Below are 57671 nucleotides of genomic sequence, written 5' to 3' on the forward strand. Positions count from 1 at the left end.
TGCAGCGCTTCCGGCGCTACTCGGTGCGCGGCACCTTGGATCAGCAAATTGGTAAGCGGGTGAAAGTGGGTGTGAACTCGCTCAACACCTTCTCCAACGAAAATGACCCGAACGTTAACGTACTCAACCAGATTGTCACCACTAGCCCCCTGGCCTCGGCTTACGGTCCGGACGGGCAGCTGGTGCTCTACCCGAACGGCGACAACGCCGGCTCGAACCCGCTGACGCTGTACGTGCCCGACGCTCACCTGGACCGTCGTCGCCGCTTGCGCAGCTTCAACAGCCTGTACGGACAGGTGAACATCCTGAAAGGGTTGGATTATCGCCTCAACGTGGGCCTCGATGGCCGCACGCAGGCCGATGACGCTTTCTATGCCTCGATTACGCCGCAAAACGGTGGCGGCCTCAACACGGCCAGCAGCGGCTCCAGCATTGCCTACAACCTGCTGGCTGAAAATATCCTGACCTATAACCGCAACTTCGCCGAAAAGCACGACGTGAACGTGACGGCCCTGTATAGCCGGCAAACCTACCATACCGATGGGTTTGGAGGAGCGGTGCAAGGCACGTTGGCCAACTACCAGCTCAACACCAACCTAGGTGCTGGCACTCCAACCCGGGTAAACAACCCCACACAGCCGATTGACTGGGCGTTGGAGTCGTTTATGGGACGTGTTAACTACGCCTTTGCCAATCGGTACTCTGCTACCGTAACGGCCCGCGCCGATGGCTCTTCGCGCCTGGCACCCGGCAACAAGTTCAAGCTATTCCCGTCGGCGGCCGTCGCCTGGAACCTGGCCAACGAGTCATTCTTGCAGGATTTCAGCAAAATCAGCGCTTTAAAGCTACGGGCTAGCCTGGGCCGCGTAGGTAGCACAGCCGTTAACCCGTACCAGACCCAAGGCTCCCTCTCGGCGGGCCTTGGCGCAGGCTATTACAACTACGGCGCCACCGGCGCAGTAGGCGTGGTGCCCGCCAACATTCCGAACCCCGACTTGGGTTGGGAATACACCACCACCACCAACTTTGGGTTGGACTTCGGGTTCTTTGACAACCGCCTGTCGGGTAGCGTGGAAGTATACCAGCAGCGCACCAGCGACCTGCTGCTGCCCGACGCTCTGCCAACTGCCAGCGGCTACGGCTCGTTTGTGCGCAACGCCGGCCAGACCCAGAACCGTGGTTTGGAAATTACGCTTACCACGCAAAACCTGCGCCCCAAAAATGCTGATGGTTTTGAGTGGAGTACCGACTGGAACTTCACCGTCAACCGCGAGAAAGTGCTCGACCTGAACCTGTACAACGCCGATGGCAGCGTGCGGGATGATATTGGCAACCAGCGCTTTATCGGGCAGCCGCTCTACGTAATCTACGACTACAAGAAAATTGGTATCTGGCAGACTTCCGAAGCTGATGAGGCCCGCAAGTTCAACACCAAGCCCGGCCAGATCAAGGTGGAAGACGTGGACGGCAACGGCCGCATTGATGCCGCCGACCGGCAGGTTATCGGCTCGCGCCAGCCTAAGTTTGAGGCCGGCCTCACCAACCGCTTCCGCTTCAAAGGCCTCGACCTGACCGTAGTAGCCCTGACCCGCGTGGGTGCCACCGTAGTGGACCCCTATTCGTTCGGCCCAAGCTATTACGCCACCAACACCGGCCGCCGCAACCAGCTGAACTTCAACTACTGGACGCCTACCAACCCCAGCAACGAGTATCCGCAGCCCGACCAGACCGTGCGTGCCAACGAGTGGCCCACCTATGGCTCTACGCTGGGCTACCACAGCGGCACGTTCATTAAAGTGCGCAGCATTGATCTGGGTTATACCTTGCCGGCCGCTTGGGCGCAGTCAGCTCTCATGAGCTCGGCTCGCATCTACGTGCAGGTGCAAAACCCGCTTATCTGGGCCAAGGATGAGTACTTCCAGCGCAACAAGGCCATCGACCCCGATGCGCTGTCGTATTCGAGCCGCTTCAACACCAGCGCGGGCGTTACGGCTGCCAACATCGAGTTCCAGGGCGGTAGCAACTACCCTGTTACGCGGTCCTTCATTGTGGGCGTAAATATTGGTTTCTAAGCCTGACTACAGCTTTTTGTCAACATCAAATTTTCAGCGCCACGCGCTATTTTATATGAAAAGAATAGTTTTAGCTACACTGGGCACGGCCCTGTTTCTGTCGGTAAGTAGCTGCCAAAAAGATATTCTGGAGGAAGAGCCCCAATCCGTTCTGACTCCGTCGTTCCTTAAAACGCAGCAAGGCGTGGAAGCCGGTACTACGGGCGTGTACTCCGGTTTGCGCCAGATTTACGGCAACGATGCGGCATTCTTTACCACCGAGGCCGGTACCGACCAGTGGACGACTGGCATTTCGGCTAGCAGCGGCCTGAGCGACTATAACAACAACGACCTGACGCCGGTAAACGATGGTTCGCACTCGTTTATCTGGACGGTGTGCTACACGCAGATCAACAACGCCAACGGCGTACTGCAATTCGGTCCGGAAGCGCAGGGTATCGCCCCGGCCCGGCTGGAGCAGCTGATTGCGCAGGTGAAGCTGCTGCGGGCGCAGTATTACTTTGTGCTGGTGCAGGATTTCGGCGATGTGCCGCTGATGCTGTCTTTTGTAGACGCTCCCACCAAAACTATTGTGCGGGCTCCGCTGGCCGACGTGTACACGCAGATTATCAAGGACCTGACGGAGTCGCTGGCTGTTATTGCCGACCGGCCCGCGCAGCCCGGCCGCGTAACGCGCGCCACGGCGCTGCACCTGCTCTCGAAAGTGTATCTGACCCGTGCTACCTCGTCGGCTAAGCAGGCAAATGATTACACTCTGGCCGCGCAGTACGCCAAAGAGCTCATCGACAACCAAACCCGCTACGGTTTGGGCCTCGAAGCTGACCCCGCCACGGTATTCGCCGAAGGCAACGAGAATGGCAAAGAAGTTATCTTCAACGCGCAGTTCAGCAGCGACGCGACTTTTAACCGGATTGACGGCTTCACCTTCGGGGGAGAGAATATTGCCGGTTTCCAGTTCCGCAGCCGCTACGACCTGCTGCCTAACATGGCCCGCGACATCAACAACGGCCGCCCGTTCGCCCGCCACGTACCCACGTACTACCTGGAAAATTCCTACATCCTGCGTGATGCCGCCGGCAACGCGCTGGAGTCGGAGGGTACGCTCCGCACTACCGACACCCGCTACAACAAGTGGTTTACCACGGTGTACCGCGTGAACTCACCGGGTGCCAACTCGGGTAGCACCCGCGCCGTAGCCGGCGACACGGCCGTGTGGTATCCTGGCCGCCAGCTGTCGGCCCAGAAACTGGCGCAGATTGCGGCTCGTCAGCCAATCGGCTACCGGGTTATTCAGCCCAACCAGTACACCACCGAGTTTTTCCCGACGCTCAACAAGTTTGATAGCCGCAACCGCACGTCGGTCAATGGTTTCTCAACCCGGCCAAACATCATCTACCGCTTAGCAGAAACCTATTTGGTTGCGGCCGAAGCCAATTTCTATCTGGGCAACCTAACGCAGGCCCGCGACTACATCAACGTGGTACGCCGCCGGGCCGCCGCCGCCGGCCGCACCACTCAAATGGAAATTACCACGTCTCAGGTAACCCTCGACTTCATCCTGGACGAGCGCATGCGCGAACTGTGCGGCGAGTTCACCCGCTGGTATGACCTGAAGCGTACCGGCCAGTTGCTCACGCGCATCCGCAATACCAACATTACGCCAGCCGTGAGAAACCAGGGTGGCGGGGTGTACGGCTCGAATGCTGCCGTCAACATCCGGGATTTCCACGTGCTACGGCCAATTCCACAAACGGAAATTGACCGCACCAGTGGATTAATTACCCAGAACCCAGGGTACTAACCTAACTAACGCGGCGGCCGGGCTTTGTAGGTCCGGCCGCTGCTGTTTGTTGGGCTAACCTGTTTCATTCATTTCTAGCAGCCTTTGTATTTTGCTTAAGAAGTTACTGACCATCTGCCTGCTGGGGCTGAGCGGGCTAACCGGGCAGGCCCAAAACAGCATGCCCCGGCTGGTGAAGAATGGTACCGTCACGCAGTTGCTGGTTGATGATAAGCCCTTTCTGGTGCTGGGCGGCGAACTGGGCAATTCCACCGCCTCCAACACCGCGTACATGCAGCCTGTGTGGCCTAAGCTGAAAGCCATGCACCTGAACACGGTGATTGCGCCAGTGTATTGGGAGTTGATGGAGCCGCAGGAAGGCAAGTTTGATTTCACGCTGGTAGACGACCTGTTGCGCGACGCCCGCAAGCACCAGATGAAACTGGTGTTGCTTTGGTTTGGAGCCTGGAAAAACAGCATGTCGTGCTACGCACCAGCCTGGGTGAAAACCGATACCAAGCGTTTTCCCCGCGTAGAGAGTGACCAAGGGGTGCCCGAGGAAATCATGACGCCCTTCGAGCCGCGCAATTTAGAGGTTGATAAGAAAGCCTTTGTGCGGCTGATGCAACACCTGAAAGAAGTGGACAGCCAGCAGCACACGGTTGTTACGGTACAAGTAGAAAACGAAATCGGGATGCTGCCCACGGCCCGCAGCTATGATAGCCGCGCCAATGCCGCGTTCAAGCAGCCGGTTCCGGCGCCGTTGCTTACCTATTTGCAGCGCGAAAAAAAGAACCTGAAGCCAGAGTTTGCGGCCGTTTGGCAAAAGCAAGGCGCCAAGACTAAGGGTAATTGGGAGGAAGTGTTCGGAAAGAGCCTAGCCACGGATGAAATATTTATGGCCTGGCATTACGCCACTTTCACCAACGCCTTGGCAGTAGCCGGCAAAGCGGCCTATCCGCTGCCGATGTACGTAAACGCGGCTCTCAACCGGCCGGGCGTACCGCCCGGCAAATACCCCAGCGCCGGCCCGCTGCCACACCTCATGGACGTGTGGCAAGCTGGCGCGCCGGCCATCGATATTCTGGCCCCCGACTTCTATAACCCCGATTTCAAGCATTGGTGCGACTTGTACACCCGCGGCGGCAACCCGCTGTTCATTCCTGAGCACCGCTTCGAGGATGGGGTGGCGGCCAAGGCGTTTTTTGCCTTCGGCAACTACAACTGCCTCTCGTTTTCACCCTTCGCCATTGAAGGCAGCGACACGCTGAAAGGTGCGCCCATTGCCAAAGCCTATGAGCTGCTGCAACAGGTAACGCCCCTGATTGGTAAGTATCAGCCCACGGGCCAGGTACGCGGCTTTCTGCTCCAGAAAGACTCGGCGGCGCGCACTGGCACCCTCGGCAACTACCGCTTCACGGCCAAGCACGAATACACCCTGGGATGGTCGCTGGGCGCCAAAAAGCCCGACTGGAACCCCGGCGGCGGCCTCATCATTGCCGTAGCGCCCGACGAATTCTATGTGGTGGGCACCGGCCTAGTACTCACTTGGGAGCCCACCACCAAAGGCAAGCGCGCCGGTTATCTGAGCGTGGATGAAGGCTATTTTGAAGGCGGCAAGTGGATGCCCGGCCGCCGCATGAACGGCGACCAAGACCACCAGGGCCGCCACGTCCGCATTCCCGGCGAGGAATACGGCATTCAGCACGTCAAACTATATACTTATTAAACGCCGTGAGCTCCTTCCTTTCCACCCGTTCCTTCCCAACTTGTCCTGTTGTCCTGCGCAATGGGCGCAACCTCCTGTTGGCACTAAGTACCACCTGGCTCCTAATGCCCGCCGAAGCGGCGGCCCAAGTGCGCCTGCCGCGCCTGGTGAGCGACGGCATGGTGTTGCAGCGAGACCAGCCGGTGCGTATCTGGGGCTGGGCCGCGAAAGGGGAGAAGGTGAGCGTAGCCTTCCAAGGCAAAACCTACCAGGCCACCACCGGCTCCGATGGGCAATGGCGCGTGACGCTGCCGGCCATGAAAGCGGGCGGGCCCTACGAGTTGAACATCAAGGCCAGCAACGCGCTGAGCGTGAAGGATGTGCTGGTGGGTGACGTATGGCTGCTGTCGGGCCAGTCGAACATGGAAACGCCCATGAGCCGCCTGCGCGACAAGTACCCTGATGTAATTGCCCAGGCCGCCAACCCGCGCATCCGGCAGTATGAGGTGCCCATGAGCTACGCCTTCCAGAAGCCCCGCACCGACGTAAATGGGGGTAAATGGATTGCCGCTGACCCGCAAACGGTACTTCAGTTTTCGGGGGTGGGTTATTTCTTCGCCAAGGAAATCAATGCCAAATACCAGGTGCCGGTAGGCCTGATAAAGGATGCCGTGGGCGGCTCGCCGGCCGAAGCCTGGCTGAGCGCCGATGCCCTGAAGCAGTTCCCGACCTACGAGCAGCAGGGCGCCAAATACAAAGACAGCGCCATGGTAGCCGGCATCCGGCAGCGCGAAGGTGCCGCCGTGGCCAACTGGTACAAGCAACTCTACCAGGCCGACCAGGGCGAAGCGCGCGGCCAGCAGAAATGGTCGGCCCCCGAGTACGACGCCAGCAGCTGGGCCACCATGAACGTGCCCGGCTACTGGGCCAACCAAACGCCGCTGGGTCCGGTGAACGGGGTGGTGTGGTTCCGGAAGGAAGTGGAGGTGCCCGCTGCTATGGTTGGGCAGCCCGCTCGCCTGGAACTGGGCACGTTGGTCGATGCCGACTCCACGTACATCAACGGGCAACTGGTAGGTACTACCGGCTACCAGTATCCGCCCCGTAAGTATGAGGTGAAGCCGGGCGTGCTAAAGGCCGGCAAAAACGTGGTGGTGGTGCGCCTCATCAACAACGGCGGACGGGGCGGCTTCACCCCCGAAAAGAACTACCAGCTTACCGCTGGCGGCCAAACCATCGACCTGCGCGGCCCCTGGCAGTATAAGCTGGGCGCCACCCAGCCACCCACGCCGGGCACTACCACCTTCCAGTACCAGCCGGGCGGCCTTTTCAACGGTATGATTGCACCGGTGCTGCCTTACGCCATCAAAGGCGTGCTTTGGTACCAAGGGGAAAGCAACACCGGCCGGCCACAGGACTACCAGGCCCTGATGACCAGCTTGATCAACGACTGGCGGGGGCATTTCCAGCAGCCTAAGCTGCCGTTCCTATACGTGCAGCTGGCCAATTTCATGGCCGTGAAGCCCGAGCCGAGCGAGAGTGGCTGGGCCGCCGTGCGCGACGCTCAGCGCCGCACGTTGGCCGTGCCCTACACCGGCATGGCCGTCATTACCGACGCGGGCGAGTGGAACGACATTCACCCCCTGGACAAGCAAACCCCCGGCCACCGGTTGGCTCTGGCAGCGCAAAAAGTAGCCTACGGTGACGGTAAAGTGGTTTCCTCGGGGCCGCTGTACCAGACGATGCAGGTAGCGGGCAACAAAGCCACGCTCAGCTTTGCCAGCATTGGGGGCGGCCTGATGGCGAAAGGCGGCGGCCCATTGAAAGGCTTTGCTGTGGCGGGGCCGGACAAGAAATTTGTGTGGGCCCAGGCCCGGATTGAAGGCAAGAACGTGGTGGTATGGAACGACCAAGTGCCCAACCCAACCGTGGTGCGCTACGCCTGGGCCGACAACCCGGAAGGTGCCAACCTCTACAACAAGGAGGGTCTGCCTGCTTCTTCATTCCAAACGGCGGCACCGGTAGTAACGCCCTAAACGCCAGGCGCCACCGAAAATGACTTCGCTGCCTTTACCTTGAGGTGCACAATTATCGGCAGCTTATTACTTGTTCCCCGAATGAAAAAACGTCTGCTTCTTCCTGCTCTGCTGGCTTGCTCGACTTTGCATCATGCTCACGGACAATCTACGCCCACTTTCCGCGACCCAAAGCAACCGCTGACTACGCGCGTAAACGACCTGATTTCCAAGCTTACCCTGGAAGAGAAAGCCCAGCAGATGCTCGACCAGAGCCCGGCCATTCCGCGCTTGGGTATTCCGGCTTACAGCTGGTGGAATGAGGCCCTGCACGGCGTGGGCCGTTCGGCACCGGCTACGGTATTTCCTGAGCCGATTGGGCTGGCCGCCACGTTTGATGAAGATTTGGCCAAGCGTGAAGCCACCGCTATTTCAGATGAAGCGCGGGCCGTTTACAATGCTGCCATTGCCAAAAACCACTACGTCAAGTACGGCGGCCTCACTTTCTGGACGCCCAACGTCAATATCTTCCGGGACCCGCGTTGGGGACGCGGGCAGGAAACCTACGGCGAAGACCCAACCCTCACGGCCCGCCTGGGCGTGTCTTTTGTGCAAGGGCTGCAAGGCGACGACCCCCGTTACCTCAAAGTAGCGGCCTGCGCCAAGCACTACGCCGTGCACAGCGGCCCCGAAAAGCTGCGCCACGAGTTCAACGCCGTAGCCTCGCCGCAGGATTTGCGCGAAACATACCTTCCGGCCTTCAAAGCCTTGGTGAAAGAGGCCAACGTGGAAGCCGTAATGTGCGCCTACAATGCCACCAACGGGGAGCCCTGCTGCGGCAATACGTTTCTGCTGCAAGACGTGCTGCGCAAGGAATGGGGCTTCCGCGGCCACGTAGTGAGCGACTGTGGGGCACTCGATGACCTCTACGAAGGACACAAGACCGTTAAAACCAAAACCGAAGCTGCCGCTTTAGCGCTCCAACGCGGCGTAGAATTGAACTGCGGCGACACCTACACCAAACTGCCCGAGGCCGTACGCCAAGGCTTGCTCAAGGAAACCCAAGTGGACTCTGCGCTGGCCATCCTGTTGCGCACCCGCTTCAAGCTGGGCCTGTTCGACCCCCAAAACACCACGCCCTACGACAAGCTGGGCCCCGAGATAGTGAACAGCCCGGCCCACCGGGCGCTGGCGAAAGAAGTGGCGCTCAAATCAATGGTGCTGCTGAAAAATAACGGCGTACTCCCCCTGCGCTCCGACCTGGGCAAATACTTTGTAACCGGCCCCAATGCTACCAGCGTGGAGGCGCTGCTGGGCAACTACTACGGCGTAAACAGCCAGATGACGACCATCCTCGAAGGCTTGGTAGGAGCGGTGCAGCCCGGCAGCCAGATCGAGTACAAACAGGGTGCCTTGCTCGACCGCGCCAATATCAACCCCATCGACTGGACCACGGGTGAGGCCAAAACCACCGATGCTATTTTTCTGGTAATGGGCATCACGGGGGTATTGGAAGGCGAAGAAGGAGAGTCGATTGCCTCGCCCCACGCCGGTGACCGAATCGACTACAACCTGCCGAAAAACCAGATTGACTTCCTGAAAAAGCTGCGTAAAAACAGCAAAACGCCTATTATTGCCATTGTGACCGGGGGCAGCCCCATGAACCTGGCGGAAGTGCACGAGCTAGCCGATGCCGTGCTGCTGACTTGGTATCCCGGCGAGGAAGGTGGCAATGCCGTGGCCGATATTGTGTTCGGGAAAGTGTCGCCTTCCGGAAAGTTGCCCATCACCTTTCCCCAAAGCCTCGACCAACTACCTGCTTATGAAAGTTACGGCATGCTGGGCCGCACCTACCGCTATATGTCCGCCGAACCCATGTACCCGTTCGGCTACGGCCTGAGCTACGCCAAATTCGAGTATTCTGGCTTGAAGCTGCCGAAAAAGGCGGCCCGCAACAAGCCTGTAGAGGTGGAAGCTACTGTGCGCAACACCGGCAAGATGGCCGGCGAGGAAGTGGTGCAACTCTATCTCACGCACCCGCCGCGCCAAGGCCAGCAGATACCACGCTACGCCCTCAAAAACTTTCGTCGTGTGGCGCTCCAGCCCGGAGCAAGTGCCACTATCAAGTTCACGCTTACCCCCGAGCAGCTGGCCCTCATTGATGCTCAAGGCAAATCGGTAGCTCCGGCCGGCCAACTCACGGTGGCTATTGGAGGCGCTTTGCCGTCGGCGCGCAGCCAGGCGTTGGGGGCTAGTCCGGCCGCTACGGCCGTGCTGGTAGTTAAGTGAAGTTTTCTTTCCGACTTTTGCTTTGCTTATCAAATAAGTCGATCCATCTTTTTTCGCACCAGCTCCCCGTTTGGGTGGCTTAACACTTCTCATGCAGCACCAACTTTCCACGCTCGACTACGTCGTCTTTTTCATCTACTTCCTGATTGTATCAGGATACGGCATCTGGATTTACCGCCGCAAAACCGGCCACGACGGCACCATAGAAGGCGACTCCAAAGATTACTTCCTGGCCGAAGGTTCCTTGACGTGGTGGGCTATTGGCTCATCGCTGATTGCCTCTAATATCTCGGCTGAACAGTTCGTGGGCATGTCGGGCTCGGGCTTCAAAATGGGCCTGGCCATTGCCACCTACGAGTGGATGGCGGCTCTTACGCTCATCATCGTGGCCGTGTTCTTCATTCCGGTGTACCTGAAGAACAACATTGCCACCATGCCGCAGTTTCTGCACCAGCGCTACAACGGCACCGTGGCCATGATTATGGCCGTGTTCTGGCTGGCGCTGTACATCGTGGTAAACCTGACCTCGATTCTCTACCTCGGCGCCATTGCCATCAGTAGCATTGCCGGCCTCAACCTGGAGTTCTGCCTCTACGCCCTGGCCATTTTTGCGGTGATTATCACGCTGGGCGGGATGAAGGTAATCGGCTTCACCGACGTAATTCAGGTGTTTTTCCTGATTCTGGGCGGTTTGGCTACCACCTACCTGGCCCTGAACATGGTGGCCGACCACTACGGCCAATCGGGCGTGCTAGCGGGCTTCAACCTGATGACCGAACAGGCCGGGGATCATTTCCAGATGATTTTCAAGCGCGACAACGAGAACTACATGGACTTGCCGGGCCTCACGGTGCTACTAGGCGGTATGTGGATTGTGAACCTGAACTACTGGGGCTGCAACCAGTACATCACCCAGCGGGCTCTCGGCGCCGACTTGCCTACCGCTCGCGGCGGTCTGTTGTTTGCCGCGTTCCTCAAGCTCCTGATGCCGGTGATTGTGGTGTTGCCCGGTATTGCGGCCTACGTGCTCTTCAAAGCCGATGTGTTCGGGGCCGCCGAATTCGGCTCGGGTGCCGATTTGAACCCCGACCGCGCCTATCCGGTGCTGCTCAATATTCTGCCAGTAGGTTTGAAAGGGTTGTCGTTTGCCGCTCTCACGGCCGCCGTAGTGGCTTCCCTGGCGGGTAAGGCCAACTCCATTGCCACCATCTTCACTCTCGATATCTACAAGAAAGTGCTCAACCCCGAGGCTTCGGAGAAGAAGCTGGTGAACGTAGGCAAGATTGCCGTGGTAGTAGCCATGATTCTGGGCGTACTGATAGCGCCGCACTTGGGCATCGACAAAAAAGGCGGTTTCCAGTACATTCAGGAGTATACCGGCTTCGTGTCGCCGGGTATTTTCGCCATGTTCATTCTGGGTTTCTTCTGGAAGAAAACCACTTCTACGGCAGCGCTATTCGCCACCATCGGCGGTTTCCTGCTGTCGGTGCTGCTTAAGTTCCTGCCCACCATCACCGACCTTTCCTTCCTGGCGCCCTTCGGGTTTGCCGTGCCCAACGCGGCCGGCGTCTACGAAATTCCTTTCCTCGACCGGATGGGTTTTGTGTTCGTCATCTGCATTATTATGATGGTGCTGATCAGCTTGTTTGAAACCAGCCGCGGCGTGAAAACCAACGGCCTGGAAGTGGACAGCAGCATGTTCAAAACCACCCGCGGCTTTGCCATCGGGGCCATGACCATCATGGTGCTGCTCACGGTGCTGTACACCATCTATTGGTAGGTTTTTAGTCGTTCCATCTGGCTCGCGAGGGCAGGTTGCCGCCCGTTACAAGGAGGTGGCAGCCTGCCCTCATGCCGTACTATGCCCTTTTACTTCTATGAAAAACCCCCGATTTTCTTTCTCCCGGCTGGCAGTTGCTGCCTTGCTTATGGCTAGCGCCGGCTTGCTTACCAGCGAAAAACCCGCCCCCGAAAAGGGCCTGAAAGACTACTACAAAAACTACTTTCCGGTGGGGGTGGCCGTGGGCGCGCGGCAGCTGCAAGGAGCCGAGGCCGAGCTAATCAAGCAGCAGTTTAACAGCGTGACGCCCGAAAACGCCATGAAGATGGGACCCATCCACCCGGAGGAAAACCGCTACTTCTGGAAGGATGCCGACGACATTGTGGACTTTGCCCAGAAAAACAAGCTGCGGGTGCGGGGCCACAACCTGCTTTGGCATGAGCAAACGCCCCCGTGGCTGTTCAAGAATGCCGATGGCACAACGGTCAGCAAAGAGGTGCTGCTCAAGCGCCTGCACGACCATATCTTCACGGTGGTGAAGCGCTACAAAGGCAAGATTTACGCCTGGGACGTGGTGAACGAAGCCATTGCCGACAACCCCACGGAGTTTCTGCGCAACTCGGAGTGGTTGAAGATCTGCGGCGACGATTTCATTGCCAAAGCTTTCGAGTATGCCCACGAGGCCGACCCGCAAGCCGTGCTGTTCTACAACGACTACAACACCGAGCGGCCCGAAAAGCGCGAGCGGGTGTACCGGCTGCTCAAGCAGCTGAAAGACGCCAACGTGCCCATTGATGCCGTTGGCTTACAAGGACATTGGTCGTTGCAGGAACCCAACGAGGCGGAATTGCGCAAGGCCATCGAGCAGTATGCCTCGCTGGGCCTCAAGGTGCAGATTACCGAACTGGACGTATCCATCTACCCCTGGGAGAAGGAGCGCCGCGAAAGACGCCCCGGCGAGTCGGATGCTTACACGCCGGAGCTGGAGCAGAAGCAAGCCGCGCAGTATAAGATGTTCTTCCGCGTGCTCCGCGACTACAAAAACGTGCTGACCGGCGTCACCTTCTGGAACGTTTCCGACAAGTACAGCTGGCTGGATACCTACCCCGTGGCCGGCCGCAAAAACTACCCACTGCTCTTCGACCAGAATCAGAAGCCTAAAAAGGCATTCTGGGAGGTAGTGAAGTTCTAAATGATACAGGCTGGAGAGCAGGTTAAAAAACGAGCCGTTTCCTCTTTTCCAAAGAGGGAAGTAGCTTCTGGCCTCACCTATTGATTGTTCTATTTCCACCCAATGAAGATTCTACAATTCCTGTTTTGCCTTTTAGTCAGCCTTTCTGCCTGGGCTGGCCCCGTTGTGCCGGGGGCGGAGGTGTACGTTTCAGCTAAAAAAAGCAAGGGTAGCTTTCCGCTGGCTGCTTCCGGCAACGCAACGGCTCTCTACGCCAGCACCCAGGACTGGCCGGGCGTACTGCGCGCCGCCAAAGACTTGCAGGCCGACATCAACCGCGTTACCAGGCTCACGCCTTCGCTCACCACCAACCAAGCGCCGGCGGGCAAGGAAGTGGTATTGATTGGGACGCTGGGCAAAAGCCCCTTGATTGATGGGCTCGTGCAAGCCGGCAAGCTTGACGCAACCGGCGTGGCCGGCAAGTGGGAAGCCTTTGTACTGCAAGTGGTGGAAAAACCTATGCCGGGCGTAGAGCGGGCCTTGGTTATTGCGGGAAGCGACAAGCGCGGCACTATTTTCGGCATTTACGACCTCTCGCAGCAAATGGGCGTGTCGCCGTGGTACTGGTGGGCCGATGTGCCCACCAAGCCGCAAAAGGCGCTGTACGTGGCTGCTGGCCGCCATACCCAGGGCGAGCCGCAAGTGAAGTACCGGGGTATCTTCCTCAACGACGAGGCCCCCGCGCTCAGCGGCTGGGCCAAGGAGAAGTTCGGTGGTATCAACTCCAAGATGTACGTGCACGTTTTCGAGCTGATTCTGCGCCTGAAAGGCAACTACCTGTGGCCGGCCATGTGGGGCAACGCCTTCAACGACGACGATAAGCAGAGCCCGGTGCTGGCCGACGAGTACGGCATTGTGATGGGTACTTCGCACCACGAACCCATGGTTCGGGCTCAGCAGGAGTGGAAACGCTTCGGCTCCGGCCCCTGGAACTACCAGACCAACGAAAAGACGCTTCAGGATTTCTGGCGGCAGGGCATCAAAAACATGGGCACCAAGGAAAGCATCGTGACGGTGGGCATGCGTGGCGACGGCGACGAACCCATGAGTGAGGATAGCAATATTGCCCTGCTGGAAAAGATTGTGGCCGATCAGCGCAAGATTCTGGCCGAGGAAACCGGCAAGCCCGCCGCGCAAACGCCGCAGCTCTGGGCCCTCTACAAGGAAGTGCAAGACTACTACGACAAAGGCATGCGCGTGCCCGACGACGTAACCCTGCTGCTTTGCGACGACAACTGGGGCAACCTGCGCAAGCTGCCGAAAGTGGGGGACAAGCCCCGCGCCGGCGGTTACGGCATCTACTACCACTTCGACTACGTGGGTGGACCGCGCAACTACAAGTGGCTCAACACCAATCCGCTGCCGCGTATCTGGGAGCAAATGCACCTGGCCCACGAATACGGCGCCAACCAAATCTGGATTGTGAACGTGGGCGACCTGAAGCCGATGGAGCTACCCATCAGCTTTTTCCTGAACTACGCCTGGAACCCCGACCGTATAGGGGCCAACCAGGTAGCCGCCTACACGCAGCAGTGGGCCGCCCAGCAATTCGGCGACAAACACGCCACTGATATTGCCGACATCCTGGCCAAGTACGCCAAGTACAACGCCCGTCGCAAACCCGAACTGCTCGATGCCAACACCTACAGCCTGACCACCGGCGAGTGGGCCACGGTGGTAGCGGAATACAACGCCCTGCTGGCCCGCGCTGAAGCCATTGAAAAGCAGCTACCAGCTGAAGTTCGCGACGCATATTATCAACTGGTGTTGCATCCGGTGCAGGCCTGCGCCAACCTTAACGAGCTATATTACACGGTGGCCCAGAACCGGGATGCTGCCAAAAACGGCTATTCCACTACCAATACCCTGGCCGATAAAGCCAAGGCGTTGTTTGCAAAGGACACGGAAATCAAGAACCGCTACCACGCGCTGGCCGGGGGCAAATGGAACCACATGATGGACCAAACGCACATCGGCTACACCTACTGGCAACAACCGCCAGTGGACAAGATGCCCGAGGTGATGACGCTGCCCGCCGATAAAGCCACTGCTACTGCGCCGCCAGCCGTTACCGCGCCACCTGCCAATGCCAGCAGCCAGTTTGTTTCCATCGACGCCGAGCAGTACACGCAAGCTGTAAATGCCGGCTCCATCACCTGGCAGCGCCTGCCCGACCTAGGCCGCACGGCGGGGGCCGTTACCACCTTTCCAGTTACGGCCGCCTCAACCGAAGCTCCAAGTGGCACCAGCCCGCATCTGGAATACCGGGTTACGCTGGCCCAAGCCGGCGAAGTAACGGTGCAGGCGTATCTGGCTCCTACCTTGAACTTTATGGGTAACCAAGGGCTGCGCTACGCCGTGTCGATTGATGATGAAGCGCCGCAAATCGTTAATCTGCACACCGGCATGGTAGCCGACAACGGCAACCGCCCCTGGGAAAAAGCCGTGGCCGAAAGCATCATTATCAAAGACTCTAAGCATACAGTAGGCAAGGCTGGCGAGCATGTGCTCAAGTTCTGGCGCGTAGACCCCGGCGTGGTGCTGGAAAAGCTGGTGGTAGACTTTGGCGGCATGAAACCCAGCTACCTTGGTCCGCCCGCTACTTCTGGCAAACCTTCTGCTGCCCCAAAAGCTACTTCGGCGAAGGGGAGCGTCGGGCAGCGTTAAGGAAACCTGCCAACGCTCTAGTTTCGCCGCCATGGGCCAACCCTGTGGGGCTAAGAGCAGTTGAGTAGTCAGCACATTTTATGCGCATCACACAAAAAGGCCCGCACTTATGGTAGTGCGGGCCTTCTTTTGTTGGGCGTATGCGCTGGTTGTTATTCCACTATCAGCTTGCGTGAGGTTACACCTTGGGCTTCAACCACCTGTACCAGATACATGCCGGATACCAGGTCTAGATTAACTTCCGCCACTGGCTGATTGGGTACTGATACCGTCTTCAGCAAACGTCCGTTCAGGTCGAACACCTTGATGGCCTGAATCTTCTGGCCGCCTTGCACCAAGAAATGGCCGTCGGCTGCCGGGTTGGGGTGCAGCGTGAGGTTGGCGTTCTGCTGGCCTTTGGCGGAAAGCACAGTAGTCCGGACGTAGTTCTTCAGCCACACCAGCGCCGAGCGTTCCGTATTGTCGCCGTTGGCTATATAAGCACCCTGCGCGGTACGCCAGTGGCCGGGCCGGTAGCCCCAGAGCGTGATACCACGCACCGCCGGGTGTTCCCATAGTGCTGGAAACACCCGCTGATATTCAGCTAGTTGGAGGGCATCATCGAGGGCCGGTGGCGTGGCGTTGTTTACACCGTCAATATCGAGTTCGGTGATGTAGAGCGGTTTGCCGGCCGTGGCCAGCAGGTTGAGGTTAGCCACGATGTTGGCCATCGGAATGTTGCGGGTTTCAAAAGCATGCCCCTGAATACCAACACCATCCACCAGGTTGCGGGCCACCAGTAAGTTGATAATACCTAGGTAACGTTGCGTATTAACGGTGTAGCTAGCAACGCTATAATCGTTGATCAGCAGCTGCGTGTTAGGAAAATACTGCCGTGCCAGCTGAAACGAAGTAATCACCCAGTCCCAGCCGGTAGTGCCGGCCCCGCCTAGCGCGTTGTAGTAGTTGCCGGCGCCGCTGCCCGGTGTGTTGGGGCCATTGTTGCCGGTTGAGCCGTTGAGGGGCAGGTCGTTGGTGGGCTCGTTTACTACTTCAATCTGAGCGATGTTGGGGTAGCGCTGTGCCACGGCCGCAAACCACTCGTTGATTTCCATCAGCTGTTCCGAAGCCGGTAGGTTTTCAATCCAAATAGGCTGTTGGGCGCCCCAAATCAGGGTATGCATCTTGAACGGGTAGCCTTTGCGCTGCGCCAATGCATACGCCGAGTCCAATTCGGTCCAGTTCATCACATTGCGCGTGCTTTCCACGCTACCCCACTTGCCCGCATTTTCGGGCGTTACCTGGTTGAAGTAGTTGTTGAAAAACGGCTTTTGCGGATTGCTGTACACGCCACCCAGATACTTGGGCTTGCCGGTGGCCATAGGCAGGCCAGTAGGCGTAAAGACGGTAGGCGGTGTGCTTGAACCCTGCGCCCCAGCATCAAGGTTGGCCACCGTGAAATATAGTCCCGTGGTGCCAAACACCAGCTTGTCGATGTCAAGGCCGTCTTCGCGGGCCCCAATCTGAAACGTCTGCGTGAGGTTGCCGGCCGGCACCGTGAAGCTGATAGGAGTCTCGCCACCGTTGAAAGCCGACAGGTTCAGCCACTTCCAAACCTGCTGCTGTCCGCCGCCAGCACCGGCTACTACCTCGGTGGCATTGCTGTAGCCCACGTTGCTCAACTGATTGGCGGTTATCCAGTTGGTGTCGTCGGCGGGGAGCTTGGTGCCGAAACCGTTGCCGTAGTAGAAGCTGTCGTCGTTGGCGGCGGCAGCTCCTACTCTTATCCGGGCGTACAAATCGTAGGTTCCCGGCCCCGGAAACGTAACAGAGTACGTGATAATCCGGGCTGCCGTGCCCGGGTTCTGCGCGTTGATAGTAGCCGTAGGTACCACCGTTACGTACTGTACGCCGGTTTGAGTGGGGCTGGTCCAGTCAGCGCCGAGCGTGCCGGTCTCGGCCTGCTGTACTACGGGTGCGTTTTGCGCCTGAAGCGAAAAAGCAATCAGGGAGCAGGGTAATAGTAAAAAACGTAGCTTTTTCAGAAGCATAATCAAGCATTTTGGTGGGAGAATGAAGATCGAATGCCCGAAAGCTATCCACCTCTTACTGCCCGAAAAAGCCTGATTTACAAAGGGATGTCAAAGAAAATACGCAACCGGTTGTGATAGGCATGCGGCATCGATTGTGATAGACGAGTAGCTGCTAAACCTCCAAATTTTACACTGCAGTTATTTTGGGAAGCTGTAGTGAGTACATACTTACTATATGAGAGGTGCAAGGCGAAACTGCGATGTTGGTATGGTATAATAGGAATTGGCTAGCCTCTGGTAAATAAAGATATCTGCTAGCACCGAGCGCCCGAGGAACGGCAACACCCTGCACTAGCAGATATAAGTATTTCTATTTCTCCTTGAGCTATTTTGGAGTGTTCTTGTAGTTCAGCTGATCGTTAAACCTGAAAGCGCAAGACTATTGAATTTTCTTAGCGCACAATGCAGTAAAAGCCGGGCAGCAGTCATTCAGGAGGTCCACTGAATAGCCACCTGGCTCCGGAACCAATTTGATTTCGGGTATGCTGCCATGAATGGGACAATAAACGCCTTGTAGTTTTTCCTGGAAATAAGCCATGAACTGCTCTTCGGTACTTTTCACCGCAAGAGGGCGTCTGGTAGTAGCGGGAGCAGGAGTATTTTGTCGGGTAGTAGTTTTACGCATTGGTAACATCAATTAAATACAAAATGAAAACACTGAACGACTACCTTCTAAAAGCAACTTTTTCTTGGCCCCTTATAAGTGCTGGTAGAAATTGTAAGAATGCCAACAAAGAATGTGTTTTAAGGCTAAATAGACGATTTAGTGAGTTCAAATATATGATTAAACTCTGGTAGTGCGTGCAGGTTTTTTGCCTGTTTGTCTTAAATAAAGCTGCCCAAGCCATGCAGATGTATGGTATGACACCAAGGTGTGAAAAAGAAGTATCTTGCTAATAGACAACAAGTAGGCCGGGTGCAATCAGCATAATAAAACCGTTTCATCTACTAAAAGCTCGAACTCTTCTTATAGCCTGCCGGTTGACCATAAATGTCAACACCCACTAAACGTTCCCGTCCCCGTAAAGCCAGTGAAGCTATTGCGGCCCCTGTTTCTCACGCCGACCAGTTAGTTGCCCTGCAAAGCCGGGAGGAGGGTAAAACAGTGATGTACAAGCAGGACGCCTGGGGACACGTCGAAACCCGTTTTGTTCGTACTCATAATGTCAAAGCCTGGGAGGCCAAAGGCTTTTCCGTGCGCTAGTTTTTGCTTGTTTCATAGGCTTCACAACCTATTGCCCCTGCTAATCAGCTGGGGCTTTTGCGTGTACTGGTAATACGATTTCACTCTGCCAGCGGATCTATACCGGTGCGTTGTATGAGAATAAGACTATTGCCTTCGTAGTCATATTCCAGCCAAGAGGATGTAGCATGGCCTTATAGTCAATTAACAGGCCTGTGTCAGAGCCGCGCACCGGCTTTTGGTACAGCATGCGCTAATTTGCATTAGATACGAAGAAGGTGCCGGGTTAACAATCGTTAAGCCGGCACCTTCTTCGTATCTAAATATATTTTAGCTCTCAATTGATAATATGTTTCTGTAGTAGGTGTCAAACAGTTGAAAAACAGTTACACATTAAACAAACAGTTTATTTAAACTTCATTCTTAATATGCGTTTTATGTAAAATTTAAATAAATGGTAATAAATATTGGGATGATTGCTTAATGCTAAAGCTTGTTTTATTTGGCTGTTAGCTAGTGCCCAATCATTACTCTCCTTGAGCAGAACATAGGCATTGCCTACTCCTGCATTAGCGCAGTGTTGCTTCGATAAATTTAGTATTCTCTTCCTGTGCTCAGCAGGTACGTGTTGCTGAATGCGTTCCATTACCTGAAGCAAATCTGGAATAATCTGACCGGACCGAGCTTTTGCCCAGCTAATGGAATTGGTGTGGCCTCTGTATTCCGCTAAAACATCAGGATGATATGCTACTGGATAATTAGCCGCAATACGTACCCACATTTCCCAGTCTTCTCCATATGTGGTACCATAAAATGCACCTAACTTTTCGTACACCTTCCTGCGTACCGCTATTGATACATATTGTGTGCGTTGCCGTTCGGCAATACGCAGAATCCAGTTCGGTAGTATGCCAGGGTTTTTAGCTTCTGGTGCTGGTGTTGTGTGTGGATACCGCACACCGTTTTCATCAATTGCGGCGTAATGACTGAAGGCAGCCCCCGCTTCAGGATATTGCTGAAATAATTGCGCAAGTTTTTCGTAAAATCCTGCTAGCACTCGGTCATTACCGTGCAAAAGATGAATTAACTGTCCGCGCGCTCTATTAATACAGGTTTCAAAATTACGAAGGCTACCTACGTTTTCTGACTGTCGATAATATTCCACTCGGCCCGCCCCAAGTTGATTAACCAACACTTTTACATCGTCATCAGTACTGGCGTCATCAACTACCTGTATTTGCATTAAGTCAGGACCAAGGTCTTGGGCAAGTACACTTGCTATAGCTTCCCGTAATAAAACCGAACAGTTATACGTAGGAATCATAACGGACCATAGCGGGCGCGGCAGATTGTCCGGATACGGTGCTATAGTAGGAGGCGAAGTAGGAATACGAATTTTACTACTCTCGGATTGTAGAGGCATAGAACTAGAGCAGGATTCTGAAATATCCTGTAATAAGCGGCTTCAATTTAGAGTACAAGCCTGTATTTCGATGCAATCAAAAATATATATTCCTGCAATTAAGTTGATTTCTAATCAGAAACGATAAAATACTCTCCCGTAAAAATTTTTAAAATGGCGTAAAATATAATTTAAGAAAGGCAACAACGTTCTGTAAGCTCAGAGTGAATGCTTGATTGCAAAATAGTAATTCCCCTGTATGTGCATGATAAGCTATTTATTTGGAATTACTTGCTGTACATAGCTTAGAGCAGGACAGTTACCCAGCATAAATTCGTCTTGGCTTTCATCTACGCGTGGTCTTTATCCAAAGAGTCGTCGAGTAAGGCTGTTTCGTGGGTGGGTCGGTGCTGGCGGGCGTATTCCGACGGGGCAATACCGTAGATTTTCTGGAAGGTTTTGCGGAAATACTTCACGTTTTCCACGCCCACCTGAAACGCCACCTCTGATACCCGCATATGCGGCTGGGCCAGCAACTGGGCCGCGCGTTTCATGCGCACATCCCGGATAAACTCCACCGTGGTTTGGCCGGTGATGCTTTTGATACGGCGGTACATCACCGATTGGCTCATGCACAGCGCATCGGCCAAGACTAACACGCTAAAGGCCGGGTCGGTGAGGTGCTGCTCTACAATGTGCATGGCCTGCTCCAGAAAGGTTCGGTCGGCATCGGCAATGACTATTTCGGTGGGCTCCAGCAGAATCTGGCGCTGGTAGTACTCGCGCAGCTGAAGCCGGTTACGTAGCAACGCGGCCACTTTGGCTTGTAGCACCAGCGGGTTGAAGGGCTTGCTCACGTAGTCGTCGGCCCCGATGTCAAAGCCTTCCACTTCGTGCAGAGCGGCGGTGCGGGCCGTGAGCAGGAGCACCGGAATGTGCGCCGTGCGTGGGTCCTGCTTGAGGCGGCGGCACAGTTCCAACCCGTCGCTGCGGGGCATCATTACGTCGCTGATAACCAGGGCCGGGGCGTGGGTTAGTACGGCATTCCATCCTTCCAGGCCGTCGGGGGCCGTGAGCACCTCGTAATCCAGCGAAAACAATTGCTGAAGATACTGACACACCTCGTCGTTGTCTTCCACTACCAGCAGGCGGGGGCGAGAACTCAACGCAATTGGCTCGTTGGCAATTTCCGGGGGCACCGGTAACATCTGACTGGCAGGCTCTTGTCCTTCAGTCTGCTCAGTTTCGGGCAGTAAGTCGCTGGGCAGCAGGTGGGCCTGGCCGAACGGTAGCCGCAGCCGGAACGTGGTGCCCGCGCCTACTTCGCTCTCCACGCTCACAGTGCCGCCGTGCCGCTCCATGAACTGCTTCACCAGCGAGAGGCCGATGCCGGTGCCCGTCATGCGCAACGTATCGGTGTGGGAGGCCTGGTAGTAGGGGTCGAAGATGTGGGCCAATTCGTCGGCTTTAATACCGGTGCCGGTGTCGAGTACGCTTACTTCCAAATAGTTGCCGCTGAGCTGGCTGCCGCTGAATACGGCGTCGCTGCCTGGGTTGCCAACTACCGTGGCAGCCAGCGCAATCCGGCCGCCTTCGGGCGTGTACTTGAAGGCGTTAGCCAAGAGGTTGGTGACAATGATTTCCAGCTTGCTTCGGTCGAAGTACAAGCCAATGGGTTCGGCGGGCACATCCAGGAAATAGTCGATGCGGCGCTCCGTGGCTTTTTGCTGGAACATTGAAAACGTTTCGGTTAGGAACCGCACCGCATTGCCGTAGCTGGCCCGCAGCGGCACGTTGCCCGATTCCACCTTGCGGAAATCCAGCAGCTGGTTCACTAAGTCGAAGAGCTTGCGCGTCTGTTTGTGCATCAGCACCACCTTGTCGCGCAGGTTATCCACGGGGCCACGGGCGGCAATCAGCTCCTCCATCGGTCCCAGAATGAGGGTGAGCGGGGTGCGCAGCTCGTGGCTGACGTTGGTGAAGAAGCCCAGCTTGAGGTTGGTGAGTTCCTTTTCCTTTTCCACTTGAAAATGCTCTAAGGCCAGCTTGTTGCGCAGGCCTTGTTGGGTCATTTCCACGCGCCGGTACAGGGCCACCGCGCCCAGCGCCGCCAAGCCGTACAGCAGGTAAGCCCACCCGGTTTTGTACCAGGGGGCCAACACCTCGAATTGCATAGTGGCTGGCTGGCGTGACCATTTGCCTTCGCCATTATCGGCCTTCACTTCCAAGGTGTAGCGGCCCGGCGGCAGGTTGGCAAAGCTGGCCGTCCGTTGGCCCGGCCCAGGGCGCACCCAATCCTGGTTGTAGCCCAGCAGCCGGTAGGCGTAGTGGTCTTTCTGCGGATTGGTGTAGTTGAGAGCCACAAATTCCACCGAAAAATCGTTTTCCTCGGCCCGAATAGTCACGGTTTGGGGGTGGGAGAGGGCCTGGGGCAGCAACACGCGCCCGTTGAACGGCTGGCCCACGGCTACCGGCTGGTTCATCACCCGCAGCCCCGTGAGCTGCACCACTGGCGGCGTGGGGTTGGCCTGAATGGCCCAGGGCTGGAAGTAGTTGATGCCATTGATGCCGCCGAAATACAGGGTGCCATCGGTGCTGCGGGCGGCGGCTCCAATCTTGAAGGCGTTGCTTTGCAGGCCGTCGGCCACATCGTAGCGCAGGTAGCGGCGGGTGCTGGGCGTGAACCGGTAGAGGCCGGTGCCCCCAATCCAGAGGTTGCCGGCCACATCAGAAAGCAAGCTTTCCACGTCACTCTCGGGTAGGTAGCTGGCGAAGCGCCGAATGGTTTCGCGGCCCTGCGCATCGGTGGTTAGCTGGTGCAGGCCGCCGCCGATGGTGCCAATCCACAGGTCGCCGCCTTTGCCGAGCAACAGCGGCCACACATAGTTGACACGCAGGCGCTTGGTAGGCTCCGAGCGGTACGAAAACTGGTTGAGCAGGCGCAACGAATCCGGCGTGATGCGCAGCTTGAGCAGGCCCGCGTTGCGGGTGCTGGCCCACAGTACGTCACGCTGCGCATCATACAGCAAGTAGGTGAACCGGCTGGAAGGCAGGCCGCTGGTGCCTACCTCGTAGTGAGCCAGCAGGCGCCCATCAAGTGTGAAGCGGAACAAACCTCTGGAAAACGTGGCTACCCAGAGCGTACCCTGGCGGTCTTGCGTTATGTGCTCAATACTGGTGGTAGCCAGGTCGATGCCGCCCGGCAGTAGGCGGTAGGTGCTCAGTTTTTCGCGGCCACCAGAGCGCCGCAGCGCCACCAGCCCATTGTCGCGGGTGCCGAACCACAAGCTACCATCGGTGGCCCGAAAGATGGTGGCCACATCAATCCCCCGCACGGTATCCGACTGCTGGTTCAGGTAGTTGCGGTAGGTGTGGCGCGCCAAGTCGTAGGCCGATACGCCGTTGCGCGAGCCTAGCCACAGGGTATTCGTGGCCTCTTCCTTATAGATGGCGTTGATGTAGTTATTGGCGTTGGAAAGGGCCGGCTTGCCGGTAAGCTGGTGCCGAAGCTGCCCGAAGGCGCGCTGCCGTAAATCCACTTTATTAAGGCCACCCGCCGAGGCGCACAGCCACATCAGCTGGTCGCGGCCCTCGAAAATCTGCTGCACCCGCTCGGAATTGAGGTTGTGGGTTTCACCGTCGCGGGGCAGAAGCAGGGTGGGGCGGGTAGTTTGCAAGGGCGGCGTTTTGCCGGTTACCACGCCCGCTTCCCAGATGTACAACCCATACAACGTGCCAGCCCACAGCCGCCCAAACGAGTCGAGGCGCAGGGTCTGGATGCGGGGGTAACGGTTGGGCAGCGGGTGCGCGGTTAGCTCGTGGCCGGTGCGCCGGTTGGCCGCCGACACCCAAAATACCTGCCGTTCGGTGCCCACCCACAAGTCGCCGCGCCGGTCGAGGTGCAGGGTTGTAACGGGTAGGCGCAGTTCGGTGGCTTCTACTGGCAGGGTGGGCTCGGCACTACGCACCACCAGCAGGCCCGCCCGCTGGGTGCTCACCCAGGCGTTGTGGTCGGCGTCGATGGCAATACTGGTGATGTGCAGCAAGCTCGGCCGGCCGGCCACGGTAGCCGGTAGCTGACGCAGGGCCTGCGGCTGGCCCTGCTTGTTGAAGGTCAGTACAAAGATGCCATCCTGCGAAGTGCCAATCCAGAGGCGGCCTTGCGCATCGGTGGTGAGGGCCTTCACGTCGCTTTGAGCGAGTTGAGTGGCCAGTGCCCGATAAGCAGCCGGCACTGCTTGCGCATCGAGCGTCACAAAGGTGTCGTGGGCAGCATCGTAGCGGCTGATGCCCGAGCTTTCGGCGCCGGCCCACAGCTGGCCGCTGGGAGTTACCAGCAGCGTAGCAATGCGGTTGCCCGACTGTCCATTATGCGAGTTGATGGGCAGCGCGTATTGCTTGAGGTTGTAGCCATCGTAGCGGTTGAGGCCGCGGTTGGTACCCACCCAAATAAAGCCGTCGTGGTCCTGGGCCATGCACATGGCATCGGAGTGCGAGAGGCCTTGGTCCACGGTGATGTGCTCGAAGCGGAACTCATCCGGTGGAGTATCCTGGGCCGATACGGTGCGCCCCGTCAGCGAAAGCAGGACCCCAAGCAGCAGCCATCGGTATAGAAAAACAAAAGGCACTTTCATGTTGCAGCAAAGATACCAGCCGCGTGAGCGAGGCCGGCTAACCCGCGCAATTTCCTGTTGCAACAAGCTGCTTTGTGTAGTGAGGCTGACAGAAAATAGTGCGCAAATTAAAGATAGAACAAGTTTGAGTAAGCGCCACAGGTAGAGGTAGCAGGCTTAGACTGAGAGTGGTTTTGCAGTGAATTGAAGTGCTTTTTGCCGAAAAAGAGGCCCCTGCTGTAGCTGTTTCCGCTGGTACTTTTGCCAAGCATACCGTAGCGCCGACTACTTCCCGCGCCTTAGTGAATGGCGCATTTCCCACCCGGCCTGCTGGCTCCGCCGCGGCCGCCTTTTTACTGTTCTGATTTATGGAAATGAAAGTTCCCAGCTTTTCAAAGCGTTTATTCTTATTGCTCTTTGGAGCCGGGGTAGCCACTGCCGCCCTCGCCGAAGGCAGCGGCCCCCAGAAACCAGCTAAGCCCCAGCCGCACACCTTCACGCTCGGTCCCAACCAGTTCCTGCTCGATGGCAAGCCGCTCCAGATGATTTCCGGCGAGCTGCACTACCCGCGCATCCCGCGCGAAGCGTGGCGGGCCCGCTTGAAAATGGCCAAAGCCATGGGCCTCAATACGGTAGGTACCTACGTGTTCTGGAATGTGCACGAGCCTCAGCCCGGCAAGTACGACTTCAGCGGCAACCATGATGTGGCGGCTTTCGTGAAAATGGCCCAGGAAGAAGGTTTGTGGGTGGTGCTGCGGCCCAGCCCCTACGTGTGCGCCGAGTGGGAATTTGGCGGCTACCCGTACTGGCTCCAGAACGTGCCCGGCCTGAAAGTGCGCAGCCAGGAGCCGCAGTACGTGGCGGCCTACACCCGCTACCTCGAAGCCGTGGGCAAGCAGCTCGCGCCCTTGCAGGTCAGCCACGGCGGCCCCATTCTGATGGTGCAGGTGGAAAACGAGTACGGCTCCTATGGCTCCGATAAAGAGTACCTGGCCCTCAACAAGAAGCTGTTTGAATCGGCGGGGTTTGATGGGCTGCTGTATACCTGCGACCCGGTGAAGGACGTGGCGGCCGGCCACCTGCCCGGCCTGCTGCCCGCCGTAAACGGCACCGACAAGCCCAGCCAGATCCGGCAATTAGTGCACGCTAACCACAACGGCCAGGGCCCGTACTACGTGGCCGAATGGTACCCCGCCTGGTTCGACTGGTGGGGTACGCGCCACCACACGGTGCCGGCCTCCCAGTACACCCCCGGCCTCGATTCGGTGCTGCGGGCGGGCATGTCTATTAATATGTACATGTTCCACGGCGGCAGCACCCGTGACTTCATGAACGGGGCCAATTACAAGGGCGACACCTCTAACTACGAGCCCCAGGTCAGCAGCTACGACTACGATGCCCCGCTCGATGAGGCCGGCAATGCCACGCCGAAGTTCATGGCATTCCGCGGGGTTATCGAGAAATACCTGCCCGCCGGTACCAAACTGCCCGCCGTGCCCGCCGCCAAGCCCAGCACTGTGCTGCCAGTCATGAAGTTTACCAGCACTGCTAATTTGCTGGATCGGTTGCCGGCGGCCGTGGCGAATGCCAAGCCGCTCACTTTCGAGGCATTGAAGCAGGCGTACGGCTTTGTATTATACCGTACTACCGTTGCGGGTGGCGGCACCAAAACGCTTAAGATTAGTGATGTGCGCGACTACGCCGTAGTGCTGGTGAACGGCAAGCGAGTAGGCACCCTCGACCGGCGGCTTCGGCAGGACAACCTGAAGCTAACGCTGCCCGCAGGTCAGGTGCAGCTTGATATCCTGGTGGAAAACATGGGCCGCATCAACTTCGGTGAGTACTTACTTCAGAACACCAAAGGCATTACGAAAAGCGCGACCCTCGACGGCGCAGAGCTAACCGGTTGGCGCATGTACGGCCTTCCGTTCGATAGCGCCCCAGCTCTTACCAAACCCAGCGTGCCGGTTATCACGGCCAGCAGCGGACCGGTGCTACGCTCCACCAGCTTCACCGTCGCCACGCCCACCGATACCTACCTCGACATGCGGGCCTGGGGCAAAGGCGTGGTGTGGGTGAACGGCCACAACCTCGGCCGCTACTGGGCCATCGGGCCGCAGCAGACCTTGTACGTGCCGGCCGAATGGCTGAAGAAAGGCGCTAATACCGTAACGGTTCTGGAGCTAATCAAGCCGCAGCAAAACACCCTGGCTACGCTGGCGCACCCCATCCTCAGCGAGTTGCGCCCCTGAGGCGAGTTTCCGGTGCGGCACTCCAAGGTTTGTAAGTAAGATTTTGATAACCAGGTGTAAAGAATTGTTGCAGGCGGTGTAATAAAAGCACTATTGGCAGATTTTTTTCCCTTTTCTGCCGAAAACTAGTCCCCTTGCACCGCCTGCAAGCCGGTACATTTACATCACATTTTCGCGCCCCGTTCTCCAGTCAGAATGACCTTGTAACAGGCTTCTGTGCTCTTCGCTCTCCAGTCAATTTTTCCCACCTTAGCCGGCATCGGCCGGCTGTAATTCCCTTGCTCATGCAAGCAAAATCTCTACTTCTGTGCGGAGCCCTGCTGCCGTTGTCGGCCGCGGCCGCACTTGCTTCCCCGCCGTCGGCTTCGGGTGCCAGCTCGAAACTCGCTTTGCGGTCCGAAGCGGTGGCAACTCCTATTTCCGGTACCATTCTCGATGAGAAAGGGGTGGGCATGCCCGGCGTAACGGTGGTGCTGAAAGGCACGACCATCGGTACCGCCACCGACGGCCAAGGCCGCTTCACGCTGACAATTCCCGACGGCACCGAAGCCGCCACGCTCGTTATTTCGTCTATCGGTTACGTGCGGCAGGAAGTGGTAGTGGGCAGCCAAACCACCTTGTCGGTGCGGCTGGAACTCAACTCCCAGCAGCTCGACGAGGCGGTGGTAGTGGGCTACGGCAGCCAAGAAAAACGCACCCTCACCAACGCCATTACCACGGTGCAGGGAGAGGAGATTTCCAAGATTACTACCAGTGACCTGGGCGGCGCGCTGCAAGGCAAAGCCGCGGGCGTAACGGTACTGGGCGCGGGTTCCGAGCCGGGTTCGGCTCCGCAAATCCTGATTCGTGGTATTTCGACCATCAACGGCAACAACCCGCTGTACGTGGTGGATGGATTGCCAGTGGCGAATATCAACTACTTGAACCCCAAGGATATTGCCAGCCTGAGCGTGCTCAAAGACGCCGCCTCGGCAGCTATTTACGGGTCGCGGGCCGCTAACGGCGTGATTCTGATTACCACCAAGGCGGGCGTGAAAGGCGAGCCCCGCCTGACCTTCGATGCCACCTACGGCGTATCGAACCCGACCAAGATTCCGAACATGGCGTCGGCCAGTGAGTACGCCCGCATCATGAACCTGGCGGCCACCAACTCGGGCCGCCCCGTGGTGTACCAAAACCCTGATTCGTACACCCAGACCACCGATTGGTGGAAGGAAATTGCCCAGCGCGGCATCACCCAGAACTACTCGGTGGGCCTCTCGGGCGGCAGCGACAAGGTGGTGTATTCCACCGGCCTGAGCTACTTTAAGGAGCGGGGTCTGGTAACGGGCTCTGATTTCGACCGGATTTCGCTGCGCATCAAAACCGAATATCAGGCGGCGAAGAACCTGAAAGTGGGTGAGGATTTCAACATCTCGGCCACCAACCAGAAATACCTCAACAGCGGCTCGCTGTTCCGCGACGCCTTTAACGACGACCCCATTACGCCGGCCCGCTTGCCCGGTACTTCCGGCAACCCCTACGATTACTACGGCGCTTCGCCGACTGACGTGGGCAACCCGCTGGCTACCGTGGAGCGCAACGACGACCGGCGCAAGCAGTACTTCTTGGTGGGCAACATCTACGCTAACTACGAGTTCGTGCCCGGCCTGATTCTGGAAACGCGCTTCGGCACCAACAACAACGTGTACCGCCGCAACCAGTTCTCCCCGTTCTACACCATTGATGCCAACGAGCGCAACCAAGTGAATTCGGTGCGCTGGGAGCACAACGTTGAAATCAACTGGAACAACACCAACACGCTCAACTACACCCACGCCTTCGGCGACCATAACCTGTCGGCGCTGGCGGCCGTGACGCTGGAACGCTTCCAGACCAACACCCAAGCCACTTCAGGCCAGGCTATTCCTAGCAACGACAAGAGCTTGCGTTACCCCAATGCCGCCACTTCCGGCTTCGCCATTGAGGGCAACACCTACACCAATACCATTGCCTCGCTGATTGGCCGCGTCAACTACGACTTCAAGGGCAAGTACCTGCTGGGCGCCAGCATCCGGCGCGACGGGGCCTCGGTGTTCCCAACCAACAATCGCTGGGGCACGTTCCCATCGGTGTCGGCGGGCTGGCTGGTATCGGAGGAAAGCTTCCTGCAAGACCTAAGCGCCGTTGATTTCTTCAAGATTCGGGGCAGCTGGGGCCGGGTGGGCAACCAGAATATCACCAGCCTGACCAACAGCGCCTACACCGGCACCATCGGCAAGACGTACTACGCCACCGGCCCCGACCGGACCCTGCAGCTGGGTGCCGTACAGAGCAACGTGCCCAACCCGAACGTGAAGTGGGAAACCGTAGAAGACTACGACTTGGGCCTGGATTTGGGCTTCCTGCAAAACCGCCTCACGGCCACCTTCGACGTGTTCCGCCGCAACACCTACGACATGCTGATGTTCCAGGCGCTGCCGGGCCACGCGGCCTACGGCTACAACAGCCCCGTAACCAACGTGGGTAGCATGAAAACCAACGGCTTGGATTTCACGGTGGGCTACGCCGAAACCAAAGGGGATTTCACCTACGGCCTGAGCGTAAATGCCACCCGTGCCATCAGCAAAATCGATAAGCTGGCCAACGGACAGGCCCTGTATTCGGGCAACACCCCCATCTTCGGGCGGCCATCTAAAACCGAGGAAGGCGGCTACGTAGGTGCATTCTACGGCTACCAAAATACTGGTATCTTCCAGAACCAGGGCGAAATTGATGCTTACAAGTCGGCCAGCGGCGCCCTGATTCAGCCCAACGCCAAGCCCGGCGACTTCCGCTTTGCCGATCTTGATGGCGACGGCGTCATCAACGAGAAAGACCAGAAGTACATCGGCAACCCCATGCCCGACCTCTCTTTCGGCGTGAACCTGAATTTGGGTTACAAAGGCTTCGATTTGCTGGCTTCCTTGGTAGGCAGCCTCGGCAACGACGTGGTGAATGCCAACAAAGGCTGGTGGTACTCGGGTAGCTACAACTACAACAAAATCTCGGGCCTCGAAGGCAAAGCCTGGAGCGGCGAAGGCACTTCCAACGATGTGCCGCGCATTGTGGCCAACGACAACAACCAGAACCTGACCCGCTTCTCGAATTTCTACGTGGAAAATGGCTCGTACGCTCGGTTGCGCAACCTCCAGCTCGGCTACACCTTCTCGAAGAACATTGCCACGGCCATGCACATGGGCAGCCTGCGCCTCTACGTGAGTGCCCAGAACCTGGCTACCATCACCAAGTACAGCGGCGTGGACCCCGAAATCGGCAACGGCCGCTCGTACACCGACGGTTCGTCGGCGCTGAACCGGGGCGTTGACCTCGGCAACTACCCCACGGCCCGCACCTTCCTGATTGGTGCCAACGTCGCCTTCTAATTGATTAGTAGTTGGTTGCTAGTTGCCGGTCGTTGGTCTTTGACTTCACCGCCCACAGCTAGCCGCCGACAACTGACCACCAAATTCATCCCACCGCTTCTACTGTCATGAAACATATCCGCATCACACTGGCCCTGGTTATGGGCCTGGGAGTAAGTCTGCAAAGCTGCGACGACTTCCTCAATGAGCCCCCACAGGGCCAGCAAAACGTAAACAACTACTACTCCAACGCCGAGGAGTGCAAGGCCGCCGTAATGGGCTGCTACGCCACCGCCGACCAGGACGACTGGTGGAAGATTGACCGTACCCGCATGTTCGGCGACGCCGGCTCGGACGACGCCTGGAAGGGCAACGCCATTGCCGGGGACCAGCGCGAGTTCGGCGACTTTGCCCGCTTCTTCTGGTTGCCCAACAACGAGTGGTTCGATAACCGTTATGTGCATATCTATCAGTCGATTGGCAACTGCAACGCCGCGCTGGTGGGCATCGACAAAGCCCCGATTGATGGCACGCTGAAAGCCCAGTTGCTGGGGGAAGTGAAGTTCATCCGGGCGTACAACTACTTCGAGCTGGTGAAAGGCTACGGTGGGGTGCCGCTGGTGCTCACGCCGCTGGCCCCCAGCGAGGCCCTGGCCCTGAAGCGCGCTACGGCCGCCGAAGTGTACGCCCAGATTGTAAAGGACTTGCAGGAAGCCGCTGCCGCCCTGCCCGAGAAAAGCGCCCGCGCCACCGTTGACCTGGGACGAGCCACCAAGGGTTCGGCCAATGCCTACCTGGCTAAAGCTTACCTGTTCACTGAGCAGTGGCAGCTGGCCCAGCAGGCCGCCGAAGTGGTTATGGCTTCCAACCAGTACAACCTGAACGGCGAGTTCAGCAACATCTGGAACGTAAGCAACCCGAACGGCTCGGAGTCGATTTTCGAGCTGAACTACAGCCCCGACCAAGCTTTCAACCTGGGCTCGTCCCTGACGGTGGTAATGCGCAGCCGCGCTGATGGGGGCTGGGGCTTCAACACGCCCACCAGCAACCTGGAGCAGGCTTTCATCCAGGAAAACGACCCGCGCCGCCGCTGGACCATCATCAAGCAGGGCGACAACGTAGGCGCCCGCACGGCCAGCTTCGATTACTCCAACTACGACACCAAGCCCGCCGAAAACGAGTCGGGCCGCATCAGCCGCAAGATGTTCCTGCCGCTGGCCGACCGCCCTGCCAACGAGCGGGAGCACGCGCCGCTCAACCGCATCGAAATGCGCTACGCCGACCTGCTACTCATGCACTCCGAGGCCTCGTTCCGCTTGGGGCAGGAAGCTAAAGCGTTGTCGTCGTTGAACTTGGTGCGGGCCCGCGCCAACCGCTTGCAGCCTGGCACGGTGCTGCCGCGCACGTCTACCGGCACGGCTCTGCTGAACCACATCTGGCTGGAGCGCCGCTTGGAGCTGGCTATGGAAGGCCACCGCTACTACGACCTGGTGCGCCAGAAGCGCCTGGTAGCCGTAATGACGGCCTTCAACGCCTCGCAGCTCACCAGCACCGACCCCTATGACCGGGGCAAGGTGAAGGACCAGATTTCCGACAAGAACAACCTGTTCCCGATTCCAACCAGCCAGATTCAGCTTTCGGGCGGCAACGTTACGCAGAACCCTGGTTACTAAGTGAATGCCTTATGATGCCCCATGTGCTGCCCGTTGTTGCGGGTAGGGCATGGGGCATTTGGTTTTTTCAGTTGCCGGTTGTGAGTTGCCGGTTGTGAGTTGCCAGTTGCGAGTTGTCAGTTGCCAGTGAAACGTCTAACCGATAACCGGCAACCGATAACCGGCAACTGGCAACTCACAACCGATAACTCACAACCGATAACCGGCAACTGGCAACTCACAACCGGCAACTGTACTACTTCCTTTGCCCACCCATCCTTACTCATGGAAAACTTGTACCGCCTGCTGCCGCGTTTCGGTGGCGCCGTGTTGCTGCTGGCCGCTACGCTAAGTGGCTGCTCCAAAGACGATTCGCCCGTGGCACCCGACCCGGTGGTGGACCCGGTGGTGGTGCCTACCCCCGTGGCCGGGGTAGGGGCCGCCGGCATTGCCGGCCTGAACTGGGCCGACCCGCGCGACAATTTCGTGGACGATGCCTTGGTACTCTCGGGGTTAGCCGCCGGCGACACCTACGCCACCGTGCAAACCAAAACCGAAACCATCATCAACGGTTTCCAGAGCCGCACCAACGCCAACACCGTGCGCCTTCCCATCAACCCCACTACGGTGCTGGGCAGCAGCTGGGCGGCCTACACCGGCGCCATCGATAAGACGCTGAGCAAGGGTATGAAGGTGATACTGGCCTGCTGGGAAGGCAACTCGTCGCGCAACGGGCTGGTAGACGACAACACCCAGTTTTTTTTGATGTGGCAAACGGTAATAGCCAAATACGGCAGCAATGCCAACGTGTACTTCGAGGTGTTCAACGAGCCGCACGGTTACACGCAAGCTAACCTGGCCGCCCTTTACGCCGATTGGCTGAGCCGCTACCCCGCCGTACCACGGGGCCGCGTGCTGCTCGATGGCACCGGGTACGCGCAGGATATCAAGGGCATCGGGGCCGACAGTCGGTTCAACGGCTGCCTGCTGTCGATTCACATCTACGACTTTTTCTACAACAACCCCACCAACACGGCGGCCAGCTGGGAAAAGGCCTTTGCCGACAACCTGGGCAGCTACGGCAGCCGGGCGGTACTCACCGAGTACGGCGCCTTCCTGACGACGGGCGTGGATTTCAACAGCGCCATTGAGGGCGACGTGAAGAAGTCGTATCTGCTGGGAATCACCAATTTCTGTCGGCAGCAGGGTATTGCCAGCGTGTACTGGCCCGGCCTGCGCACCGGCGACTCCTACAGTCTGCTGCAATTCGATGGGCGGAACACGTCCATTAGTAATGCCTCGGGACTGGGACGCGTGCAGTTTGCCTGGGGCGCGGCCGTTACCGGCGGCACCGATACGTTTTACCCCACGGCCAATTACCGGCTCATCAACCGCAACAGCGGCCTGGTGGCCGACGTGAACAGCGCCGCCACCACGGCCGGAGCCAACATTATCCAGTGGTACCAAAACGGTGCCACCAACCAGCAGTGGAAGGTGCAAGCCACCAGCGGCGGCTACTACAAGCTACTGAACCGCAACAGCAACCTCGCCCTCGATGTGAACGGCGGCTCACCTATGCCCGCCGCCAACATCGTGCAGAGTGTCGATAACGGCAGCAACAGCCAGCAGTGGCAGTTCACGGCCAGCACCGATGGCTACTACAAAGTCACGAACCGCGGCAGCAGCCAGGTGCTGGACGTAACTGGTAGTTCAACAACGGCGGGGGCCAACCTTGTGCAATCGGCGGCGGCCAGCGGCAACAACCAGCAGTGGTTGGTGTGGCAGCAGTAAGTGGCTCGCTACTGTTTTGTAGCACCCCAAAGAGGCGTTATTTCTCGATAAGCTCGGAATGACGCCTTCTTAAAATTCTGTGATACAATTTGGTCCGGCTATCCACCTTCACCGGCAGGGTAGCCGGGCCGCTTCTTTTAACGTTTGCCTATGTGTTTCTCTTTCAAGCTAGAAGCCCTAACGCCGCTGGCCATCCTACTGTTAAGCCTGGCCGCCAGCCCTGCCCACAGCCAGGCGCCGGCCGTGGTTACGGTGCGCATTGATGCCAGAAAAACCTACCAGACTATTGCCAACTTCGGCGCGTCGGATGCGTGGTCGTGTCAGTTTGTGGGTAACTGGCCCGCGGCCAAAAAGGACGCCATTGCCGATTTGCTGTTCAGCCAGGAAAGCGGCCCCAACGGTCAGCCGAAAGGCATCGGCCTCTCGCAGTGGCGGTTCAACATTGGGGCGGGCAGCGCCGAACAGGGCGAGCAAAGCGGCATCAAGGACGAGTGGCGGCGTGCCGAATCGTTTCTGAAGCCCGACGGCAGCTACGACTGGACGCATCAGGCGGGGCAGCAGTGGTTCCTGAAGGCGGCGCAGCAGCGGGGCGTCAAGCAGTTTTTGGGCTTCCTGAACAGTCCGCCGGTGCAGTTCACCGCCAACGGCAAAGCCTACGCCACCAAGGCCGAAACCAACATTGCGCCCGCCAACTATGCCGCGCTGGGCACCTACATTGCCAAGGTAGTAGCGGGCGTGAAGCAAACCACCGGCATCACCTTCGACTACGTGAGCCCCATCAACGAGCCGCAGTGGGATTGGAGCGACGGGGGGCAGGAGGGAAGCCCGTTCCGCAACGAGGAAATGGCGGGCGTGGTGAAAGCCCTCAGTTCGGCCCTGGTGGCGGAGCGGCTGCCGTCTAAAATCCTGATAACCGAAGCCGGCAAGCTCGACTACCTGCTGACGATGGGCGACAAGCCCAACCGGGGCAATCAGCTGGCCGCCTTCTTCGGGGATAAAGCCGCCCCCACCTACCTGGGCAATACGCCCCAGGTGGCGCCCGTACTGGCCGGCCACAGCTATTTCACCACCTCGCCGGCCACGCAAGCCGCGGCCTTGCGCCAGCAACTGGCGGCCCGCGTAGCTGCCGTGCCAAAACTCACCTATTGGCAATCAGAATATTGCATCTTGGGCGACAATGGCGGCGAAATCAACGGCAACCCCCGCGACTTAAGCATCACGCCGGCGCTGTATCTGGCCCGCGTCATTCACACCGATTTGGCCGTGGCTAACGCGGCGGCTTGGCAATGGTGGCTGGCGGTGTCGCCCTACAACTACAAAGACGGCCTGGTTTACATCGACAAAAACAAAACCGACGGCACCTTCCAGGCCAGCAAAATGCTGTGGGCGCTGGGCAATTACAGCCGCTACATCCGGCCCGGCGCCGTGCGGGTAGCCGCCGCCCTAGCCGATTCGGTTAGCGCCGGCCACTTGTTGGTTTCCGCGTACCGGAGCCCCAACAGCAAGCAGCTTATCACGGTGGTAGTAAACGACGCAGCCACGCCCGCCGACCTGCGGCTGGAACTCAGTGGCCGCCGCTTGGGCGCTAGCCAGTCCTACACCACCTCCGCCACCACCGACCTGCAACCCAGCGCGCCCGTGCCCGCCGGCCAGGTGTTGCACGTAGCACCACGCAGCATCACCACGCTGGTTAGTGAGCTGCGCTGAAAAGATGCTGCCTAAACCAAACGCCAAAATGCCCGCTGTGGCAGTTGCTTCCACCCGAAGCCAACTGTAACAGTGGGCATTTCAGCGTTTAACTGTTTTGGTTTTCCGTTGTGTGAGCGGCCGGCGCAGCCGTGGTTAGCGTGGCCCCGGCGCTGGCTACTACAATGCACGCCACCGCCAGCCACTGGCCGAGCGTGAGTTGCTCGTTGAGCAGCAGCCACCCCGACAAAGCCGCTGCTACCGGCTCCAAGCTCATCAGGATGCTGAACGTGCGGGTGGGCATAGTCTTGAGGGCCTGCATTTCCAGTGAAAAAGGCAATACGCTGGAAAACAAGGCCAACAGTGCCGCCAACAGCAGCAAATGTGGCGTCAAGGCCAAAAAGCTGCCGCTGGCCAAACCGAAGGGCAACACGGGTAGCGTGGCAAACAGCATCCCAATGGCCACGGCTTGCTGGCCCGGCAGCACAGCCGCCGTCCGCTGGCCTAGCACAATGTATATGGCCCAGCACCCGCCGGCTGCCAGGGCAAAAGCCGCCCCTATTAAATCGAGGCCGTTGCCGCCCCAGGGCGCAATTAGGGCAATGCCGGTGCCGGCCAGTACCACCCAAATTAGGTCGGTCCAGCGGCGTGAACCGGCTAGCGCCAACCCCAGCGGGCCCACAAATTCCAGCGTTACGGCCAGGCCCAGCGGCACCCGAACCAGCGCGCAGTAGAACAGAAAGTTCATGAGGCCCAGCGCCAGGCCATACGGCACCACGGCCCGCCATTGAGCGGGCTGCAACCTGCCTAGTTGCGGGCGCACCACCACGGCCAATACCAGCGCCGACAAGCCAATACGCAAGCTGGTAGTACCGGCCGCGCCCAGCACCGGAAATAAACCCTTGGCAATAGCCGCGCCGCCCTGCACGCTTATTATAGATAGCAAAACGGCCAGCAACGGCGGCAGCGAAAAACGCGGAGTGTTCATGAAAGCGCAGGATCCTCATGCTGCCAGCGGCAACGCAGGAAAGGGTGAGCCGCGAAGGTAAGCAGTAGCGCGAGGTTTAGCTGAACAGCTGCCTCTACACCACTGGCAAACGAGCTATATGCTGGCCTTGTAAGCGGCGAGCCAAGTAGCCCCAGATGTTAATCCGGCACTCAGTGGCGGCAGCGTATTATCCCCGGCTGAATTCCAGAGGCACCCTAGTAACAGGCTAATTCAAGTGGCTGGGCGTAGGCCTCCAAGCAGGCTTCGGAGTGGAAGGCCTGGTACCGCGGCGGGTGTACGCATTCTTGTTCCAGCCATTGCTCACAATAAAACGAACCTAAATCGTAGAGCTCAATACTGTAGTTCTCGTGCCAGCGGTGGGCAATGAATTTGCCGTGCTGCTGCACATAGCAGTCCTGTTGAGTTTCGGATAAAGCCTGAAAACGAGCGGAATCAAGTACCATAGAAGCAAAGCGGTGTGCAAAGCAGCAGATAGACGCCTTGAGGCAGTGATTATCTGAATACTCCGCTCGGTAGAAGAGCAGTATGCCACAAAGCTACATGCTTCCATTGTATTTTATGATTACGGTATGATTATGTTATAGATAATGTTTGATAATGAATACTTATAGCTGCCCTCATTGGCGCTTCCCCTTTGTAGCAACGCTGTTTGTAGAGAAGTAGCTAGCGTGTGCGAATACTAAAAAGACGTAATCAAGCTACGGAGAGGTTGTGGCCTAACCAGGTTTCATGGTAAAAAAGGCTGTAGCGCGCTACTGGATAGTGGTTTACTTCCAGCGGCTGAAAAATTGGTCGAAGGTGTCGCGGTACCGCTCACTCACCGGAATGGTCTCATCACCAATTTGCACGGTGCCGCGCGTGACGGATTTAATTTGGCGGAGGGCAATGACGGTTTCTACGCCGGCCGCATCAACGATACCACCCGCACCCAGGTTGATGTGCTGCTAACGGCGTATCCGCTGGGTGCGGCCCGGCTGTACACGTTCGGGCGCGGGAGCCTGGTTACCTCGAATGGCCGTACCTTCCCAAACGCTCTACTGGGGGCTGGGGGCCGGTGTACGCCAGTTTTTCGGTGGAGGCGTTTGTAAGCGGGGGCGAAGTGCCCGTACTTTTCGAGCGGGACGCGGCCGATGTGTACAACCTGCTCGACCCACTCCGCCGCCGCCTTGGGGTGAGTGCCTACCGGCAATTCGGGCCACATTGGCGGGGGCAGCTGTATTACGTGAATGCCCGTTACCAGCAGCTGAGCCTGCACACCATTTACACTCAACATTCCCTGACGGGAAGCCTCCTATGGACCTGGTAAGAGCCTTCTGCGCCGCCGTTTCTCTAGTATATGTCTCGGTTGTTTCGGCGGCGGCGCAGGATTTGTCGTCGGCTTTTGCCAGCAGCTATGCCGCCGAGGTCAAGGCCGATTATGCAGCGGCTATTTCGGCGTTGCGCACGGGCTACGTGGGCACATATGAGTAGAACCTGCGCCTGGGCTGGCTGTATTTTCTGTCCAAAAACTACACGGTGTCCAGCACCTACTACCAGAAAGCCGTGGAGCAGCGGCCCAACGCCGTGGAGCCGAAATTCGGGCTGGTGAAGCCGTTGAATGCCCTCAATCAGGTTAGCCAGTTGCAGGCCACCTACCAGGCCATCCTGAAAATAGACCCGCAAAACACCCAGGCCAATTATTGGACCGGGGTGTTTTTGCTTAACCAGAAAGCCTACGACAAAGCCGCCCGCTACATCGAGCGGGTGGTTGGCCTCTACCCATTCGACTACGACGCCAACCTTTCCCTGGCTTGGTGCTACCTGAACCTGGGCCGCAAAGCCGACGCCCGGTTGCTCTACGGCAAGGCCCTGCTCGTGCGCCCCAACGACCCCACCGCCTTGGCCGGTCTAAAGTGTGCTTCGTAAAACGCCTTGGTGTTGCAGGGCCCGCACTCAGGAGTAAGAGCAGAAGCTACAGCAGAAGTGCCAGGCGTGCAGGACAGACAACAGAAAGTTGTCTGGATAAGCCGCTAAAGGTCAAGTGCTACGCCGCGTAGTTAGAGCAGCTCAAAGGACTGTTGGCGCCAAATGTGCCAACAAGCAGGTCGCCAACGAGTATGGCGTGCCCATTGCGGAGTGCGGCGGTGCCATCGACGTGTGAAACGTGAAATCCGTCGATGGTCATAAAGTCAAGTAGGTTTTCTAAGGATTGAGAAGAAGACGCTAAGAATAGGGCAACTGCGGTTAATTCCATGAGGTGTGGCAACGGTGAGGTGAGGGGCGCGGAAATTTGATGGAATCAAAATTCGGGGCATTACACTCTAAAGTAAAGGCCACTTCATGTGTAGTTATGACTGGTATTTTATTTATATAATATGATTATATAAATAATATCGGTGTAACAATAAGCCTAGAAATGAGCTTATGTAAAAGTTATAAGGAGCAGTAACTATGCAATTAGTGACATTGGCTCATGCTCAACTGACAAGCAAGAGGTTCATTCAAACCCTTTCTATTAACTTCAATAAATGCTATTTATGATACATAAAAGGCAGCTGATGCCGCCAGATGCCGCCTATTGGGGCGAGGTGGTAGCAGTTTGGCGCTGGCGGTGCTGCTTGGCGTATTCGGAAGGGGAGAGGGTGTATATTTTCTGAAAGGCTTTGCGGAAGTACTTGGCATCTTCAATACCCACCTGAAACGCCACTTCCGATACCCGCAATTGCGTGTTAGCCAGTAGCTGAGCGGCCCGTTTCATGCGCACATCCCGGATAAACTCCACTGCGGTTTGGCCGGTGATGCTTTTGATGCGGCGGTAGAATACCGATTGGCTCATGGCCATTTCTTTCACCAGCACCTGCACGCTAAATTCTGAGTCGTCGAGGTGGCGCTCCACGATGCTCATGGCGGTTTCCAGGAAGGTTCGGTCGGCGTCGGCTACTACTATTTCGGTGGGTTCCAGCAGAATCTGCCGCTGGTAGAACTCGTGCAGCTTGCGCCGGTTGCGCAGCAGTGCGGCCGCCTTGGCGTGCAGCAGCGTGGGATTGAACGGCTTGCTTACGTAGTCGTCGGCACCCATGCCGAGGCCTTCCAGCTCGTGGGTTTCGGCGGTGCGGGCCGTTAGGAGCAGCACCGGAATGTGCGCCGTTTTGGGGTGCTGTCTGATTTTCTGGCACAACTCCAGTCCGTCGCTACGGGGCATCATCACATCCGAAATGATGAGGTCGGGCAGCTGAGCCAAGGTTTGTTCCCAGCCCAGCAGGCCGTCTTCGGCGGTTATCACCTCGTAGTCGGCCTCAAATAGCTGTTGCAGGTACTGGCGCACCTCGTCGTTGTCTTCTACCACCAACAAGCGTGGCGGGCCGGCGGGCACTGCCGGAGCTTCGGGCAGGGTCAGCAAATCGGCCTCCAACTGGTGCAGCGGCTGGTCGTCGGAAGTGGCAGGCAGGAGCGTATCGTCGTCGTCCTGAATGTCTTCGGGGCGCAGGTGCTGCTGGCCGAACGGCAGCCGCAGCTCGAAGGTGGTGCCCACGCCCTGGGTGCTGGCCACCGTGAGCAAGCCGCCGTGCCGCTCAGCAAACTGCTTGGCCAACGACAACCCGATGCCCGTGCCCGTCATGCGCAAGGTGTTGGTGTGCGAAGCCTGGTAGTAGGGGTCGAAGATGTGCTCCAACTCGCTGGCTTTGATGCCAACACCGGTATCCGTAACGTTGATTTTCAAATAGTTGCCCGTGAGCCTGCCGTTGCTATACACGGCGTCCTGGCTCGGGCTGCCCACCACCGATGCCGACAGCTCCACCCGGCCTTTGGTGCGGGTGTACTTGAAGGCGTTGGCCAGCAGGTTGGTCAAAATGATTTCCAGCTTGCTCCGGTCGAAGTACAGCAGCACGGGTTCCTCGGGTAGTTCCAGCCGGTACTCCACCTCCCGCTCTTGCGCCTTCAGCTGGAAGATGGAGTGGATTTCGGTTAGAAACCGGGTGGCATTGCCGTAGCTGGCCCGCAGCGGCACGTTGCCCGATTCCACCTTGCGGAAGTCCAGCAGCTGGTTTACTAGCTCCAGCAGCTTACGGGCCTGCTTGTGCATGAGGTGCACCTTGGCCCGCAGGTCGGCTACGGGGCCAGCGCTGCGCACAATTTCTTCCATCGGCCCCAGAATGAGGGTGAGCGGGGTGCGCAGCTCGTGGCTGACGTTGGTGAAGAAGCCCAGCTTGAGGTCGGTGAGTTCCTTTTCCTTTTCGGCCTGAAACTGCTCCAGCACCAACCGGCTCTTTAGCTGCTGCTGGGCCATTTCGAAGCGCCGGTACAGCGCCACCGCACCCAGCGCGGCCAAGGCGTACAGCAGGTAGGCCCAGCCGGTTTTGTACCAGGGTGCCCGCACGTCAAACTGCATGGTAGCCATTTTCTTCGACCACACGCCTTCGCCGTTGCTGGCCTTGACTTGCAGGGTGTAGTGCCCGGCGGGCAGGTTACCGAAGCTGGCCGTCCGCTGGCCCTGGGCTGGGTACACCCACCCTTTATTGTACCCAAGCAACCGATACGCGTACTGGTTTTTCTGCGGGTTGGCATAGTTCAAGCCCACAAATTCCACCGAAAAATCGTTTTCAGAAGCCTTGATTACTACCGTTTGGGGAGTGGAAAGCGGCTGTTTCAAGACCACCCGGCCGTTTAGCTCCTTGCCTACGGTTACGAGCTGGTTGGCAATGCGCAACCCCGTAATCTGCACCACCGGCGGATACGGGTTGGGCTGAATGGCGTGCGGCTGGAAGTAACTGATGCCGTTGATGCCCCCAAAATAGAGCGTGCCATCCTGCGCGCGGGCGGCGGCCCCAATCTTGAAAGCGTTGCTTTGCAGGCCGTCCGTAACATCATAGCGCAGGTAGTGGCGGGTGCTGGGTGTGAACCGGTAGAGGCCGGTACCCCCAATCCAGAGGTGGCCTTCGTCATCGGTGAGCATGCTTTCTACGTCGCTCTCCGGCAGCCACTTGCGGTAGCTTTGTATGACTTCCTGGCCTTGGGCGTTGGTTGTGAGCTTGTGCAGGCCCCCGCCAATGGTACCAATCCAGAGGGTGCCTTGGCGGTCGAGCAGCAGGGGCCACACGTAGTTGACGCGGAGGCCATCCGGAGCACCCGGCGTGTACTGAAACTGCTTGAGTAGCTGCAACGAATTGGGGGTGATGCGCAGCTTGAGCAGACCCGCATCGGTGGTGCTGGCCCACAATACATCCTGCCGCTTGTCGTAGAGCAGATTGGTGAAGTTGTTGGTGGGCAAGGTACTGCTGCCCGTCTGGTAGGCGGCCAGAAACTTGCCTTCCGCCGTGAAACGCAGCAAGCCGGCATTGAACGTAGCCACCCACAACGAACCATACCGGTCCTCGGCCATGCTTTCGATGCTGGTCGAACTCAGATTAGGACCCTGCGGCAACTTATTGTAGGTGGTGACCTTGTCTTGGGTCCCTTGTATTGACAAACTTTTGAGGCCGTAGCCGCGGGTGCCAAACCAGAGCGTGCCGTTGCTGGTCTGAAAAATAGTTGCCACATCCACCCCGCGGGTGTTGTCTATCTTGGTCTTGTTTAGGTAGTTCCGGTACGTTTTGCGGGTAAGATCGTAGCCCGATACGCCGTTGCGGGTGGCCAGCCACAGGATGTTGCGGTCCTCCTCCTTATACAGCGCATTAACGTAGTTGTTGGACAAAGTAGCCTGCCCTTGGAGCTGCCGCCGCAACTGCCCAAATGGCTTCTGGCGCAGGTTCACCTTGTTGAGGCCGCCCGCCGAAGCGCACAGCCAAACCACTTGGTTACGGTCTTCGAAAATCTGGTGAATCCGCTCGGAGTTGATGTTAAACGACTCACCGTCTTTGGGCAGCAACAGAGTGGGAGGGGCCGTACGCAAAGGAGGAGCCGAGCCGGTGGCGGTACCGGCTTCCCACACGTACAACCCGTAGATGGTGCCCACCCACAGACGGCCAAACGAGTCCATGAGAATAGACTGAAGCTGCGGATACGCCAGCGGCTGGGGGTGGGCCGTTAGCTCGCGCACGGTGCGCCGGTTGGCATTGCTCACCCAAAACAGCTGGTTATCGGTGCCCACCCACAGGTCGCTGTGCGGGTCGAGGTAAAGCACCCGAATAGCCTCCGTTACGGCAGTAACTTCCAGGGCCAAGTCTGGGCTTTCCGGGCGTAAAACCCGCAGCCCGTAGTTGAACGTGCCCACCCAGATTTTACTTTCACCGTCTACTACAATGCTGCTTACCTGGTAGTTGTCGTGCGGGTGCTCGGTAGGTGCTGCCAGTTGTTGCAGGTTGGTTAGTTCACCCTGTTTGTTGAAAGTCAGCCGAAAAAGGCCTTCCCGGTAGGTGCCCACCCATAGCCGGCCCTGCTTGTCGGAGGTGATGGCCGACACGCTGATTTGCGACATGCGCCGCATAAGCGCCCGAAAACGGGCCGGTACTCGGTCTTCATCGAAGTTCAAAAGCTGGTCGGCGGCGGCATCATACAAACTCAGGCCGGCCCGCTCGGTACCCACCCACAACCGCCCGCCGGGGGCTACGTGCAATACCTTAATCCGGTTGGCCGAAATGCCGTTGCGGCGGTTGATGGGCAACGAATACTGCTTGAGATTGTAGCCGTCGTAGCGGTCAAGCCCCCGGTTGGTACCCACCCAGATAAAGCCCGCTTTGTCCTGGGCCACGGCCATGGCATCGGAGTGCGACAGGCCCTGGTCAACGGTCAGGTGCTCGAACCGGAACTCACTCGGCGCCACATTCTGCGCCAAACCCGACTGGGTACTTAAGCGCAAAATGGAAAGTAGAGTGAGTAGACACTTAATAAAATGCTTGGCTTGCACGGGTGGGGGAGTTGCGTGGGAATAAAGCTAAGCGAAAAGGCAACGGGGGTGGTAGTAAAGCTGTGAAAAGTTGCCGGGGGCCTACGCACGCCCCGGCGGCCCCGAAGGTAGCGTACTGTTGAGTATACCCCAAATTCTATATAAAAGCCGCAAATCGGAAACGCCAGACAAGTTACCCCCCTCTTTTTGGTGGATATGCCCCCGGCGCTGGGGGTACCTAAGCGCTACTTTTACCCCTACTTAACTGCTCAAAAAACAAGCAGCCAACGGGTTTTCAAGGCCTTTATAAGATAGGCTCTATGAACGACGCCCCGGCTTGCTTGGTGGTGGTTGAAGCTGCCTAGTGTCCCTAATTTCCCACCCATGCCCGGCGCAGGCCGGCATGATAACGCACCATCTATGGGAGTAAAACGTTTACTCTTTTACGGGGCTCTCACCTCGTTGCCCCTTACTGCCACCCAGCTAGCCCACGCCCAAACGCCGGCCGCCGTGCCTGCGGATTCGGCCAGCTCCGCCACCACTGCTGCCCCCGCCGACACGGCTACTACCAAGCTGTTGCGGCCGTTGGTAATTGATGAAAACCAGGAGCCGCTGCCCGGCGTCACCGTCGTCAACCGGCGCACCAGTGCTACGGTAGTTACCGACCGGGGCGGCATTGCCAAACTCACGGCCGAGCCCGGCGACCTGCTGGAGCTGCGCGCTTTCGGTAGCGTGGTGCGCGAGTACAGCGTGGCCGCCGACCGTGACCCGGTGGTGATGCTCAGCACCAAGCACCCGGCCGTGGCCCGCCTCAAGCCAGTGCGCCTGCTCAACAGCCTGCAAACCCGCCCCGACCTGACAGCCGCCTCCACCCAAACGATTTACTACAACGACCTGCAAAAGCTGCCGGTTACCTCGTTCCAGAGTGCGTTGCAGGGGCGCGTGGCCGGCTTGGCTACCTTCCAGGGCTCGGGCCAGCCCGGTGCCGACGGCGTGGGGGTGGCCCTGCGCGGTAGTGATTCGCCACTGGTTGTTATCGACGGGATTCCGCGCCAGCTGACGGTGTTCGACCTGGAGGAAATTGAGTCGGTGACGGTGCTGAAGGATGCGCTGAGCACGGCCATGCTGGGCGTGAAGGCCTCTAACGGGGCGCTGGTGGTAACCACCCGCCGGGGTACGCCCACGGTGCCGCGCATTTCGTTTACGGCGCAAAGCGCGCTCCAGCAGCCGCTTAGCTTGCCGAAGGGCCTCGATGCCTACAACTACGCCCTGCTCAACAACGAAGCCCGCCGCAACGACGGCCAGGCCCCGGCCTACACCGATGCCGACCTGCAAGCCTACCAAGACGGCTCCGACCCCATCGGGCACCCCAACGTGAACTGGCGCGACCAGGTGCTGAAAAAATCGTCGCGGCTGGACCGCTACACCTTCAGCGCCACCGGCGGCAACGACTTCTCGCAGTATTTCGTGTCGCTGGAGCACCTCAACCAGTCGGGCCTGCTCAAGGAGAGCGACATCAACAAGTACAACACCACCAACTACTTCAAGTCGTACACGCTGCGCTCCAACGTGGAGCTGCAACTCAACTCCAAGCTCTCGGGCGGGGTGGGGCTGCTCGGCCGGATTCTCAACGGCAACGAGCCCGGCTTCGGCACCGGCTCCATCCTGAGCACCATCTTCAACACCCCCGCCAATGCCTACCCCGTGTACACCGAGGACGGGCGCTACGCCGGCAACCAGCAGTACCAGCAAAACCTGTGGGGGCTGGCCGTGGGCTCGGGCTACCAGCAGAACTACAAGCGCGACATGCTGGCCGACTTCCACCTGAAGCGGACTCTTGACGAAATAACGCCCGGCCTCTGGGTGCGGGCCATCGGCTCGTACTACGCTACGCTGTCGGAGAACCTGTTCCGCACCAAGAGCTTCGCGGTGTTTCAGCCCACCGGCAGCACCTACCAGCAGTACGGCGTAAACAGCGACCAAACCAACTCCTCGTCCATCGAGTACCAGGGCCGCACCGACTACGTGGAAGCCACCCTGGGCTACGACCGCACGTTTGGGGCGCACGGCATCAGCGCGGTGGTGCTGGGCAACCGCAACAACTCGGTGAGCAACTCCGAGCTGCCCTACACCATCACCGGGGTTTCGGGGCGGGTGGCCTATAACTTCCAGGAGAAATACGTGCTGGAAGGCTCCTTTGGCCTGAACGGCTCGAACCGCTACCCCGACGACGGCCGCACGCTCTACACCTTCCTGCCCGCCGTGGGCGCCGCCTGGAACCTGCACCGCGAAGAGTTCATGCAAAGCCAGCCGTGGTTGTCGCAGCTGAAGCTGTTCGGCTCGTACGGCCTGACCGCCAACGACAACCCCGGCTACTTCCGCTATTTCCAAACCTACTTCGACTCGCCGAGTGCCATTATCGGTACCAGTGCCGGCAGCAACACCTCCATTACCGAGCAGCCGCTGGCCAACCCCAACATTCGGCCGGAGCGGGCCCGCAAGCTGAACCTGGGCGTGCAGGGCGCGCTGTTCAACAGCCACCTGGGCTTCACGGTGGAGTACTACCGCGCCAATTTCTACGACCTGCTCATGCAGCGGGGGCGCAATACCACCATCCTCGGCAATACCTATCCTACCGAGAACATCGGGCGTAACCTGTTCAGCGGCTGGGATTTCCAGCTGAACTACCAGAAAACCACCGGCGACTTCAGCTACTTCCTGGCCGCCAACCTGAGCTTGCAGAACAGCGAGGTGCTGTACATGGACGAAGTAACCCGCGACTATCCGTGGATGCAGCGCACCGGGCAGCGGGTGGGGCAGAGCTTCGGCTACCTGGCCGAAGGGCTGTTCCAGAACCAGGAAGAAATCAACGGCAGCGCCACCCTGCAAGGCTACGTGCCCCAGCCCGGCGACATCAAGTACAAAGACCTGAACGGCGACGGAGTTATCAACCAGCTCGATGAGGCCCCGATTGGCAGCACCAAGCCCCGGATACCGCTGGGCGCTACGCTGGGTGCTCGCTGGAAAGGCTTCGATGCTTCGGTGCTGCTGCAAGGCCTGCTGAACCGCAACCGGTACCTGCAAGGCGCCAGTGAGTACGCCTTCCTGAGCGGCGGCTTCGGGCAAGCCTTCGAGCAGCACCTGGACCGCTGGACGCCCGACAACCCTGGTGCCAGCTACCCGCGCTTGGGCATCGGCAACCAGGTAAATAACTACGCCACGTCCTCTTACTGGATGCGCTCCGGCAATTACGCCCGCCTCAAGAACGTGGAAATTGGGTACACGGTGCCGCTGACGCTAACCAAACGGTTCCGGGTGCAAGGACTGCGCGTGTTTGCCAGCGGTACCAACCTGCTGACGTTCAGCTCTATCGACCGTCTCGACCCGGAAGCTTTCAACGGCGCCTATCCGCAGCAGCGCCTCTTCAACCTGGGGTTGAACCTGCAACTCTAAGCCCGCCCTTCTTTCTGAATCATGAAGCATAACCTACGCATCAGTGCGCTGGCCCTGGGGCTGGCTTGGGCGACTTCCGCCTGCGAGCGGGTGGAAACCGAGCCCCGCGACTATATCCGGGAAGATTTGGTGTGGGACGAGAAAGACCGCAACGCCACGCTGGCTATATTCTTCCTCAACGACGTGTACAACTACCTGCCCGGCGGTTTCAACCGCATTGGCAGTGGCAGCGGCGACTTCCTGGATGCCGGCGCCGGCGACGCGGTGCCTTCGCGCATCAACCGGCCGGTGGAGTTCTACACCAACGGCAGCGTCAGCTCCATCAACAACCCCGACCCGTACTGGGCCAACAGCTACGCCGGCGTGCGGCGGGCCAACATCTTCCTGGCCAACGTGGACAAGGTGCCCACCACGGCCATCAACCTGCAATACTGGAAAGCCGAAGTGCGCTTTATTCGGGCCATGCTGTGGTTTGAGCTGCTGAAGCGCTACGGCGGCGTGCCCCTGATTGGGGACCGGATTCTGACCGTGGACGACGACCTGGAGCTGCCGCGCAACACCTACGCCGAAGTGCTCGACTACATCGTGAGTGAGTGCGACGCCATCAAGGGTTTGCTGCGGGTGGAGCCCATTGCCGACAGCGACTGGGGTCGGATTCCGCGCGGGGCGGCTATGGCTTTAAAAGCCAGGGCGTTGCTATACGCCGCTAGTCCGCTTTACAACGGCGGCGCCATCAATAGCTCGCCGATTAATGGGCTGCCCACCGCCGACGCCAGCCGCTGGCAGAGCGTGGTGGCCGCCTGTGAGGAACTGCGCGCCCTCAACTACTACGCCCTCCAGACCCCGTTCAACAACGTTTTCACCGTCAAGAAGAACACCGAAATCATTCTAGCCAAGCAGTCAAGCAACAGCACCAACATTGAAAGCTTGAACGCGCCCGTCGGCTACGGGGCGCCCACGGCCAGCCAAGGCCTCACCAGCCCCACCCAAAACCTAGTGGATGCCTTCCCGACCCTTACCGGCCGGTCCATCACCGAAACCGGCACCGACTACAACGCCGCCACGCCCTATGCCAACCGTGACCCGCGCCTGGCCCTGACGGTGTTTGCGAATGGCTCGCGCTGGCTGAACCGCAGCGTGGAAACCTTCGACGGAGGCCGCGACCGGCCCGGCGGCACGCCCGTGCAAACCCGCACCGGCTACTACCTGCGCAAGTTCATGGCCGACTTCAGCAACAACACCACCTACACCAACCAGAGCCACAACTTCCCGATTTTCCGCTACGCCGAAGTCCTGCTCACCTACGCCGAAGCCCTCAACGAAGTGGGGGGGCGCACCGAAAACGCGGTAACCCAGCTGATTGAGCTGCGCCGCCGGGCAGGCATTACGGCGGGCACCAACAGCCGCTACGGCATCAAGGCAGGTATCACGCAGGCCGAAATGCGGGAGCTGATTCGGAACGAGCGGCGCATTGAGCTGGCGTTTGAGGAGCACCGCTTCTGGGACGTGCGCCGCTGGAAGATTGGCGAAACCGCCCTGAGCGGGCCGCTCTACGGCGTGCAAATCACCCGCAACGGCACCGCCCTGACCTACAACCGCCAGCAGGTGACCACCATGACGTTCAAGCCCAACTTGTACTACATGCCCATCCCGTACGACGAAACCACCAAAAACCGCAACCTCACCCAAAACCCCGGCTGGTAGGAGAGGCCAGCCTCTCCACCTATTTCCCACCGCTTTTTATTGGAATTTATATGCATAAAATTGTACTAACGATGGCCGCCTGCGGGGCTTCTCTGCTGATGAGCCCCGTGGCGCAGGCGCAGGGCCAGGTGGTGCGGGGCGTGGTGTCGGATGGCAAGCTGCTGCTGCCGGGCGTTACCGTTATTGAGAAGGGTACGCCTTCCAACGGGGCCTCTACCGATGCCGAGGGCCGCTACCAGCTTACGCTGCGCGGCAAAACCGGCGTGCTGGTGTTCAGCTTCATCGGCTACGAGTCCAAGGAAGTGGCCGTAGGCGGCCAGACTGCCATCAACGTGTCGTTGCGCTCCAGTGAGCAGAAGCTCAACGAAGTAATGGTGGTGGGCTTTGGCGAGCAGAAGAAGATTACGTCCACGGGTTCGGCCAGCTCGGTGAGCGGGCGCGAAATCCGGGAAAACCCCACGGCCAGCCTCCAGAACTCGATTGTGGGCCGCATGCCGGGCTTCTTCTCGCAGCAAACCTCGGGGCGGCCCGGCCAGGACGGCGCGGCCTTCTACATCCGGGGCCAAAGCTCCTACAACGGCAACAACCAGCCGCTCATCATCGTCGATGACATTGAGTACACCTACGAGCAGTTCTCGCGCCTCGACCCCAACGAAATCGAGAGCCTGACCATTCTCAAAGACGCTTCTACCACGGCCATTTACGGGGTGCGCGGCGCCAACGGCGTAATGGTGGTAACCACCCGCCGCGGCCAGAGCGGCCCGCCCAAAGTGAGTGTCCGGCTGGAAAGCGCCATGCAGCAGCCCACCACCCTGCCGAAGTACCTGGATGCCTACCAGAGCGCTTCGCTCTACACCCAGGCCCAAATCAACGACAACGCCGCCAACCCCAACCCCAACTTCAAGCCACGCTTCTCGGAAGAGGATTTGCGCTTGTTTCAGACCGGCGAAGACCCCTACGGCCACCCCAACGTGAACTGGCGCAAGGTGCTGTTCCGGGACTTCAGCCAGCAGTACCGCGCCAACCTTGACCTGTCGGGTGGTACCGACCGGGTGAAGTACTTTGTGTCGGCGGGCTATCTGTACCAGAACGGGCTGCTGAAGGATTTCGGCAAGGGGCAGGGTGTAAACAACAACTTCTTCCACCAGCGCTACAACTACCGCTCGAACCTGGACATCAGCGTCACGAAATCCACCGACGTGCGGGTGGATTTGTACGGCAACTTTGCCCAAACCAACGACCCGGTTTTCGGCAACATTCAGGGCAAGCAGGACATTTTCTACGAGTACAGCAGCTTCCTGGCTTTGTCGCCGTTTGCCTACCCGATTTACAACCCCGACGGCTCCTACGGCTTCAGCCAGTGGCAGATCGACCAGACCGGCTACAACGCCAACAACGTTATCGGTCGCCTAACGCACTACGGCTACAGCCGCACCAATGCCAACAACATCAACGGTATTGTGTCGGTGAAGCAGAAGCTGGATTTCCTCACGAAAGGCCTCCAACTGACGGGCCGGGTAGCCTATACCAGCGACTACGCCTACGGCCGGGGTATGAACCGCAGCGAGTTCCCCTCGTTCATCTACGACCCCACAAAGGCCCCCGACGACCCCACCGCCTACCGTCCGCGCGACCCCAACGTGTACCGGGTGCGCCGCTTCTTCCTGAGCTACGGCGCGGGTAGCACCCGGCGCGCGCTCAACGTGCAAGCCATTCTCAACTACGACCGGACTTTTGGCAAGCACCACGTAACGGGCCTGGGCTTGCTGAACCGCAACTCGGTATCAGCCGCGTCCGGCGACGTCGTGTACAACTTCATTCCCAACAACTTCCGGGGGTACTCGGGGCGCTTTGGCTACGACTATGCTCAGAAGTATCTGTTTCAAGTGAATGCCGGCTACAACGGCTCGACGCGCTTCACCAAAAACAACCGCTACGGCTTGTTTCCGGCCGTATCGGGCGGGTGGGTGCTGTCGGAGGAAGGCTTCTACAAGAACCACATCAAGGCCGTGGACTTCCTGAAATTCCGGGGTTCCTACGGCATTGTGGGCAACGACGCGCTGGGCTCGGGCTTCAGCTATTACTACCAGCAAACCTACAACAACGCCGGCGGCGTGAACCTGGGCTACTCCAGCAACAACTACGGCGGTATTGAAGAAGGCCGGCTGGCCAACGAAAACGTAACCTGGGAAAAGGAAAAGAAGCTGGACCTGGCCGTGGAATTTGGGCTGTTCAACAGCGCCATTACCGGCAACGTCAACTACTTCAACAACGAGCGGTACGACATCCTGACCAACCGGGGCACCATTTCGGCCATTTTCGGGCAGGCGCTACCACCCGTGAACCTGGGCCGGGTGAACAACCGCGGTATCGAGTACGAGCTGGGCTTCAAGAAGCAGCTCACCGCCGACTGGTTTGTGGGCGTGCACGGGCAGTATTCCATTGCCAACAACAAGATTCTGTTTCGTGATGAGCCCCAGCAGCAGTATGGCTACCAGCGCTTTACCGGCAAAGCCATTGGGCAGGAGCTGCTGTACGAGGCCATTGGCTACTACCGCGACCAGCAGGATATTGACAGCAGCCCCCGGACGCCCGTACCGGCCCGCCCCGGCGACCTGAAGTACAAGGACCTCAACGAAGACGGGGTTATCAACGAGTTCGACCGGGCCGTAATCGGCTTGCCCAACCTGCCTACCAACGTGTACGGGTTTGATTTCAACGTGCGCTACAAAGGCATCACCCTTAGTGCGTTGTTTCAGGGCGTGCACGGCGGCAGCACCCGCCTGATTCGGGAAGGCATCAAGGCGTTCAGCTCCAACCTCACCGAAATCCACACCAAAGCCTGGACCCCCGAGCTGGGCGACGCGGCCGAGTATCCGCGCCTCACGCTGCTGGCCGGCCTCAGCGACGCCGACGTGTACCCGTCCACGTTCTGGCAGATTCCCAACGACTTCCTGCGCATGCGCAACGCCCAAATCAACTGGGACCTGCCGGCCGGCTTCACGCAGCGCCTGGGTATTCCGCAGATGCGGGTGTACGCCAACGGCTCCAACCTGCTGACGTTCACGCAGCTAACCAAGCGCTACGAGGTGGACCCTGAAATCTCGCTCAACAACGACCGGGTAGCGTATCCGCCGCAGCGCGTGCTGAACCTGGGCGTCAGCGCCACTTTCTAATGACTTCTGGCTTCCCATCCATGAAAAAGCTATTCCCTTACCTATTGGTTGCCCTGGCGGCGTCGTCCTGCAAAGACTCCGACGACTTCCTGGAGCCCAAAACCAATGCCCTCACCGAGGAAACGGTATTCGCCGACAGCATCCGGACCATGGGGTTCCTCTCGCGCATCTACAGCAGCTCCGGCTACAGCTTCGACAAAGGCCGCTGGAGCAGCCACGGCAACAGCGAGCAAGCCACCGACGATGCCGAGTATGCCTACAGCGGTGCCTTCCAAACGGCCGTGACGCTCTACAACGGCTCGTTGAGCGCCTTGTCGGGGCAGGCCAACGGGCTGATTGCCGACATCTGGAACATTCCGTACACCAATATCCGGCGCACGAATCTGTTTCTGGAAAAGCTGCCGACTACGCCGCTTTCCGCCCGCACCCAGCAGCGGGTAGCCGCCGAGGCGCGCTTCCTGCGGGCCTGGTACTATCATCACCTGCTCATCAACTACGGCGGCGTGCCGCTGATTGGCGACAAGGTGTTTGAAATCACCGACTTCCCCGACTACCCGCGCAGCTCCTACGCCGACTGCGTAGACTACGTGGTGAGCGAGCTGGACGCCGTGGCGGCCATACTGCCCACCGTGGCCGGCTACTCCGAGCAGGACTACGGCCGGGCCACCCGCGGCGCGGCCCTGGCCCTCAAGGCGCGGGTGCTGCTGTACGCGGCCAGCCCACTCTTCAACGGCGGCGCCGAAACCACCGACCCCGCGCTGGCCGCCATTATCAGCTACCCCACCACCAGCACCACCCACTGGCAGCGGGCCGCCGATGCGGCGCTGGCCGTTATCAACTCCCGGCAGTATTCTTTGTACACCGACAACACCCGGCCCGGCAACGGCTTCTATCAGGTGTTTCTGCGCCGTGTGAATCCGGAGTACATCTTTGCCGTGAACCGGGGAGCGAACAAGGACTTCGAGGTGTTTTACCTGCCTTCCAGCCGGTCGGGCCAGGCTAACTCCATGCCCACCCAGAACCTGGTAGATGCCTTCCCGATGAAGAACGGCAAGGCCATCACCGACCCCACCTCCGGCTACGACCCGCGCAACCCCTACCTAAACCGGGACCCTCGGTTTGGGTACAGCATCATTTTCAACACGGCCCGCTACTTCCTGCAATCCTCGGGGCAGCAGGCGGAAGTGCTGACGTATGACGGAGCCCCTACCGACGGGTTTACGGCCGCCGGGCAGCGCACCGGCTACTACAGCCGCAAAATGTGCGACGAAACCCTGGCCGCCAACAGCCCCGGCAACACCGAGCGGGGCTGGCCGCTGCTGCGCTACGCCGAGGTGCTGCTTGGCTACGCCGAGGCCATCAACGAAACCGGCCAGACCACTCTGGCCTACGACAAGCTGAAGGAGCTGCGCAGCCGCGCCGGTATTGATGCCGGTACCGACGGCATGTACGGCCTGACCCCCAACATGACGGTAGCGCAGATGCGGGCCGTAATTCAGAACGAGCGCCGCGTGGAGCTGGCCAACGAAGACCACCGCTGGAATGACATCCGGCGCTGGAAAATTGCGGTGGCCGTCAACAACGGCTTCAACAAGCGCATGCAGATTACGCGCGGCGGCACCTCGCCCAACTTCACTTACACCTACACCATCACCAACTCGGTGCGGCAGCACGTGTTCCAGCCCAAGCAGTACCTGATGCCTATCACCGACAGCGAGATTCGGAAGATGCCCTCGATGCTGCAAAACCCCGGCTACTAACGCTGGCTGCACGCTGGGCTAACGCCTGCCGTCATCACCCCCAACGGGCTGCTTTCCCTGCAAAGAGAGAGCAGCCCGTTGGCGTAAAAAGCTTGGCTGAGCAAGGGAAAACGAGTTGGTTAGTGAGGGCTTACGGTACTAGGATAGCTCGCCAGCGGTAGGAGAGAGGGCACAAGAAGCCACCTGCGGGCGGAAAGAACCGGCTGCTGGCAGTGTAGTGAAAATGCCCCCCTGTTTTGCCGAAAATGGAACCCTCAACGCGTCTGGCAACCGCCTAGTTTTGAGATTAAAGCAGGATAGAGTTGCAATTGCTTGGGGTTGCTACTACTGCATTTGTACCTCTATCCAGATGAGCCCATCAACCACACTCTTCCCACACTAACTGGCTCCGGCCATTTTTGTATGCAACTGAAACCTCTACTTCTATGCGGAACGCTGGTGCCTTTGCAGGCGGCCTTCGCGGCTCCCATTTCTGGTAGCATCCCAAGTACCGAGCCTACCCTCTCGGTTGCCACTCCCGTTGCCGACGTCACCATCACTGGTCAGGTGCGCGACGAAAAAGGAGAGGCCCTGCCCGGCGTAACAGTGGTAATAAAAGGAACCACCATCGGGGCTAGCACGGATGCTCAGGGTAATTTTTCGCTCCGGGTACCCGAGGCCAATGCCAACGGCACGCTGCTGGTTTCCTACGTGGGCTACCAGGCTCAGGAGGTGCCCCTAAGTGGCCGCACCACCCTGAACGTGGCCCTGAAGCCCGATGCCCAGGCCTTGAACGAAGTAGTAGTAGTGGGCTATGGCACCCAGAAACGCTCCGACGTGACGGGTTCGGTGGTATCGGTGCCGCAGGACCGGCTGGAGCGCCTGCCGGTGTCCAACATTGCCCAGGCCCTGCAAGGAGCCGTGGCGGGGGTGCAGATTACGGCACCCTCCAGCGTGCCGGGCAGCCAGCCCAACATCAACATCCGGGGTGTCCGCTCGATTACGGCCAACACCAACCCCTACGTTATTCTGGACGGGGTGCCGTTTCCGGGCAACTTCAACGACATCAGCCCTTCGGACATTGCTTCTATTGAAATCCTGAAAGACGCGTCGGCCACGGCCATTTACGGTACGCGCGGCTCGAACGGGGTTATTCTGGTGACCACCAAGCGCGGCAAAAACGGCAAGGCCCAGATTCGGTACAACGGCTACGCTGGCATCGATAAAATGAACAATACCCTGCGCCCCATGAACGGCGCCGAGTACGCCGCCAAGTACCGTGCCTTCACCATTCAGCGCAACATCAACCAGGACCCCGTGCCCAACTTCGGGGAGCGGGCCAACTACGATGCGGGCCGGGAAACCGACTGGATTGACCTGATTTCACAGAACGGCTACATTCAGGACCATAACGTGGCTGTTTCGGGGGGTACCAACGACGTGAAATACTACGTGTCGGGCGACTACTTCAAGCAGCGGGGTATTTTGCAGGGCTACCAGTTCCGGCGCGTTTCGCTGCGCTCCAACCTCGATGCCAACCTCACGCCTTGGCTACGCATCGGCACGTCGGCATTCTACGCCAACTCCAACGACGACGGGGGCCGCGTAGACCTGGCGCTGGCGCAGGCCGCCAGCCCCTACGGCACACCCTTCAACCCCGACGGTACCTATAACATCTTCCCGCAGTTTCCGGAACTGCTCTACGTGAACCCGCTACTGGGCCTGACCACCGACCGGACGAGCCGCGTGAACCAGCTAACCGGTACGGGCTACGCCGAGGTAACGCCGACTTTCGTGAAAGGCCTGACGTATCGCCTCAATGCCAGCTACTCGTACCGGCCCTATAAGTCAACCTCTTACGTAGGACGGGCCGCCAACAATCTGATTGGGGCCGCACAAATCCTCAACGACGAGCGCCACAACTACACCATCGAGAACATCCTGACATATAACAAGGATATTGGCAAGCAACACTTCGACCTGACGGCCCTCTACAGCGCCCAGGAAAACACCTACTTCACGGCCACTACCAACGGCAGCAACTTCATCAACGACGAAATCGGCTACAACGGTATTGGCTCGGGCGGCGGTATTCCTACCATCAGTTCCTACGATGAGCGCCGCTCGCTGCTCTCGCAGATGGGCCGCCTCAACTACTCCTACGACAGCCGCTACCTGTTCACGGTAACGGCCCGCCGCGACGGCTCGTCGGTGTTCGGGGCCAATACCGACAAGTACGCTACCTTCCCATCGGTAGCCTTGGGCTGGAACGTTGCCAACGAAGCCTTTCTGAAAAGCGTATCGGCGGTGAATTTGCTGAAGCTGCGGGCGTCGTACGGCATCACCGGCAACGAGGGCATCAATCCGTACCAGACTATTACGGGGCAAAGCTCGCTGCAGTATACGTATAACGGAGTTTCGGCCACTGGCTTACGGGCCAACCGCATTGGCAATTCCAGCCTGAAATGGGAGCAGACCGGCAGCCTGAACCTGGCCGTGGATTTCAGTGTGCTCGACAACCGCATTGGCGGTACGGTGGAATATTATAAGGCCAAAACCGAAGACCTGCTGCTCAACCGTAACCTGCCCATCGTGACGGGCTACGGCTCCATCCTCGACAACATTGGGGAAGTGGAGAACCGCGGCATTGAGGTGACGCTGAACACGGTGAACGTGAAAGCCGGCGACTTTACCTGGTCGACCAGTGCCAACTATACCCGCAACCGCAACGAAGTTCTGGCCCTCAACGGCACCGACGACATCGGCAACCGCCGCTTTATTGGGAAGCCGCTGAACGCCATTTACGACTACCGGCTGGTGGGCGTGTGGCAGGTTGGGGAAGACCCCACCGGCCTGGACCCCGGTGCCCGCCCCGGCGACCTGAAATTTGCCGACCTCGACGGCAATGGCGTCATCAACAGCCTCGACCGGGAGTACCTGGGCACCCAGCTGCCCAAGTACACCGGCGGTATCACCAACACCTTCGAGTACAAGGGCCTGAGTTTGCGCGTGTTCTTCCAGACGGCCCAGGGCATTCTGCGCAACAACCCGCTGCTGAACCGCGCCGACTTTGCGGGCCGCATCAACCAGCCGGCCGCCATTGGCTACTGGACGGTGGAAAACCCTAGCAACGACCGGCCAAGCCTGGTGTACACCAACCCGCGGGGCTACGGCTACCCTAAAGATGCCAGCTACACCCGTCTCAAAGACATTACCCTCAGCTATACCTTCGGGCAGAGCCTGCTGGACCGCGCCAAGCTGGGCGCCGTAACGGCCTACGTGAGCGGCCGCAACCTCTACACCTGGACCGACTGGCTGGGCTGGGACCCGGAGCAGACCTACAACGCCGGCACCGACACCAACAACAACAACTTCCCCAACGTGGCTACCTACGTGTTCGGTTTGAACCTGACCCTGCGCTAATTACTTCCCACGCCCACACGCATTCCACATGAAACGTTTTTCTCTTTATATGCTGGGCCTGCTTGGTGCCGCCCAGCTGCTTAGTTCCTGCGCCAAAGACTACCTCGACGAAGACCCCAAGTCGCTCTACACGCCGTCTACCACGCTGGTTGACTCGCTGGGGTTTGAGGCGGCTATGGTGGGGTTGCAATCCGTAGTGCGCGAGCAGTACACGGCCAGCGACCGGCAGGGCCTGCTCAGCACCATGCAGGTAGGCACCGATGCCGCCATTCCGGTGCTCTCGGCCATTGAGGGCATCGAGGTACCGTACTACAACTACACCCTCATGAACTCGCAGGATGGCGGGGCCGCCTATTACTGGAGCTGGGCCTACCGCACCATCAACAATGCCAACCAGATTATTGCGGGCACTACTACCACGGCCAGCCCCGCGCTGCGCCAAGGCTACAAAGACCGTATCAGTGCCGAGGCCCGCTTTTTCCGGGCCTACGCTTACAACCTGCTGGCTACGCTCTACGGCGGGGTGCCGCTGGTGGAAACGCCCGTTACCAGTCCGCGCATCGACTTCACGCGGGCTTCGCTGGAGCAGGTAAATGCGCTGATCATTAGTGATCTGACTACTGCCGTAGCCAACCTGCCCCAGGTAAGTTCCCGGGCCGTTAGCCAGCAGTCGCGCATCAACCGGGGGGCGGCGCAACAGCTGCTTGGGGAGGTGTACCTACGCACCAACCAGCCCGCGCTGGCCCAAACCCAGCTCCAGAACGTAATCAGCGGCAACCAGTACCGCTT

General features: G+C 58.7%; 30 protein-coding genes (2 of these 30 running past the window's edge). 24 read left to right on the forward strand and 6 right to left on the reverse strand.

From position 1 onward, the window contains the following. The 8 genes from J0X19_RS14480 to J0X19_RS14515 all read left to right on the forward strand — a co-directional run. Positions 1-2072: the 3' portion of a SusC/RagA family TonB-linked outer membrane protein gene (locus tag J0X19_RS14480; RefSeq protein ID WP_206985091.1), read on the forward strand. 1066 nt of this gene lie to the left of the window's left edge; 2072 of the gene's 3138 nt are visible here — the last part of the coding sequence; its start codon lies off the left edge, out of view; its stop codon occupies positions 2070-2072. Positions 2073-2127: 55 nt separating this feature from the next. Further along, positions 2128-3873, forward strand: a complete 1746-nt coding sequence (locus J0X19_RS14485) for a RagB/SusD family nutrient uptake outer membrane protein (RefSeq protein ID WP_206985092.1) — start codon at positions 2128-2130, stop codon at positions 3871-3873. A 91-nt stretch (positions 3874-3964) separates the two neighbouring features. Next, positions 3965-5581 carry a GH35 family beta-galactosidase gene (locus J0X19_RS14490; protein ID WP_242582693.1) on the forward strand — a complete coding sequence of 539 codons (1617 nt, stop codon included), beginning with the start codon at positions 3965-3967 and terminating at the stop codon, positions 5579-5581. Positions 5582-5586: 5 nt separating this feature from the next. Beyond that, positions 5587-7596 carry a sialate O-acetylesterase gene (locus tag J0X19_RS14495; RefSeq protein WP_317194781.1) on the forward strand — a complete coding sequence of 670 codons (2010 nt, stop codon included), beginning with the start codon at positions 5587-5589 and terminating at the stop codon, positions 7594-7596. Between the two features lie 81 nt (positions 7597-7677). Next, positions 7678-9864 carry a glycoside hydrolase family 3 N-terminal domain-containing protein gene (locus J0X19_RS14500; RefSeq protein ID WP_206985093.1) on the forward strand — a complete coding sequence of 729 codons (2187 nt, stop codon included), beginning with the start codon at positions 7678-7680 and terminating at the stop codon, positions 9862-9864. A 91-nt stretch (positions 9865-9955) separates the two neighbouring features. After that, positions 9956-11644 carry a sodium/sugar symporter gene (locus J0X19_RS14505; protein ID WP_206985094.1) on the forward strand — a complete coding sequence of 563 codons (1689 nt, stop codon included), beginning with the start codon at positions 9956-9958 and terminating at the stop codon, positions 11642-11644. Between the two features lie 97 nt (positions 11645-11741). Beyond that, complete coding sequence (locus J0X19_RS14510; protein WP_394369118.1) at positions 11742-12836, forward strand: endo-1,4-beta-xylanase; 1095 nt, start codon at positions 11742-11744, stop codon at positions 12834-12836. A 102-nt stretch (positions 12837-12938) separates the two neighbouring features. After that, positions 12939-15542, forward strand: coding sequence for a glycosyl hydrolase 115 family protein (locus J0X19_RS14515; RefSeq protein WP_206985095.1), 2604 nt, complete (start codon positions 12939-12941; stop codon positions 15540-15542). Positions 15543-15694: 152 nt separating this feature from the next. Here J0X19_RS14515 and J0X19_RS14520 read toward each other — a convergent pair whose 3' ends face one another. Together J0X19_RS14520 and J0X19_RS14525 are read right to left on the reverse strand one after the other, a co-directional pair. Further along, positions 15695-17572, reverse strand: coding sequence for an endo-1,4-beta-xylanase (locus J0X19_RS14520; RefSeq protein WP_206985096.1), 1878 nt, complete (start codon positions 17570-17572; stop codon positions 15695-15697). Between the two features lie 421 nt (positions 17573-17993). Next, positions 17994-18239 carry a hypothetical protein gene (locus J0X19_RS14525; RefSeq protein ID WP_206985097.1) on the reverse strand — a complete coding sequence of 82 codons (246 nt, stop codon included), beginning with the start codon at positions 18237-18239 and terminating at the stop codon, positions 17994-17996. 366 nt (positions 18240-18605) lie between these two features. Here J0X19_RS14525 and J0X19_RS14530 point away from each other — a divergent pair, with 366 nt between their 5' ends. Then, positions 18606-18818, forward strand: coding sequence for a hypothetical protein (locus tag J0X19_RS14530; RefSeq protein ID WP_206985098.1), 213 nt, complete (start codon positions 18606-18608; stop codon positions 18816-18818). Positions 18819-19203: 385 nt separating this feature from the next. On the opposite strand, the gene J0X19_RS14535 is transcribed toward J0X19_RS14530, so the two are convergent. Further along, positions 19204-20121 carry a glycosyltransferase family 2 protein gene (locus tag J0X19_RS14535; protein ID WP_242582695.1) on the reverse strand — a complete coding sequence of 306 codons (918 nt, stop codon included), beginning with the start codon at positions 20119-20121 and terminating at the stop codon, positions 19204-19206. Between the two features lie 428 nt (positions 20122-20549). After that, on the reverse strand, positions 20550-24833 hold the full coding sequence (locus tag J0X19_RS14540; protein ID WP_206985100.1) for a hybrid sensor histidine kinase/response regulator transcription factor: 4284 nt from the start codon (positions 24831-24833) through the stop codon (positions 20550-20552). 389 nt (positions 24834-25222) lie between these two features. Between J0X19_RS14540 and J0X19_RS14545 the strand changes: the two genes are divergently transcribed. The 5 genes from J0X19_RS14545 (at position 25223) to J0X19_RS14565 (ending at position 35597) form a co-directional block, all read left to right on the forward strand. After that, entirely contained in the window at positions 25223-27064 is a 1842-nt protein-coding gene (locus J0X19_RS14545; RefSeq protein WP_206985101.1) for a glycoside hydrolase family 35 protein, read from the forward strand. A gap of 284 nt (positions 27065-27348) precedes the next feature. Beyond that, on the forward strand, positions 27349-30468 hold the full coding sequence (locus J0X19_RS14550; protein WP_206985102.1) for a SusC/RagA family TonB-linked outer membrane protein: 3120 nt from the start codon (positions 27349-27351) through the stop codon (positions 30466-30468). Between the two features lie 107 nt (positions 30469-30575). Next, a complete protein-coding gene (locus J0X19_RS14555; protein WP_206985103.1) occupies positions 30576-32120 on the forward strand; it encodes a RagB/SusD family nutrient uptake outer membrane protein in 1545 nt (514 codons plus the stop codon). 126 nt (positions 32121-32246) lie between these two features. Then, positions 32247-33890 (forward strand): RICIN domain-containing protein, encoded by a 1644-nt coding sequence (locus tag J0X19_RS14560; RefSeq protein ID WP_206985104.1) that lies wholly within the window; start codon positions 32247-32249, stop codon positions 33888-33890. Positions 33891-34040: 150 nt separating this feature from the next. Further along, on the forward strand, positions 34041-35597 hold the full coding sequence (locus tag J0X19_RS14565; protein ID WP_206985105.1) for a glycoside hydrolase: 1557 nt from the start codon (positions 34041-34043) through the stop codon (positions 35595-35597). An 88-nt stretch (positions 35598-35685) separates the two neighbouring features. Here J0X19_RS14565 and J0X19_RS14570 read toward each other — a convergent pair whose 3' ends face one another. Next, positions 35686-36564 (reverse strand): EamA family transporter, encoded by an 879-nt coding sequence (locus J0X19_RS14570; RefSeq protein ID WP_206985106.1) that lies wholly within the window; start codon positions 36562-36564, stop codon positions 35686-35688. Between the two features lie 893 nt (positions 36565-37457). Here J0X19_RS14570 and J0X19_RS14575 point away from each other — a divergent pair. From J0X19_RS14575 to J0X19_RS14590, 4 genes are read left to right on the forward strand one after another with little or no spacing between them, the layout of a single operon-like run. Further along, positions 37458-37673 carry a hypothetical protein gene (locus tag J0X19_RS14575; RefSeq protein WP_206985107.1) on the forward strand — a complete coding sequence of 72 codons (216 nt, stop codon included), beginning with the start codon at positions 37458-37460 and terminating at the stop codon, positions 37671-37673. An 11-nt stretch (positions 37674-37684) separates the two neighbouring features. Further along, positions 37685-37891: a hypothetical protein gene (locus J0X19_RS14580; RefSeq protein ID WP_206985108.1), complete on the forward strand. Its 207-nt coding sequence runs from the start codon at positions 37685-37687 to the stop codon at positions 37889-37891. After that, entirely contained in the window at positions 37879-38055 is a 177-nt protein-coding gene (locus J0X19_RS14585) for a hypothetical protein (RefSeq protein ID WP_206985109.1), read from the forward strand. Before J0X19_RS14580 ends, J0X19_RS14585 begins: the two co-directional genes overlap by 13 nt. A gap of 9 nt (positions 38056-38064) precedes the next feature. Next, the gene (locus J0X19_RS14590) at positions 38065-38490 is read left to right on the forward strand and encodes a tetratricopeptide repeat protein (RefSeq protein WP_307788423.1); all 426 of its coding nucleotides are present in this window, start codon (positions 38065-38067) and stop codon (positions 38488-38490) included. Positions 38491-39139: 649 nt separating this feature from the next. On the opposite strand, the gene J0X19_RS14595 is transcribed toward J0X19_RS14590, so the two are convergent. Continuing rightward, on the reverse strand, positions 39140-43360 hold the full coding sequence (locus J0X19_RS14595; RefSeq protein WP_206985111.1) for a hybrid sensor histidine kinase/response regulator transcription factor: 4221 nt from the start codon (positions 43358-43360) through the stop codon (positions 39140-39142). Between the two features lie 447 nt (positions 43361-43807). On the opposite strand from J0X19_RS14595, the gene J0X19_RS14600 reads away from it, so the two are divergent. From J0X19_RS14600 to J0X19_RS14625, 6 genes are all read left to right on the forward strand, one after another. Beyond that, positions 43808-46840, forward strand: a complete 3033-nt coding sequence (locus J0X19_RS14600; protein ID WP_206985112.1) for a SusC/RagA family TonB-linked outer membrane protein — start codon at positions 43808-43810, stop codon at positions 46838-46840. A 21-nt stretch (positions 46841-46861) separates the two neighbouring features. Further along, the gene (locus J0X19_RS14605) at positions 46862-48544 is read left to right on the forward strand and encodes a RagB/SusD family nutrient uptake outer membrane protein (protein WP_206985113.1); all 1683 of its coding nucleotides are present in this window, start codon (positions 46862-46864) and stop codon (positions 48542-48544) included. Positions 48545-48594: 50 nt separating this feature from the next. Then, the gene (locus tag J0X19_RS14610; RefSeq protein ID WP_206985114.1) at positions 48595-51720 is read left to right on the forward strand and encodes a SusC/RagA family TonB-linked outer membrane protein; all 3126 of its coding nucleotides are present in this window, start codon (positions 48595-48597) and stop codon (positions 51718-51720) included. 20 nt (positions 51721-51740) lie between these two features. Continuing rightward, the gene (locus J0X19_RS14615; protein WP_206985115.1) at positions 51741-53480 is read left to right on the forward strand and encodes a RagB/SusD family nutrient uptake outer membrane protein; all 1740 of its coding nucleotides are present in this window, start codon (positions 51741-51743) and stop codon (positions 53478-53480) included. 402 nt (positions 53481-53882) lie between these two features. Beyond that, a complete protein-coding gene (locus tag J0X19_RS14620) occupies positions 53883-56882 on the forward strand; it encodes a SusC/RagA family TonB-linked outer membrane protein (RefSeq protein WP_206985116.1) in 3000 nt (999 codons plus the stop codon). Between the two features lie 28 nt (positions 56883-56910). Then, on the forward strand, positions 56911-57671 hold the beginning of the coding sequence (locus tag J0X19_RS14625; RefSeq protein WP_206985117.1) for a RagB/SusD family nutrient uptake outer membrane protein. 832 nt of this gene lie beyond the right edge of the window; only the first 761 of its 1593 coding nucleotides appear in the window; the start codon lies at positions 56911-56913; its stop codon lies off the right edge, out of view.

Origin of the sequence: Hymenobacter telluris (assembly GCF_017313265.1) — a bacterium.
GTDB lineage: Bacteria > Bacteroidota > Bacteroidia > Cytophagales > Hymenobacteraceae > Hymenobacter > Hymenobacter telluris.

What these genes read in the sequence shown, in the direction of transcription:
- J0X19_RS14485 (WP_206985092.1), top strand. Translation starts at nt 2,128, where the DNA reads ATGAAAAGAATAGTTTTAGCTACACTGGGCACGGCCCTGTTTCTGTCG.
- J0X19_RS14500 (WP_206985093.1), top strand. Translation starts at nt 7,678, where the DNA reads ATGAAAAAACGTCTGCTTCTTCCTGCTCTGCTGGCTTGCTCGACTTTG.
- J0X19_RS14505 (WP_206985094.1), top strand. Translation starts at nt 9,956, where the DNA reads ATGCAGCACCAACTTTCCACGCTCGACTACGTCGTCTTTTTCATCTAC.
- J0X19_RS14510 (WP_394369118.1), top strand. Translation starts at nt 11,742, where the DNA reads ATGAAAAACCCCCGATTTTCTTTCTCCCGGCTGGCAGTTGCTGCCTTG.
- J0X19_RS14515 (WP_206985095.1), top strand. Translation starts at nt 12,939, where the DNA reads ATGAAGATTCTACAATTCCTGTTTTGCCTTTTAGTCAGCCTTTCTGCC.
- J0X19_RS14520 (WP_206985096.1), bottom strand. Translation starts at nt 17,572, where the DNA reads ATGCTTCTGAAAAAGCTACGTTTTTTACTATTACCCTGCTCCCTGATT.
- J0X19_RS14525 (WP_206985097.1), bottom strand. Translation starts at nt 18,239, where the DNA reads ATGCGTAAAACTACTACCCGACAAAATACTCCTGCTCCCGCTACTACC.
- J0X19_RS14530 (WP_206985098.1), top strand. Translation starts at nt 18,606, where the DNA reads ATGTCAACACCCACTAAACGTTCCCGTCCCCGTAAAGCCAGTGAAGCT.
- J0X19_RS14535 (WP_242582695.1), bottom strand. Translation starts at nt 20,121, where the DNA reads ATGATTCCTACGTATAACTGTTCGGTTTTATTACGGGAAGCTATAGCA.
- J0X19_RS14540 (WP_206985100.1), bottom strand. Translation starts at nt 24,833, where the DNA reads ATGAAAGTGCCTTTTGTTTTTCTATACCGATGGCTGCTGCTTGGGGTC.
- J0X19_RS14550 (WP_206985102.1), top strand. Translation starts at nt 27,349, where the DNA reads ATGCAAGCAAAATCTCTACTTCTGTGCGGAGCCCTGCTGCCGTTGTCG.
- J0X19_RS14555 (WP_206985103.1), top strand. Translation starts at nt 30,576, where the DNA reads ATGAAACATATCCGCATCACACTGGCCCTGGTTATGGGCCTGGGAGTA.
- J0X19_RS14565 (WP_206985105.1), top strand. Translation starts at nt 34,041, where the DNA reads ATGTGTTTCTCTTTCAAGCTAGAAGCCCTAACGCCGCTGGCCATCCTA.
- J0X19_RS14570 (WP_206985106.1), bottom strand. Translation starts at nt 36,564, where the DNA reads ATGAACACTCCGCGTTTTTCGCTGCCGCCGTTGCTGGCCGTTTTGCTA.
- J0X19_RS14585 (WP_206985109.1), top strand. Translation starts at nt 37,879, where the DNA reads ATGGACCTGGTAAGAGCCTTCTGCGCCGCCGTTTCTCTAGTATATGTC.
- J0X19_RS14600 (WP_206985112.1), top strand. Translation starts at nt 43,808, where the DNA reads ATGGGAGTAAAACGTTTACTCTTTTACGGGGCTCTCACCTCGTTGCCC.
- J0X19_RS14605 (WP_206985113.1), top strand. Translation starts at nt 46,862, where the DNA reads ATGAAGCATAACCTACGCATCAGTGCGCTGGCCCTGGGGCTGGCTTGG.
- J0X19_RS14610 (WP_206985114.1), top strand. Translation starts at nt 48,595, where the DNA reads ATGCATAAAATTGTACTAACGATGGCCGCCTGCGGGGCTTCTCTGCTG.
- J0X19_RS14615 (WP_206985115.1), top strand. Translation starts at nt 51,741, where the DNA reads ATGAAAAAGCTATTCCCTTACCTATTGGTTGCCCTGGCGGCGTCGTCC.
- J0X19_RS14620 (WP_206985116.1), top strand. Translation starts at nt 53,883, where the DNA reads ATGCAACTGAAACCTCTACTTCTATGCGGAACGCTGGTGCCTTTGCAG.